This window comes from Enterococcus sp. 3G6_DIV0642, from assembly GCF_002140635.1.
Lineage (GTDB): Bacteria > Bacillota > Bacilli > Lactobacillales > Enterococcaceae > Enterococcus_D > Enterococcus_D casseliflavus.
In genome coordinates this window covers 2,941,669-2,999,339 of the sequence record NZ_NGLH01000001.1, presented here as the reverse complement: position 1 = coordinate 2,999,339, position 57,671 = coordinate 2,941,669, and the positions used below count along the sequence as shown (strand labels likewise).

General features: G+C 44.5%; 52 protein-coding genes and 1 other annotated feature (2 of these 53 only partly in view). Of the genes, 38 read left to right on the top strand and 14 right to left on the bottom strand.

All coding sequences use genetic code 11. The annotated features are described in order from the left end of the window. Positions 1 to 21 carry the start of a helix-turn-helix transcriptional regulator gene (locus A5878_RS14515; RefSeq protein ID WP_060791499.1) on the bottom strand. 555 nt of this gene lie to the left of the window's left edge, so only the first 21 of its 576 coding nucleotides appear in the window; the start codon lies at positions 19 to 21; the stop codon falls past the left edge of the window. Between the two features lie 550 nt (positions 22 to 571). Between A5878_RS14515 and A5878_RS14510 the strand changes: the two genes are divergently transcribed. The 6 genes from A5878_RS14510 to A5878_RS14485 all read left to right on the top strand — a co-directional run bounded on the left by A5878_RS14510 (position 572) and on the right by A5878_RS14485 (position 6,245). Continuing rightward, positions 572 to 1,171, top strand: coding sequence for an MptD family putative ECF transporter S component (locus A5878_RS14510; RefSeq protein ID WP_005233871.1), 600 nt, complete (start codon positions 572 to 574; stop codon positions 1,169 to 1,171). Beyond that, positions 1,168 to 1,869 carry an energy-coupling factor transporter transmembrane component T gene (locus A5878_RS14505; protein ID WP_016612886.1) on the top strand — a complete coding sequence of 234 codons (702 nt, stop codon included), beginning with the start codon at positions 1,168 to 1,170 and terminating at the stop codon, positions 1,867 to 1,869. The genes A5878_RS14510 and A5878_RS14505 overlap by 4 nt, the downstream gene beginning before the upstream one ends. Continuing rightward, complete coding sequence (locus tag A5878_RS14500; RefSeq protein ID WP_060791498.1) at positions 1,866 to 3,302, top strand: ABC transporter ATP-binding protein; 1,437 nt, start codon at positions 1,866 to 1,868, stop codon at positions 3,300 to 3,302. Before A5878_RS14505 ends, A5878_RS14500 begins: the two co-directional genes overlap by 4 nt. Positions 3,303 to 3,443: 141 nt before the next feature. Further along, positions 3,444 to 4,151: a response regulator transcription factor gene (locus A5878_RS14495; protein WP_008379528.1), complete on the top strand. Its 708-nt coding sequence runs from the start codon at positions 3,444 to 3,446 to the stop codon at positions 4,149 to 4,151. Then, the gene (locus A5878_RS14490) at positions 4,141 to 5,499 is read left to right on the top strand and encodes a cell wall metabolism sensor histidine kinase WalK (RefSeq protein ID WP_060791497.1); all 1,359 of its coding nucleotides are present in this window, start codon (positions 4,141 to 4,143) and stop codon (positions 5,497 to 5,499) included. The genes A5878_RS14495 and A5878_RS14490 overlap by 11 nt, the downstream gene beginning before the upstream one ends. A 107-nt stretch (positions 5,500 to 5,606) precedes the next feature. Then, entirely contained in the window at positions 5,607 to 6,245 is a 639-nt protein-coding gene (locus A5878_RS14485; protein ID WP_060791496.1) for a PepSY domain-containing protein, read from the top strand. A gap of 68 nt (positions 6,246 to 6,313) precedes the next feature. On the opposite strand, the gene A5878_RS14480 is transcribed toward A5878_RS14485, so the two are convergent. Then, entirely contained in the window at positions 6,314 to 6,484 is a 171-nt protein-coding gene (locus A5878_RS14480) for a hypothetical protein (RefSeq protein ID WP_008379536.1), read from the bottom strand. 90 nt (positions 6,485 to 6,574) lie between these two features. Continuing rightward, positions 6,575 to 7,009 (bottom strand): thioesterase family protein, encoded by a 435-nt coding sequence (locus A5878_RS14475; RefSeq protein WP_060791495.1) that lies wholly within the window; start codon positions 7,007 to 7,009, stop codon positions 6,575 to 6,577. A gap of 189 nt (positions 7,010 to 7,198) precedes the next feature. Beyond that, positions 7,199 to 7,406, top strand: a binding site (T-box leader). A gap of 403 nt (positions 7,407 to 7,809) precedes the next feature. On the opposite strand from A5878_RS14475, the gene hisS reads away from it, so the two are divergent. The 4 genes from hisS (at position 7,810) to A5878_RS14455 (ending at position 13,993) form a co-directional block, all read left to right on the top strand. Beyond that, on the top strand, positions 7,810 to 9,108 hold the full coding sequence (hisS, locus tag A5878_RS14470) for a histidine--tRNA ligase (protein WP_060791494.1): 1,299 nt from the start codon (positions 7,810 to 7,812) through the stop codon (positions 9,106 to 9,108). Positions 9,109 to 9,119: 11 nt separating this feature from the next. Beyond that, positions 9,120 to 10,895 (top strand): aspartate--tRNA ligase, encoded by a 1,776-nt coding sequence (aspS, locus tag A5878_RS14465; RefSeq protein ID WP_060791493.1) that lies wholly within the window; start codon positions 9,120 to 9,122, stop codon positions 10,893 to 10,895. Positions 10,896 to 11,050: 155 nt separating this feature from the next. Beyond that, positions 11,051 to 11,926 (top strand): YitT family protein, encoded by an 876-nt coding sequence (locus tag A5878_RS14460; protein WP_010750004.1) that lies wholly within the window; start codon positions 11,051 to 11,053, stop codon positions 11,924 to 11,926. 198 nt (positions 11,927 to 12,124) lie between these two features. Next, positions 12,125 to 13,993, top strand: coding sequence for an acyltransferase family protein (locus A5878_RS14455; RefSeq protein WP_086295744.1), 1,869 nt, complete (start codon positions 12,125 to 12,127; stop codon positions 13,991 to 13,993). Positions 13,994 to 14,074: 81 nt separating this feature from the next. Here the strand turns inward: A5878_RS14455 and dhaL are convergent, their stop codons facing one another. From dhaL to A5878_RS14435, 4 genes are all read right to left on the bottom strand, one after another. After that, on the bottom strand, positions 14,075 to 14,680 hold the full coding sequence (gene dhaL, locus A5878_RS14450) for a dihydroxyacetone kinase subunit DhaL (protein ID WP_060791491.1): 606 nt from the start codon (positions 14,678 to 14,680) through the stop codon (positions 14,075 to 14,077). Between the two features lie 14 nt (positions 14,681 to 14,694). Then, complete coding sequence (gene dhaK / locus A5878_RS14445; protein ID WP_060791490.1) at positions 14,695 to 15,678, bottom strand: dihydroxyacetone kinase subunit DhaK; 984 nt, start codon at positions 15,676 to 15,678, stop codon at positions 14,695 to 14,697. Next, positions 15,675 to 16,079 carry a dihydroxyacetone kinase phosphoryl donor subunit DhaM gene (dhaM, locus tag A5878_RS14440; RefSeq protein ID WP_005228160.1) on the bottom strand — a complete coding sequence of 135 codons (405 nt, stop codon included), beginning with the start codon at positions 16,077 to 16,079 and terminating at the stop codon, positions 15,675 to 15,677. The genes dhaK and dhaM overlap by 4 nt, the downstream gene beginning before the upstream one ends. A gap of 204 nt (positions 16,080 to 16,283) precedes the next feature. After that, complete coding sequence (locus tag A5878_RS14435; RefSeq protein WP_034878322.1) at positions 16,284 to 18,608, bottom strand: HAD-IC family P-type ATPase; 2,325 nt, start codon at positions 18,606 to 18,608, stop codon at positions 16,284 to 16,286. A 259-nt stretch (positions 18,609 to 18,867) separates the two neighbouring features. Here A5878_RS14435 and queG point away from each other — a divergent pair, with 259 nt between their 5' ends. Further along, entirely contained in the window at positions 18,868 to 20,043 is a 1,176-nt protein-coding gene (gene queG, locus A5878_RS14430; RefSeq protein WP_060791489.1) for a tRNA epoxyqueuosine(34) reductase QueG, read from the top strand. 39 nt (positions 20,044 to 20,082) lie between these two features. On the opposite strand, the gene A5878_RS14425 is transcribed toward queG, so the two are convergent. Then, positions 20,083 to 20,439: a hypothetical protein gene (locus A5878_RS14425; RefSeq protein WP_005228172.1), complete on the bottom strand. Its 357-nt coding sequence runs from the start codon at positions 20,437 to 20,439 to the stop codon at positions 20,083 to 20,085. Positions 20,440 to 20,604: 165 nt separating this feature from the next. On the opposite strand from A5878_RS14425, the gene A5878_RS14420 reads away from it, so the two are divergent. The 6 genes from A5878_RS14420 (at position 20,605) to A5878_RS14395 (ending at position 25,997) form a co-directional block, all read left to right on the top strand. Next, a complete protein-coding gene (locus A5878_RS14420; RefSeq protein ID WP_060791488.1) occupies positions 20,605 to 21,480 on the top strand; it encodes an SPFH domain-containing protein in 876 nt (291 codons plus the stop codon). Between the two features lie 3 nt (positions 21,481 to 21,483). Then, a complete protein-coding gene (locus tag A5878_RS14415; RefSeq protein ID WP_005233908.1) occupies positions 21,484 to 21,981 on the top strand; it encodes an LURP-one-related/scramblase family protein in 498 nt (165 codons plus the stop codon). Between the two features lie 19 nt (positions 21,982 to 22,000). Further along, on the top strand, positions 22,001 to 22,873 hold the full coding sequence (gene scrK, locus A5878_RS14410) for a fructokinase ScrK (protein WP_010749999.1): 873 nt from the start codon (positions 22,001 to 22,003) through the stop codon (positions 22,871 to 22,873). A gap of 99 nt (positions 22,874 to 22,972) precedes the next feature. Beyond that, positions 22,973 to 23,722 (top strand): alpha/beta fold hydrolase, encoded by a 750-nt coding sequence (locus A5878_RS14405; protein ID WP_010749998.1) that lies wholly within the window; start codon positions 22,973 to 22,975, stop codon positions 23,720 to 23,722. 107 nt (positions 23,723 to 23,829) lie between these two features. Further along, positions 23,830 to 24,792, top strand: coding sequence for a rhodanese-related sulfurtransferase (locus tag A5878_RS14400; protein ID WP_060791487.1), 963 nt, complete (start codon positions 23,830 to 23,832; stop codon positions 24,790 to 24,792). 266 nt (positions 24,793 to 25,058) lie between these two features. Further along, positions 25,059 to 25,997 (top strand): 2-dehydropantoate 2-reductase, encoded by a 939-nt coding sequence (locus A5878_RS14395; RefSeq protein WP_060791486.1) that lies wholly within the window; start codon positions 25,059 to 25,061, stop codon positions 25,995 to 25,997. A 111-nt stretch (positions 25,998 to 26,108) separates the two neighbouring features. Here A5878_RS14395 and A5878_RS14390 read toward each other — a convergent pair whose 3' ends face one another. Next, positions 26,109 to 26,897, bottom strand: coding sequence for a PHP domain-containing protein (locus A5878_RS14390; RefSeq protein WP_060791485.1), 789 nt, complete (start codon positions 26,895 to 26,897; stop codon positions 26,109 to 26,111). Positions 26,898 to 27,029: 132 nt separating this feature from the next. Here A5878_RS14390 and A5878_RS14385 point away from each other — a divergent pair, with 132 nt between their 5' ends. The 10 genes from A5878_RS14385 to A5878_RS14340 all read left to right on the top strand — a co-directional run bounded on the left by A5878_RS14385 (position 27,030) and on the right by A5878_RS14340 (position 37,773). Continuing rightward, positions 27,030 to 27,896 carry an AraC family transcriptional regulator gene (locus tag A5878_RS14385; protein WP_060791484.1) on the top strand — a complete coding sequence of 289 codons (867 nt, stop codon included), beginning with the start codon at positions 27,030 to 27,032 and terminating at the stop codon, positions 27,894 to 27,896. Between the two features lie 234 nt (positions 27,897 to 28,130). After that, entirely contained in the window at positions 28,131 to 29,204 is a 1,074-nt protein-coding gene (locus tag A5878_RS14380) for a Gfo/Idh/MocA family protein (RefSeq protein WP_005228203.1), read from the top strand. A gap of 30 nt (positions 29,205 to 29,234) precedes the next feature. Beyond that, entirely contained in the window at positions 29,235 to 29,987 is a 753-nt protein-coding gene (locus A5878_RS14375; RefSeq protein WP_060791483.1) for a sugar phosphate isomerase/epimerase, read from the top strand. Next, positions 29,984 to 30,703 (top strand): ThuA domain-containing protein, encoded by a 720-nt coding sequence (locus A5878_RS14370; RefSeq protein ID WP_060791482.1) that lies wholly within the window; start codon positions 29,984 to 29,986, stop codon positions 30,701 to 30,703. The genes A5878_RS14375 and A5878_RS14370 overlap by 4 nt, the downstream gene beginning before the upstream one ends. Continuing rightward, positions 30,700 to 31,668: a sugar phosphate isomerase/epimerase gene (locus tag A5878_RS14365; protein WP_005233928.1), complete on the top strand. Its 969-nt coding sequence runs from the start codon at positions 30,700 to 30,702 to the stop codon at positions 31,666 to 31,668. The genes A5878_RS14370 and A5878_RS14365 overlap by 4 nt, the downstream gene beginning before the upstream one ends. A gap of 24 nt (positions 31,669 to 31,692) precedes the next feature. Then, positions 31,693 to 32,721 carry a Gfo/Idh/MocA family protein gene (locus A5878_RS14360; RefSeq protein WP_060791480.1) on the top strand — a complete coding sequence of 343 codons (1,029 nt, stop codon included), beginning with the start codon at positions 31,693 to 31,695 and terminating at the stop codon, positions 32,719 to 32,721. Between the two features lie 512 nt (positions 32,722 to 33,233). Continuing rightward, a complete protein-coding gene (locus A5878_RS14355) occupies positions 33,234 to 34,160 on the top strand; it encodes an alpha/beta fold hydrolase (protein WP_060791479.1) in 927 nt (308 codons plus the stop codon). Positions 34,161 to 34,285: 125 nt separating this feature from the next. Next, positions 34,286 to 35,365, top strand: a complete 1,080-nt coding sequence (gene serC / locus A5878_RS14350; protein WP_005228215.1) for a 3-phosphoserine/phosphohydroxythreonine transaminase — start codon at positions 34,286 to 34,288, stop codon at positions 35,363 to 35,365. After that, on the top strand, positions 35,366 to 36,550 hold the full coding sequence (locus A5878_RS14345) for a phosphoglycerate dehydrogenase (protein WP_060791477.1): 1,185 nt from the start codon (positions 35,366 to 35,368) through the stop codon (positions 36,548 to 36,550). Further along, a complete protein-coding gene (locus A5878_RS14340; protein ID WP_060791476.1) occupies positions 36,550 to 37,773 on the top strand; it encodes a DUF1015 domain-containing protein in 1,224 nt (407 codons plus the stop codon). The genes A5878_RS14345 and A5878_RS14340 overlap by 1 nt, the downstream gene beginning before the upstream one ends. A 42-nt stretch (positions 37,774 to 37,815) precedes the next feature. Here the strand turns inward: A5878_RS14340 and A5878_RS14335 are convergent, their stop codons facing one another. Beyond that, positions 37,816 to 39,165, bottom strand: coding sequence for an Nramp family divalent metal transporter (locus tag A5878_RS14335; RefSeq protein ID WP_060791475.1), 1,350 nt, complete (start codon positions 39,163 to 39,165; stop codon positions 37,816 to 37,818). A gap of 156 nt (positions 39,166 to 39,321) precedes the next feature. Next, the gene (locus A5878_RS14330; RefSeq protein ID WP_060791474.1) at positions 39,322 to 41,664 is read right to left on the bottom strand and encodes an ABC transporter ATP-binding protein/permease; all 2,343 of its coding nucleotides are present in this window, start codon (positions 41,662 to 41,664) and stop codon (positions 39,322 to 39,324) included. Between the two features lie 138 nt (positions 41,665 to 41,802). On the opposite strand from A5878_RS14330, the gene A5878_RS14325 reads away from it, so the two are divergent. The 8 genes from A5878_RS14325 (at position 41,803) to A5878_RS14290 (ending at position 52,339) form a co-directional block, all read left to right on the top strand. Next, positions 41,803 to 42,288, top strand: coding sequence for a MarR family winged helix-turn-helix transcriptional regulator (locus A5878_RS14325; RefSeq protein WP_010749984.1), 486 nt, complete (start codon positions 41,803 to 41,805; stop codon positions 42,286 to 42,288). Positions 42,289 to 42,448: 160 nt separating this feature from the next. Then, on the top strand, positions 42,449 to 44,236 hold the full coding sequence (locus tag A5878_RS14320) for a glycoside hydrolase family 13 protein (RefSeq protein WP_005228237.1): 1,788 nt from the start codon (positions 42,449 to 42,451) through the stop codon (positions 44,234 to 44,236). Between the two features lie 304 nt (positions 44,237 to 44,540). Next, positions 44,541 to 45,593 (top strand): aspartate-semialdehyde dehydrogenase, encoded by a 1,053-nt coding sequence (locus A5878_RS14315; RefSeq protein WP_060791473.1) that lies wholly within the window; start codon positions 44,541 to 44,543, stop codon positions 45,591 to 45,593. 122 nt (positions 45,594 to 45,715) lie between these two features. Then, a complete protein-coding gene (locus A5878_RS14310) occupies positions 45,716 to 47,398 on the top strand; it encodes a ribonuclease J (protein ID WP_005228243.1) in 1,683 nt (560 codons plus the stop codon). 242 nt (positions 47,399 to 47,640) lie between these two features. After that, positions 47,641 to 49,080: an MFS transporter gene (locus A5878_RS14305; RefSeq protein ID WP_015510327.1), complete on the top strand. Its 1,440-nt coding sequence runs from the start codon at positions 47,641 to 47,643 to the stop codon at positions 49,078 to 49,080. 198 nt (positions 49,081 to 49,278) lie between these two features. Next, positions 49,279 to 49,962, top strand: a complete 684-nt coding sequence (locus tag A5878_RS14300; protein ID WP_086295743.1) for a metal-dependent hydrolase — start codon at positions 49,279 to 49,281, stop codon at positions 49,960 to 49,962. Positions 49,963 to 49,999: 37 nt separating this feature from the next. Continuing rightward, the gene (locus A5878_RS14295; protein ID WP_005228249.1) at positions 50,000 to 51,331 is read left to right on the top strand and encodes a DRTGG domain-containing protein; all 1,332 of its coding nucleotides are present in this window, start codon (positions 50,000 to 50,002) and stop codon (positions 51,329 to 51,331) included. 54 nt (positions 51,332 to 51,385) lie between these two features. Next, on the top strand, positions 51,386 to 52,339 hold the full coding sequence (locus tag A5878_RS14290) for a bifunctional oligoribonuclease/PAP phosphatase NrnA (protein WP_060791471.1): 954 nt from the start codon (positions 51,386 to 51,388) through the stop codon (positions 52,337 to 52,339). Positions 52,340 to 52,483: 144 nt separating this feature from the next. Here A5878_RS14290 and dapD read toward each other — a convergent pair whose 3' ends face one another. Genes dapD through dapA form a run of 3 tightly spaced genes read right to left on the bottom strand, consistent with a single transcriptional unit; the run spans position 52,484 to position 54,860 of the window. Then, positions 52,484 to 53,197: a 2,3,4,5-tetrahydropyridine-2,6-dicarboxylate N-acetyltransferase gene (dapD, locus tag A5878_RS14285; RefSeq protein WP_005233952.1), complete on the bottom strand. Its 714-nt coding sequence runs from the start codon at positions 53,195 to 53,197 to the stop codon at positions 52,484 to 52,486. A gap of 12 nt (positions 53,198 to 53,209) precedes the next feature. Beyond that, a complete protein-coding gene (gene dapB, locus A5878_RS14280) occupies positions 53,210 to 53,965 on the bottom strand; it encodes a 4-hydroxy-tetrahydrodipicolinate reductase (protein ID WP_005233953.1) in 756 nt (251 codons plus the stop codon). A 13-nt stretch (positions 53,966 to 53,978) separates the two neighbouring features. Then, positions 53,979 to 54,860, bottom strand: coding sequence for a 4-hydroxy-tetrahydrodipicolinate synthase (dapA, locus tag A5878_RS14275; RefSeq protein ID WP_008380503.1), 882 nt, complete (start codon positions 54,858 to 54,860; stop codon positions 53,979 to 53,981). A gap of 222 nt (positions 54,861 to 55,082) precedes the next feature. Between dapA and A5878_RS14270 the strand changes: the two genes are divergently transcribed. The 3 genes in view from A5878_RS14270 to dapF are tightly spaced (at most 23 nt apart) and all read left to right on the top strand, a layout consistent with a single transcriptional unit that may run on beyond the window. Next, positions 55,083 to 56,252 carry a M20 family metallopeptidase gene (locus tag A5878_RS14270; protein WP_008380505.1) on the top strand — a complete coding sequence of 390 codons (1,170 nt, stop codon included), beginning with the start codon at positions 55,083 to 55,085 and terminating at the stop codon, positions 56,250 to 56,252. Positions 56,253 to 56,256: 4 nt separating this feature from the next. Continuing rightward, positions 56,257 to 57,573: a diaminopimelate decarboxylase gene (gene lysA, locus A5878_RS14265; protein ID WP_010749977.1), complete on the top strand. Its 1,317-nt coding sequence runs from the start codon at positions 56,257 to 56,259 to the stop codon at positions 57,571 to 57,573. Between the two features lie 23 nt (positions 57,574 to 57,596). Then, positions 57,597 to 57,671 carry the 5' portion of a diaminopimelate epimerase gene (gene dapF, locus A5878_RS14260; protein ID WP_005228261.1) on the top strand. The gene runs 759 nt beyond the window's last position, so only the first 75 of its 834 coding nucleotides appear in the window; the start codon lies at positions 57,597 to 57,599; its stop codon lies off the right edge, out of view.

Here is a 57,671-nt window from a genome sequence, read left to right as displayed (position 1 = left end):
TATTTGTTTGCTTAAGTTCATTTTATCCGCTCCTTCTACCATTAGTTTAGGCCAATGTCTGCATTCTAACGATCAAATGTCTTTGACAATGCCTTGAAATCAAGTGTCAAAATGTTTTTACAGTTGGGTTTATGCTGTTTACACAGCAGTACAGCGTTGATTTTCTTCAACGAATAAGCGACAGTCAGCTTTCTTATTGTTTTTTTATAGAAGCACCTGCTGGTTTCTTAATAAAGAAAATGATGAAGAGTCTGTGCTGATTTTTAATGTTTGTCTTTATCTATTATTCATTAATTTCGCAAAGATGGGAAGAGGAGAAAACAACTAAGCGTGTGAAAGCATCATTTTTCCATTAGTGGATTTTTAAAGGTCCCTGTGTGTTGAAATGGAGCCATTCAGAAGTGACGTCTGTTTGTTGGTTCTGTTCTAGAAGAAAATCGACTGTTGATAAGCATATCTCCCCATAAAAACGTCTGCTTTGTGCTATACTGAGGCTTTGTAAAAATAAGTTTGTACAAGCAAGCAGCAACGGTTTTTTCATTGATTGCTTGCAAGAAGGAGCGTATACGCAGTGAAAAAACTAAAGGTTCAAGATTTAATTGCAGTGGGGATCTATACAGCGATCTATTTTCTTTTAATGAGCGTCTGTCTATTGATTTTGCGTTTTGTGATCCCAGGTTTTCATAATTTATTTATTCCAGCAGTCACCGCTTTGTTTTCTGGCATTATCTATCTGATTTTATTGAATAAAGTACCGAAATTTGGCGCAATCACCATTATGGGTACCGTGGTAGGGCTCTTTTTTTTGATTTCAGGACATTTTCCATTGGCCTTTTTGCCCAATATGATTTGTGCCTTAACAGCTGATTTGATTCAATACAAAACAAAGCTCAAAGAGAACGTTCGCGTACTGGCGAGTTATATCGTCTTTAGTTTTGGCTTGATGGGCCCGATCTTGCCCCTGTGGTTTATGAAAAATGCCTACATCGATTCATTAGTGGCTCGCGGAAAAGATGAAACCTACATTGCCGGTGTGTTTGCTCATACCTCCAATGTGATGTTGGGGCTTTGTGCATTGGCCGTTTTGATTGGTGCGGTGGCTGGTTTAGGCATTGGTAGCCGCTTGATGGAAAAACATTTTCAACCAACGATCCAATCGCATAAAGGGTGAGGAATGTGTCGAAAACAAGGTTTGATCCCCGCAGCAAATTGGCGGTGATTCTCTTTGCTAGTTTTACTATGATGGTGTCCATTAGCTGGATCGATGAGTTTGTCTTTGTCACGTTCTTGCTGCTGCTATTTTTAGTCAGCGGCTTTTGGAAAAAAGGCCTGATGTTCTATGGCGTGTTTGTCTTGCTGACACTGGCAGATAGTTTTTTGTTTCGCCAAGGAAACCACCTATTGATCGTGTTGCTGGATTTCTTTTCCGTCGGTTATCGCCGCTTATTGCCAACGATCATGGCGGCGGCTTTTGCCATTAGTGGGACGAAGAACAGTGAGTGGATGGCGGCGTTGCAAAAAATGCACGTGCCCAATGTATTATTAGTCCCGCTGGCAGTCTTATTTCGTTTTTTTCCCACATTGGTACAAGATTTCAAAAGTATTCGCCAAGCGATGCGCTTTCGCGGCATCTCGCTGTCGGCAGGATCGATCTTGCTTCATCCACTGCAAAGTGCGGAGTATTTTTTGATCCCATTACTGATGTCGGCTGAAAAGACCGCAACCGAACTGTCGGCTACGGCGCTGGTTCGCGGGTTAGCATCAGAAACTCCCCATACCACCGTCCACGAACTGAAGCTGCGCTGGTGGGATGGCTTGGTCTTTTTAGCATTATGCGGCTTTATCGTGAAAAGGATGTGGCTTGGATGATCACACTAGAACAAGTGTCAGTGAAACGAGAAAATCGAACCGTATTATCTGAGCTTTCTTTGACAGTCGCAGCTGGGGAAGTTATCGTTTTGTGCGGCGCTAGCGGCAGCGGAAAATCGACCTTGCTCAATGTTTTGAATGGCTTGATCCCTGAGCTGTATCCCGCCGAAGTGCAAGGAAAGATCCGTGTCGGAGAAACAGACTTGCCAGTTGCCGATTTCTCCCATTATGCCCAGACGATTGGCGTCGTCTTTCAAAACCCCAAGACTCAATTTTTCACCACGGATGTCTATTCGGAGTTAGCTTTTTCGATGGAAAATGCGGGCGTCGCACCAGAAAACATTCGGCAGCGAATCACCGAAGTAGCACAGCAGTTTTCCCTGACCCCGTTGCTTGATGCTAGTGTCTTTGACCTATCTGGTGGGGAGAAGCAGCTGATTGCTCTCGCTGCAGCCACGATGCTGCCCCATGATGTGTTCTTATTGGATGAGCCTTCCAGTAATTTGGATCAAGAAGCGATCCAAAAGTTGACTCAAGGATTGGCTTCTTTAAAACAACAAGGGAAAACCATTGTGATCGCCGAACACCGCTTGGCGTATTTGGCGCCACTGGCAGATCGCTTCTGTCTATTAGAAGCAGGACGATTGCGGGCGTCTTATCCAGCAGATCAGCTGTTGTCACTGCCCGAGGAGGCAATTCACGAGTTGGGATTGCGAAAAGTAGGCGAGGCGGCATTGGAAAATCAGCACTGCCGAGAATCTTTGCCAGAAAAGTCTGGATTAAGGGCAACGCATCTGCAGATCAAGCAATCGAAACGCTCAGCAAACAGCAGAAATTGGGCGCTTAACTTGCCTGAACTACAATTGCCGACGAAGCAAGCTGTGGGGATCGTTGGACCAAATGGTGCTGGCAAAAGTACGTTGGTGCAAGTCCTGTCAGGATTGAAAAAATGCCCAGAAGCAGTATTTGCCATCAATGGACAAAAGCGGACCCAAAAGCAGCTGCTGCAGGAAAGCTTTCTTGTGATGCAGGATGTTAACTTGCAGCTGTTTTTTGAAACGGTGGAAAAAGAGCTGCTGATCAAAGCCCAAAACCCAGCGCGTTTTGAAGAAATTGTCTCATTGTTGCACTTAACACCACTCCTTGCCCGACATCCGCAAAGCTTGTCGGGTGGGGAAAAACAACGAGTTGCCATCGGCAGTGCCCTGCTTTCTGGTAAACGCTTGTTGTTTTTCGATGAACCAACGAGTGGGTTAGATTTGCAGCAAATGGAAGAAGTCGCAAAACTGTTGCGAACAGTCGCTAAAGAAGTTGATCTGCTAGCGGTGATCAGTCATGATCGCGAGTTTTTGGCTGAAACATGTCCTTACGTGCTTCAACTCCAACAAGGGGAACTTGTTGGCACGTATCAGCTAGCAAAAAATATGGAATAAATGAAAGACGGAGTGGACCTTGGTTCATGCCGTCTTTTTTGGTTGAACATGAAAAAATCTTCATGATTTTTTTCTTTCAATCAGTTAGGAAGTTTCGAAAAAATCCGTTATGATAGAAGCAAAACAGGAGGAGGAGCGCATATGGCCTTGAAGATCTTGCTAGTAGAAGACGAAGAAAGTTTAGCCAGTTTTATTCAGACCGAATTGACTTTTGAGGGATATGACACGGTCTGGGCCAAAGATGGGCAAGAGGCATTGACCTTGTTCAATCAGCAAGCAAATGCCTTTGATCTGATTTTATTGGATTGGATGCTGCCAATCTATGACGGCATCACAGTGGCGCGGCGGATACGCAAAGAAAGCGACATCCCGATTTTGATGATGACCGCCAGAAATCAAACCGCCGATGTGGTGACGGGGCTTGATGTCGGATTAGATGATTATTTAACGAAACCTTTTGAAATCGAAGAACTGTTTGCCAGAATTCGGGTGATCGAGCGGCGTTTGCAACGAGAAGCCAAACAACAAAAGAACCAGCAAAACCAATTAGTGGCGGGGGAGCTGATGATGGACATCGCCAAGCACTTGGTTCAGGTTGCCGGTGAAACCATTGAGTTGACGCCCAAAGAGTTTGGGATTTTATATGAATTGATGAAAGAACCCGAGGTCGTCAAAACGAGAGATGACCTGTTGAATGAGATTTGGGGCTATGAATACGACGGCCAAACAAATGTTGTAGATGTCTATATCCGCACACTGAGGAACAAGCTGGATGTTTGCGGCAAAGGCAAAATGATCGCAACCGTTCGTGGATTAGGCTATGTCTTGAGGACCGATCATGAAGAATAAGTCAGCCAACCAACGTAGAAAAACAGCCCAGTTTCAATTGACGAGCCGCTTTTCCTTGATTCTCTTTGGTCTGCTGATTCTCTTCAATCTGCTGTTTATTTTATTATCCGTAGGTTATTTGTTTGAACATATCGAAAATCGTGCCAGCAACATCCTTGAAGCCATCGAAAAAGGTGAGGCATCAGGGGATGCCTGGGACTTTCTCGTCAATGCCTATGTCTCGGCAGATGAAGAAGACGCCCTGCAAGTGATCTTAGCCGATGGCAGTGTCGTTTCATCAGAAGATGCGGAAGAGATTTTTGCCGATATCAATCAAGGGCGAGTGATTCCTTTTCTCGAAGACATCGTTTTTACAGAGGAGGGCATCTATTACACGAAAACCCAAGAAGTCGATGGGGATCAGGTGACGATCGCTATCAATGGGGAGGATAGTGTGGAATTAGCCTATGGCCTCTTTATGATCAGCAGTTTCTTGAATCTGATCGCTGTTGTCGTGGGCAGTCTGCTGATTTATTGGAGTGTCGGGAAATGGAGTCAGAAGCTTACGGGTATGGCGCAAGAAATTGCTGCCATTGAACAAAGTCGAACAGGAGAACTGACGGTTTCTGAAGAGCCCATCGAGATTCGTTCAGTGGCATTGGCCTTTAATAAATTATTGAAAGAACAGCGAGAGACGATCGAGCGGGAAAAACGGTTCGTTGCCGATGCTTCCCATGAGCTGCGAACACCTTTAGCTGCGATTCGCGGACATGTCCAATTGATCCAGCGGCGTGGAACCAAACATCCCGAAGTCATTCCTTCCTCAATGGCGTTTATCGACAAAGAGTCGAAGCGTTTGGAAACATTGAGCAATCAATTGTTGGACCTAGAAAAAAATCAATCCCAAGATGAAATGACCTTTGTTGATGTTTCCCAGATCGTCCGAGAAGAGTGTGAAAAACAAGCGACGATCGTTCCGCAATCGATTGAATATTTTGTGGAGAACCAATGTATGAAACGTGGGCATAAACGTGACTTCCAGCAAATCATCCAAAACCTGTTAGAAAATGCCGCGAAGTATTCACCTGCCGATCAGCCGATTCATGTGACCTTGACGCAAGAGCAGAGACAGATGTCTTTGACCGTCGCCGATTTTGGCATTGGGATTCCCGATGATAAGAAAGCCTTGATTTTCGAACGGTTCTATCGAGTAGAAGATTCTCGTTCCAGCCAGATTGCTGGTTCAGGCATCGGGCTTTCACTGGTAAAACAGCTGGCAGACAAGTATCATGCCAAAATTACCGTGACAGACAATCAACCGCAAGGCAGTATCTTTAAACTTGCCTTTCCAAATGAAAGAGAAAGATGAAGATTTTTTTAGATTTTCTTCAAGCATTTTTGATTCTTTTTCATGAGGAACTTGTTATTCTAAATATATAGAAAAAAGGAATACACAAACAATTGGAGGAATGAAACATGAAAAAAACAACTATTTTATTCGGAATTGCCGCATTAGGATTATTGGCAGGATGTACACAAAACAACACTGGAAATTCAGAACCTGTGCAAAACAGCAGCTCAAGCACAGCAGTTGCCTCATCAAGTGAAACAACGTCGTCACAAGCAACAGACAGCTCTTCAAGCAGTGCAGCGATCGCCAATGGCGGCTTACCTACGGTGACCGTAGAAGAAGCGATCCAAATATTCCAAGACAAATACCCAGATGCAGCGATCACTTCGATTGATTTGGATACTTCTTTTGGCAATTACTTCTACCAAGTAGAAGGCGTGGATGACACGAATGAGTTTGAATTAAAGATCGATGCAGAAACCAAAGAAACTTCTGAAGAAAGAACGGAAAAATTGGATGCCGATGAACAAAACGGTGTCAAAAAAGATGCCGATCAATTGGACCTAACCAACTTGCTTTCATTGGAAGAAATTTCTGATATCGCCGTGAAAGAAGCTGGCGGTGGTCAAGCAACAGATTGGTCATTAGACAAAGAAATGAATGTAACCTATTGGGAAGTCAAAGTAGAAGATGGCAACAAACAAACAGATGTGAAAATCAATGCCCAAACAGGTGAAGTACTAGAAACCGAATTGGATGACTAATCCTGTTTCGCAGTAAAAAAGATAAGCCGCTATCGTCTATGCGCAAAAGACGATAACGGCTTATTTTTTTACGTATGCTGTTTGACTTCAGTTAACGGTTTGACGCGACCACCAATTTTATCTGCAAATGCTTCGGACTGCTTCCGATCTTCAAAGACCCATAACTTGTCTGGAATTTTTTCACGAGTGCGACGACCATCTTTGCCAATGTAACCATGCAAAACTTTAATCACGTACATCGCCATCATCCTTCCCTGAAATTACTTTTGATTATACGAAAGCCGTTTCAAAAAGCAAGGATTTTGACTTAAATGAGTGATCAGAATTGATTATTCCCCTGACAGGGTAGCATAATCAGCAAATCGTTGATGGATTTCAGGAAAACTACGCTTCAGCTGCACGATGCGATTGGTCTCTTTTGCTAAAAAACAATGCTTTGAAGTCCCCGTCGTTGCCAACTGACCATCGCTAGTTTTGTAGATCTCATAGCGAAAATCCAAACGCGTGCCAGTATATTTGTCGACCAAAACATCGATTCGCACCTCATCTTCGTAACGAATCATCGTTTTGTATTGCGCACTGACTTCCAGCACGGGAACGATCAAGCCCGCTTCTTCGATGGTATGATACGGTAAATCCAAAAACGCGAGTAATTCCACGCGGGCCTCTTCAAACCAGCGGATATAATTGGCGTGATGGATGATCGCCATTTGATCGGTCTCATAGTAGTGTGGTTGACGGATATAGCCTGAATATAAAGACATAAAAACAGCTCCTTTCATAGAAACAAAACCTTCGTTATTCAGCATAACGCAAAAAGGAAGAAAAGCAAACAGAAGGAGAGCTTCTTTGTGTTGAACACTTGAGAAAATGCTACTAGAGAGCAGCGGAGTGAAAAAGACAGTGAAACACCTTGACTTTTTCATAGCTTTCTTGTAGTTTATAGATAATATCAAAAATCAGTGAAGGATCGAGTACTTTATTCTACTCCTTAAAAGAGAAAACTGCCCCGGCTGAAAGCAGTTTAGGACGTGTAAAGGAAAGACAATCTGGAGATGAACAGAAGAAAAGCTGTTCCGTGACCGAGCGTTAATCGAGCGAAGGAGAAGAACATTTCTCGAATTTAGGTGGTACCGCGTGTAATCAAAACTCGCCCTTGTATAAAAAAACAAGGGCGAGTTTTTTGCTGTGAATCACTATGATTGGCTTGCGGAGCAAGACAGAATAGATGATGAACAGTACTAGGCGACCGTAGGGAGCGTAGTAACCGAACTAGGAATCACAATGACTGGTCCGCAAAGCGGAACAGAATAGATGATGAACAGTACTAGGCGACCATAGGGAGCGAAGTAACCAAACTAGGAATCACTGGGATTGTCTTTTGGAGCAAGACAGAATAGATGATGACCAGCAGCAACCAACCACTAAGAGCGCAATAACCCAAAAGCCAAACACGCGAACAACCCACCCACATCAACGAGCAACAAGCAATAGGTGAATAAGCAAACAAGCAATGAAAGCAAAGAACATGGGCAACCATGAAACAAATAGGAGGATGCATACGATGAGTTACCAACGTCCAAAAGGAACCAACGATATTTTGCCAGGAGAATCCGAAAAATGGCAATTTGTAGAAGAAACAGCACGTTTAGTGTTTCGCGATTACCAATTCAACGAAATTCGGACACCGATTTTTGAGCACTTTGAAGTGATCGCCCGCAGTGTCGGGGACACAACGGATATCGTTTCAAAAGAAATGTATGATTTCTACGATAAAGGAGAGCGTCATGTGACGTTGCGTCCAGAAGGCACCGCACCGATCGCTCGTTCTTATGTCGAAAACAAACTATTCGGACCAGAACATACGAAGCCTTATAAAGTGTTTTACATGGGACCAATGTTCCGTTATGAACGTCCGCAAAAAGGCCGTTTGCGTCAATTCCACCAAATCGGTGTCGAAGTTTTCGGTTCAGCAAATCCAGCGACCGATGTTGAGACAATGGCGATGGCAATGGATTTTTATCGTCAATTAGGACTGAGTCAATTGCGCTTGGTCATCAATTCATTAGGCGACAAAGAAACACGCCAAAACTATCGGCAAGCGTTGATCGACTATCTAGCGCCCCATGAAGCGGAGCTTAGTGAGGATTCAAAACGCCGCTTGCATGAAAATCCTTTGCGGGTCCTTGACAGCAAGGACAAGCGAGACCAAAAATTCGTGGCGGATGCACCATCGATCCTAGACTACTTAACACCAGATGCCAAGGCACATTTTGAAACCGTAACGAGTATGCTGGATGCGTTGGAGATCCCTTATGAGATCGATTCAAATATGGTGCGCGGTTTGGATTATTATACCCACACGATTTTTGAAATCATGAGTGAGGCACCAAAAATGGGGGCGCAAGCCACCATCTGTGCCGGCGGTCGTTACAATCATTTAGTGGAAGAGCTAGGCGGACCAGAAACACCTGGTTTTGGTTTTGCTTTGGGGATCGAACGTTTATTGATCACTATGGAAGCTGAAGAAGTTGTGATTCCTGCTTTGAATGAGTTAGATGCGTATGTGGTTGGTTTGGGACAAGAAACCAATTTAGAAGCGCTGAAAGTCGTGCAAGCGATTCGTAATTTCGGTTTTTCTGCCGATCGTGATTTCATGGATCGTAAAGCCAAAGCCCAGTTTAAATCTGCTGATAAACAAGGAGCACGGTTGGTTCTGACTCTAGGCGAAACAGAATTAGCAGAACAAGTGATCAATATCAAATCCATGGCAAGCCGTGAAGAAAAACAATTTCCGTTAGCGGATCTTTATGCCCGCTTCGATGAGATCTACGATGAAATGACAACCAAAATGTTTGAGTGAGGAGAAAAAGAATGACAAAACGTACAGTATATTGCGGGTTAGTAAATGAGACCCATTTAAACCAGACAGTAACTCTAAAAGGCTGGGTGCAAAAGCGCCGTGACTTAGGGGGCGTGATCTTTATTGACTTGCGCGACCGAGAAGGGATCGTGCAAATCGTCTTCAATCCTGAGGTTTCGAAAGAAGCCTGGGAAATCGCGGACAAATGCCGCAGTGAATATGTGTTAGAAGTAATAGGTCAAGTCATCAATCGTGCACCAGAAGCCATCAATCCGAAAATGGTGACAGGTGCCTATGAAGTGATGATCAGCGAAATCACGATTTTAAACACTGCAAAAACACCAGCCTTTTTGATTGAAGATGATCAAACCGTTGGCGATGAGATTCGCATGAAATACCGTTATTTAGACTTGCGTCGTCCAAAAATGACGAACAACATCGTGATGCGGGCGAAAACGACGCAAGCAATCCGCAATTTCTTAGATACGAACGACTTCTTGGATATCGAAACACCTTATCTAGGAAAATCAACACCAGAGGGTGCGCGGGATTATTTGGTTCCTTCACGGATCTATCCAGGTCATTTCTATGCGTTGCCGCAATCACCACAAATTTTTAAACAGTTATTGATGGGTGCTGGCTTCGATCGCTACTATCAAATCGTACGTTGCTTCCGTGACGAAGATTTGCGGGGCGACCGTCAACCAGAATTTACCCAAGTCGATATCGAAACCTCTTTCTTGACGGCAGAAGAAATCCAAACCTATACGGAAGAGCTGTTGGCAAAAGTGATGCGAGAAGTCAAAGGCATCGAAGTTACCTTGCCATTCCCACGGATGACCTATGATGAGGCAATGGGACGCTACGGCAGTGACAAACCAGATACACGGTTTGACATGGAGCTTATCGACTTATCAGAAGTTGTGAAAGACGTTGATTTTAAAGTCTTCCAAATGGCTCTTGAAAAAGGCGGCGTTGTGAAAGTCTTGAACGCCAAAGGGGCTGCAGACAAATACTCCAGAAAAGATATGGACAATCTAGGCCATTACGCTGGTCAATTTGGTGCCAAAGGATTGGCATGGGTCAAAGTTGAAGAAGATGGATTGAAAGGACCGATCGCTAAATTCTTGACAGAAGCGACCGACGCGATCATTGCAGCAGCCAATGCGGAAGTTGGCGATATTCTGATGTTTGGTGCCGATTCCTTTGCGATCGTTTCAGCAACATTGGGGGCGATCCGTAATAAATTAGGAAAAGAATTAGGCTTGATCGACGAGAGCAAATTCAACTTCCTATGGGTCACTGATTGGCCGCAATTTGAATACGATGAAGAAGCAGGCCGCTACGTTTCTGCTCACCATCCATTCACATTGCCAAAAGAAAGCGATCTGCCGTTGTTAACGACAGACCCTTCAAAAGTCTATGCGCAAGCCTACGATATCGTGCTAAACGGTTACGAGCTAGGTGGCGGATCATTGCGTATCCATACACGGGAAGTGCAAGAGCAAATGTTTGAAGCGCTAGGCTTCTCACGTCGCGAGATGCAAAATCAATTTGGCTTCTTATTGGATGCTTTGGATTATGGGTTCCCACCACATGGCGGCATCGCCCTTGGGTTAGACCGGTTAGTGATGCTCTTGGCTGGTGAAGAAAACATTCGCGAAGTCATTGCTTTCCCTAAAAATGGGAAAGCAGCTGATCCAATGTCTCAAGCGCCAAGTACCGTTTCGCCAATGCAATTGTTTGACTTGAACATCGATGTAACAACGGTTGAAGAAAACGAATAAGCGTTAAACCATGATGAAATGAGTGATGAAATAGAAATTGGTGAATGAATGAAAAAAGTTCATGAGAATTCACCCATTTCTTTCATTGCTCGTTTCTTTTTTTATGAGCTGAAGTATAATAAAGGCAAATCAAAAAAGTGAGGCTATGAAATGCAATGACTCCTCTGTTTAAATGGCTCCCGCATCCAGAATACGCCAACAAACTTTCGTTTTCGATCGTCTATGCGCTGCTGGCATCGATTGCGGTCAATTTCTTCTATCAACCAGGTAATATTTATTCCAGCGGCATTACGGGTGTCGCTCAGATCATCACCACGATCTCAAGAGAAGGGCTCGGGTTTTATATCCCCTTATCTCTTGCGCTATTATTGTTGAATGTGCCATTATTTTTTCTAGGTTGGTTTAAGATCGGCCACAAGTTTACGATTTTTACTGGAATTACTGTTTTACTCACCTCCTTATTCGTGCAAATTTTACCCGAAGAAACCGTTACGACGGACCCGATGATCTGTGCGATTTTCGGTGGTGCCATCAACGGGGTGGGGATCGGCTATGCTTTGAAGAATGGTCTTTCTTCAGGAGGGCTGGATTTTGTCAGCATTGCCATCCGCAAACGGACAGGGAAGACGATCGGCTCGATATCGATTTTCTTTAACATTGTTATTTTGTTCGCCGCAGGGATCTTGTTTGGCTGGCAATATGCGTTGTATAGTGCGATCGCGATTTTTGTCAGTGGAAAAGTGACGGATGCGGTCTTTACGAAGCAAAAGAAAATGCAGGTGACGATCATCACCCGCAACCCAGAAGAAGTCATTCAAACGATCCAAAAACATATGCGGCGAGGGATTACCATCATCAATGAAGCCGAAGGGGCGTACAAGCATGACAAACAAACGGTTTTGCTGACGGTAGTGACACGCTTTGAACTGCCGATGCTGCGCAGTGCCATGAAAGAAGCCGATCCAAAAGCCTTTGTCAGTATTGCAGAAAATGTCCAGATTTTGGGTCGCTTTTATGAAGAAGAACTGTGAAAAAGGAGTTGAAAAAAGTATTTCTTTATAGAAGTACTTTTTTTTCGCCAAAAATTAATTTTTTTGAAATATAGCAGATGTTGCTAGCTTTATATGGGGGATTTCTGGTAAATTATGAGAGTATGGAATCAATAGCGTTCATGCTGAAATTGTTTTTTTATGAAACAATTGGATCAATTAGAGAAAAGTGGTTGAAAAATGAATAAACGTTTAAGCACAAGCCGCTATATTACCGGGTTTGACGGCATTCGAACCTTGGCAGTCATCGGCGTTATTTTATATCATTTACTACCTACTCATATGCGAGGCGGGTATTTAGGAGTTCCAGTATTCTTTGTCGTATCAGGTTATTTAATCACTGACTTGCTGAGGCAAGAGTGGGATCAAAACGGCAAAATCAAAGTCAAAGATTTTTATGTTCGGCGGATGAAACGGCTCTATCCAGGAATGGTGATGATGCTGCTTATCTCAGCAGCATATATCACGTTGTTCCAGCGAAACCTGTTGAATAATTTGCGCGGGGTTTTTGTTAGCTCGTTGCTTTATTACAACAACTGGTGGCAGATCAATCATGGGTTATCCTATTTTGATCGGTTCGGTAATGAATCCCCCTTTACCCATCTGTGGTCGCTGGCTGTGGAGGGACAGAACTATCTGATTTGGCCTTTAGTATTTATTTTGCTGATGAAAATCGGCAAGCAGAGGCATCGCGCCTTTAAATTTACTGCCGCAGTCACGATTTTGTCGGCAATTCTGTTAGCAGTCCTTTACACACCAGGCGCTGATCCGACACGGGTCTATTATGGAACGGATACGCGGCTCTTTTCGATCTGGATGGGGAGTGCCTTAGCATTCATTTGGCCAAGTACCCATTTGAAGAAAGAGATACCGCAAAAAGCCAAACGGGTCTTGAATATCTCTGGCTTTGCTTCCTTGGCTGGTCTGATCGCAGCGTTCTTTTTCTTAGATGATCATTTGACTTTTGTCTATTATGGCGGCATGTTCTTGATCAGTATCCTATGTACGATTCTTGTGGCAGTCACCGCTCATCCCGGAGCCAGCTTGAATCGGGTATTGAGTAATCCGATTTTCAGTTATATCGGCAAGCGCAGTTATGGGATTTATTTGTATCAATTTCCAGTGATGATTTTTTACGAAGCAAAAGTGGGGAATATCGGGGAGAACGTGCTGATGCACACGTTAGTGGAACTATTCTTGATCTTGTTTATCAGTGAATTGTCCTATCGGTTTATCGAAAACCCAATGCGTAAATTCCAGTACAAAGATACATTCAGAACGGTCCGCGGTTGGTTCAGTAAACCAATTTTTAGTTGGAAAAAACCGTGGTTAGTGCCCAGCTTACTGATTACCCTCGTTGCTTTGTTTGGCGTCGTGACCGCACCGACGAATTATGTCGATGCCCAGCAGCAGCAGTTGAAAGACAACATTGCGGCCAATAAAAAAGCGGCAGAGCAATCGCAAAAGAATGCGAATGCTGAAGGCAATGAAGCAGACGATGAGGCGAACACAAGTGAAGATGAAAAAAATATCATGGAAAAATATGATTTAACAGCAGCCCAAGTGAAAAAAGCAGAATCTCTTGAAATCACGGCTTTTGGTGATTCCGTGATGCTGGATGCAACGGCTGACTTGAAAGAAGTCTTTACCCAAGCGGTAGTTGATGGGGATGTTGGGCGCCAGCTGTATGCGAGTCCTGAATTGATCAAAGACTTGAAAGAAAAAAAACTTTTGCGGGATACCGTCCTTGTGGGGCTAGGGACGAATGGTTCCTTTACAGAAGCCCAATTTGACAGCTTTATGAATGAGATCGGTGATCGCAAAGTCTACTGGATCAATGTGCGGGTACCGACACAGCGTTGGCAAAATGAAGTCAATCGGATGTTGGAGCGCATGGCGGAAAAATACGTCAATATGACCTTGATCGATTGGTATGATTTGAGTAATGACCAAGAGTCATGGTTCTATGAAGATCGGGTCCATCCAAATCCAGATGGCATGGATCAATACGTGAAGCTAGTTGCCCAAACGATTTTACAAGAGGAATAAACAAGAAAAAGACAAACCTTACGCAATCATAAGGTTTGTCTTTTGTCTTAAACGGTGCTTTTTAAGAGCATCGTTTTTTCTTTAATCCTTTTCTATCACCGTTAATAGTGAGTCAAACAAAATCGCACTAGAAGCCGATCCGGGATCGATATGACCGATGGCACGTTCACCAACATAAGAGGCGCGGCCTTTTTTAGCAACGAGTTCTTTGGTATGTTCTTTCGCTGCTTCGATCGTGTCTTTGGTCAATTCACCTTTTTTCAAGGCTTCTGCGACAGGTTGCCAGACATCGATCATGGTCTTATCCTCAAACTCAGCTTTTCCCCGCATTTTGATGCCCGTCAAGCCTTCTTCAACGATCGTACCTAATTGTTCAAAGGAGTCGATCGTTTCTAGTTCCTTCGTTGCTTTAGTCATATTCATAAACGCCGAACCATAAAGGGGACCTGAAGCGCCGCCGACTTTTGAGATCATTGCCATCGAGAAGACTTTAAAGGTATCACTGATCGTCGTTGGCTGTTGTTTGGCATAAGCTTCTTGATAAGCAGCTACGCCGCGTGCCATATTGTTGCCATGGTCTCCGTCGCCGATCGGTGTATCTAAATCGCTCAAATAGGCTTTGTTTGCTTCGATTTCTTTTGTGAAGGTATCTAACCATGCTTGCACCGTTTCTGTTGTCAATTGCATCTCTATTCGCTCCTTTACCAGGCTATTGTTGTGACGGCTTCATTTAACGCATCGGTGTGATCCGTTTCGCTGAAGTCGATCAAGGTCAGTGAAAGTCCCTGCATATCGATGGAAGTCATGAAATTGCCGACTTTATGGAAGGAGACAGGGATGTCTTTTTCTGCGAGTAATTTCGCGACATCATTGGCAAAAACGAATAACTCCATTTGCGGCGTACCACCCATACCGTTGATCAAGACACCGACTTTTTCTGGGGTCTTTTCATAATCCGCCAAGATTTTTTCCACCAACTCTTGTGCTAGTTCACGTGAGGGTTTCAGTTTTTCTCGACGGTAACCAGGTTCGCCGTGGATACCCACGCCATACTCGATCTCATCATCGGCTAAGTCAAAACCTGGTTTCCCAACTTCAGGAACTGTTGCCGCTTTTAATGCGACCCCAATGGTTTTGATCGATGCAACCAAGGCATCGCCCAGTGTTTTTAATTCACTTAAGCTGGCACCATTACGAGCAGCTGCGCCTAAAATCTTGTGGACTAAGACCGTACCGGCAACTCCTCGTTTTCCAGCCGTATAGGTGCTATTTTCAACAGCGATATCATCATCAACGACCACGATCTCCGTTGTGATCTCTTCCATTTCTGCCATATCTTTGGCCATCTCAAAGTTCAAGATATCGCCAGTATAGTTTTTGACGATCAACAAGACGCCTTGTCTTTGATCAGAATCTTGGATAGCCGTCAAAATCTGGTCGGGGGTAGGGGAGGTGAAGACATCGCCTAAAACGGCGGCGCTAAGCATCCCATCACCGACAAAGCCAGCATGGGCCGGCTCATGTCCGCTCCCACCGCCAGAAACAAGACCGACTTGTTCTTTTTGATTATTCTTAGCGATCACCCGTGAGTCGGCGACTTGATGGACCAGTTCAGGATAACTGCCTACGATACCAGCCAACATTTCTTCTACGATCATTGAGGGATCATTAATGATTTTTTTCATGCTTCATGCCATCCTTTCTCGGCTGCTTTTTTTGCTTCTGCAACGATTTGCGCCAAATCATCACTAAAACCAGCGGTGATCGCTGCAGCAAAGGCACCTTCCACCAGCGGCGCGTCGATCAGGTGATAGCGTTCTTGTTGCTGAGGTTCCAGCATGTCGTAAGCAAGTTCGGCATTCAAAACGGCACTGCCTAGATCGGCAAAGACTAAGATCAGTTCAGCATCTGCGGATTCGTTGACGGCATCCACGATTTTCGTGGCGTCAGAACCCAGCTCTCCTTCTGCTGTCCCGCCTAAAGAATAGATCGTGACTGACTCGCCATCAGCCATTTCTTCGATCATCTGTTTTAATCCTTCGGTGAGTTGCTGACTGTGAGAAACGAGTAAAATACTTTTTTTCATCCAATTTCACCAACACTTTCTGATTAAATTTGGCTGTTTGACAAGAGGGTTGCCTTTTCCAAAGAAACACCGTCCTTGTTGAAACCGCCTACAGGTTCAGTATACCAAATTTCTTTCTTCTTGTATGGTTGCACCTATGGAGAGGACAAAAAAACAGCATCGTCTTTCTGGACAAAGCAAGAAAGAGCGATGCTGCAAAATCAATTAGGATTGTTTAACGAGCATTTTGGCTGAAAAGCGCTTCGTTAGGAAAGAAAGCCCAACGTACAGACAGATATTTAATGCCATCATGCCAAGGAAATAAGGCAAGGTCACAGCGGTCAAGAAACCGACTTCCAGCAGACCGTGGAAGAGCATTGCTGCAACATAGATCCCCACGGTAGTGGTAATCGCTAAGAACAATCGCAATGGATTTAATGGCAAGCAAGCGCGAATCACAGCGATACAGCTGATCCCGATCAACAAATAGTACAACAAGGTCGTCGTATCAAATTGCGACCAACCGTAGTCGGTTTGTAAAAAGCGGATCGCAAAGTAATTGACTAACACCAACAAGGCATTTGGCAACGCATTGAGCAAGACTGTCGGCAAGTAACGACCTTTGATCGGTGCTTTGTTTTCTTCAAAGGAAAGGAAGAAAGATGGATAACCTTCAATTGCTAAGTCGATCAATGTGATTTGGATCGGCAAGAACGGAAAGGCGCTGGATGTCAGGATACAAACCAAAGAGAGCAAGAAGCTGTAAATCGTCTTGATAAAGAAGATTCCCGACGCTTTGGTCACGTTATTGACGACGCGGCGTCCTTCAAATAAAACATCTGGCAACGTAGTAAAGTCAGAATCCAATAAGACAAAGTTAGCGATTTGACGAGCCGCACTGTCGCCAGCAGCCATTGCAATGCTGACGTCGGCTTCCCGTAGTGCCAACACATCGTTGACGCCATCACCCGTCATGGCAACGGTCCGTTGATTGGCTTTTAATTCTTGAACGAGTAGTTTCTTTTGTTCAGGAGTCACACGACCAAAGACCGTATAGCGTGTCGCAGCTTCTCGGACTTCTGCTTCGGTCGTTAAGGTAGAAAGATCGATGGCTTGATCGGCATTCGCTAGGCCTGCACGATGGGCGATCGCTGCGACAGCTATTGGATTATCGCCAGAGATCACTTTTAGATCGATGCCTTGATCCGCTAAGTAAGCCAAGGTTTCTTCTGCGTTTTGGCGGATGATATCGGATAAAATCAAGACAGCCACCGCTTGTGCGTTGGTTGGGTCAAAGGATGTCGGCGTTTTTGGATCAGTTTCTACGGCTAAAATCAACACCCGTAGACCCGCTTCTTGCGCTTCTATGACTTGCGGCAAGGCAGCAGAGCCGGCGACTTTTTCAGGTGCACCAAGATAGACATTTCCTAGATGTTCAAAAGCCACAGCACCCCATTTGCGCTGTGAAGAAAAGGCAGCGACGTCGATCGGCTGATGATCCGTTAGCTCAGGACAGCCTTGACGCAATGCTTGCATCGTCAAATTGTTATCCGTACTGGCTGCCAAATAATTCCCTAAGAGCATGTTAGGGTCGCTGTCGGCTTGGAGAGGAACGATCGATTCGAGAACCATATGGCCTTCCGTCAACGTCCCCGTCTTATCCAGACAAAGGGTATCGACATGCGCTAAGGTTTCAACGGCATACATGTCTTGGACCAAAATCCGTTTTTTTGCCAATTTAATGACACCTGTCGTCAAGGCGATACTGATCAGCAGGACAAGTCCTTTTGGTAACATTCCTAATAAGGCAGCGGCAGAAACGACGACGGATTCCTTGATCCCAGCATCTCGCATCATAAAGGCTTGGAAGAACAAAATCACCCCTAAAGGAACGATTACATAGCTGGTGAATTTGGATACACTACGGATCGAAGCAAGCAGCTCAGAGCGGATCGGTTTGTGGACCTTTGCCTCATTGCTTAGTTTCGCTGCGTAGTTTTCTGCACCGACATGAAGGACTGTTCCTGTCATTTCACCGCTGACGATGAAACTCCCTGAGAGTAAGGAAGCACCTGCTTCTTTGACAACCAGATCGGCTTCACCAGTCAGCATCGCTTCATTGACTTCGACTAGTCCAGAAAGCACCGTCATATCAGCGGGGATTTGGTCCCCAGCACCAAGAATAACTACGTCCTCTAAGACCAATTCTTTGGCTGAAATCTCATGGATTTGGGCATCTCGAATCACTCGTACCGTTTGCGGTGAAACAAGTGAGAGTTTTTTTACTAAATTACGCGCGTGCAATTCTTGGCTGATCCCAATGGTGATATTCACAAAAATAATCGCTAAGTAGAACATGTTGGAATAGGCGCCTACGGCAAATAAAAAAACGCCAATCAATAGATTGAGAAAATTGAATAATGTCAGTAAATTGTCTTTGATGATCGCAGCAGTTGATTTACTGGTTTTTGTTTCATAATCATTGTGCAACCCCTCTTGGGTTTTCTTGGCGACTTCTGCTGCAGTCAAGCCGGTGGGTAATTGAGTCATAAGCATCTCCATTTCATTTGTTCATTTCTTTCTAATTCCTTTATCTAGTCTAGCATTCGAAAAAGGCAATGCAATCGTTGCGAGGAAAATAACGATAAAATTAATTAAAATCTTAAACAATCAACACGTGTTCTTTTAAAGAAAGAAAAAAACTGGGGGAACAAACCGCACCATCGACTTTTTTCAGGTGCTTACGTATAATAGGGGAAGAGAAAAAGCCGAGAAGCAGATGCTTAGCGGACAAAAGAGGGTAGCGAGCATGTCTTTAAAAGAAAAAATTATTGCAGAAAGCAAGCGGCTTGGCATTGACAAGATCGGGTTTGCTTCAGCGGAGCCGTTTTTGGCATTGGAGCCTTCCTTGTGGGAACAAAAAGCCAAAGGTCATACGTCTGGTTTTGAGCATCCCGTGATCGAAGAGCGTATCTATCCTGAACGGACATTTGAAAATCCGCAAACGATCATTGCGATCGCTTTAGCTTATCCGACAAAAATCAAAGAGAAAGTCCCGCGGGATGAAAAACGCGGCATGTTTGCCCGTGCCTCGTGGGGCATCGATTACCATGATATTTTGCGAGAACGATTGGATCGCTTGATCGCCTTTATCAAAGAACAAGCGCAAACGATGGAAGAACAAGTCGAATGGCGTTTCGCACCGCAAGTCGATACAGGGGAATTGGTGGATGTGGCGGCAGCGCAGCGGGCGGGTCTTGGCTTTATCGGTCGTAATGGCTTGCTGATTACGGAAGAATTTGGTTCGTTTGTTTATCTAGGGGAGATCGTCACTAATATCTCTCTTGAACCAGATGAAGAAGTCCCGTTTGGTTGTGGTGATTGCATGCGTTGTGTGACGGCTTGCCCCACCAAAGCGTTATTGGGCGATGGTCGAATGAATGCCCAGCGCTGTTTGTCCTATCAAACCCAGACGAAGGGTATGATGCCAGAAGAGTACCGCAAAAAGATGCATAACGTGATTTACGGCTGCGATATTTGTCAGCTGGTCTGCCCTTATAATCGGGGGAAAGACTTCCATTTTCATCAAGAGATGGAGCCTGAAGTCGATACCGTTTATCCAAAACTGCAACCGATGCTGTCTTTATCAAACAAAGCCTTCAAGGCACAATTTGGCCATCTATCTGGCTCTTGGCGGGGGAAAAAACCGTTGCAGCGTAATGCCATCATCGCCTTAGCCAATGTAGGGGATCGCAGTGCCTTGCCAGCGATTTGGCGCTGTGCGACAGAAGACGTGCGCCCAGTGATTCGAGGAACGGCTTATTGGGCCATTGGCCAGTTGGGCGTCAAAGAACCAGAAATGTGGTTAGAGCGACTGCAACGGTGTGCAGAGTTAGAACCCGAAGAAGAGGCGCTACAAGAATTGCAGCCTGCCATCGAACGATTGCAAGCAGTCATTACCAAAAGGCAAGAAAAAGAGCTATAAAAAAAGCAAAACGAGCCCGGGGCCGTTTTGCTTTTTTATTTAATCTAGTACGTCATCACTTTCAACGATTTCTTCTGAATCCAGTTCAAAATCAGGTGCTGGATGCACACGCTCAGGCAGCTCCATTTCTAACTCGCCTTCTTCGGTGTATTGGTTGTCGGTATCGGCAACGTCAACTAAAATTTCTTCAGGAAGCTCTTGTTCTAACCGATAGCCTTCTGCATGACGCGCATCGAGTAATTCCAAAAGATGTTGCCACTCGTCTTTCGAGATCACTACAACGTCAATGCCGTCTTTGTTTTGTACCTCCACAACAGAGGAAAGATCGGTGCCGACCGTTTTAATGATCGATTCCAACGACCATTTACTCGTTTCTAAGTCAATTTTTTGTGCCATAAGAATTACCCCTTTTTTGAGAAAAATTTTGTCCTACCTTAATTGTAACGGGAAAGTTGCAGAAAACAAAATAGCTTGATTGGGAATCGTCGCTGATATGCGCAAGAACATTTGCACAGCGGCTTTAACCAAGGTAAGATAAGAGCAAGAAGGGAAGGAATAAAAATGACAGAAAAACAGACATTTCATGTGAATGGGTATTTAGCACTGGTTGTGCTGATCGGGTTATTGGTTGGCGGCGGTTATTTGTTTTATCATGGGTTCGTAAATGAGAGCGTTCTCGAAATCGTTCTCAGCATTCTTTTATGGATCGTTTCGTTTCTTTTCCTTAGTTCGTTAACGATCGTACAACCCAATCAAGCCAAAGCGATCCTCTTTTTTGGGCAATATTTAGGGACCATTAAAGACAACGGCTTGTTCGTGACAACCCCATTAACCCAAAAAATCAATGTTTCATTGAAAGTCCGCAACTTTAACAGTTCGCTGTTGAAGGTCAATGATTCAGACGGAAACCCGATCGAGATCTCGGCGGTGGTGGTTTTTAAAGTCGTAGATACGGCGAAAGCATTGTTTGATGTCGATTATTACCAAGATTTCATTGAGATCCAAAGTGAAACAGCGATTCGTCATATTGCGACGCAATACCCGTATGACACGTTCAATGACGATGATCTGACGTTGCGAGGCAATACAAGTGAAGTCTCGGAGGAGCTGGCAAAAGAATTGCAAGAACGATTGGCTGTTGCTGGGGTCGAAGTCTTGGAGACTCGCTTAAACCATTTGGCGTATGCGACTGAGATCGCTAGTGCGATGCTGCAGCGCCAACAAGCCAAAGCGATTTTATCTGCACGACAAATCATTGTTGAAGGGGCCGTCTCCATGACACAAATGGCGTTAGAACAAATCGAAGACGGACAGGACATCAATTTCACGGATGACCGCAAAGTCCAACTGATCAATAATTTATTGGTATCGATCATTACCGATAAAGGCACGCAGCCGGTGATCAATACGGGCGATGTCAAAGAGAAAGGAGTTTAGCATTTGAAGAAACTTTACATCAAACAGAAGGTTTTCAGCATCGGTGAAAAATTTACCGTCACTGATGATTTACAAAACCCTCGCTATTATGTCGAAGGCAGTTTTTTTAAGATCCCGAAAAGTTTTACGATCTTCAATGAGCAGCAGCGACCGATCGCGGAGATCACCAAAAAAGTGTTCAGTTTATTACCGAAATTTTTTGTGGAAGTCCACGGCCAAGAAGCGATCGTTTTAGAAAAACATTTCACATTTTTTAAAGCCCGCTATTCCATCAGTGCAGAAGGCATCGATGTGGACGGCAATTGGTGGGATATGGATTTTGTGGTCAACCGCAACGGCAAACGGATCGCAGAGATCCACAAAAAATGGATCTCTTGGGGCGATACCTATGAAGTTGTGATCTATGAAGAAGATCTAGATGACCTGATCATTGCATTAGTGGTAGCCATCGATCGCGTCAAAGCAGATGATGCCGCAGCGTCAAGTTCAGCAAGTAGTTAGAAAAAAAGGAGCGATGTGCATGTTATACGGTTCGATTGAAGCAGGCGGCACAAAATTTGTGTGCGCCATTGGCGATGAAGAAATGACAATCAAGGAAAGAGTGAGCTTTCCGACAACGACACCTGAGGAAACAATGCCTTTAGTCATTGGTTTCTTCAAACAATACCAAGCAGATTTAGCAGGGATTGGGATTGGCTCATTTGGGCCCATCGATATCCATCGCGATTCTGCCACTTATGGGTACATTACCTCGACCCCGAAATTGGCATGGCAAAATTTTGATTTCATCGGTACCATGAAAAAAGAATTTCCGATCCCGATTTCTTGGACAACAGATGTCAATGCGGCTGCCTATGGTGAGTATGTCTTCGGCAGTGGCAAAGGATTGAGTAGTGTCGTTTATTACACGATCGGTACAGGTGTTGGCGGCGGTGCCTTACAAGAAGGGCGCTTTATCGAAGGCTTTAGTCATCCAGAAATGGGGCATATGCTGGTCGTCCCTCATCCAAAAGATGACTTTGCTGGCAGCTGTCCATTTCATGGCAACTGTTTAGAAGGGATGGCTGCTGGACCCGCCATCGAAAAACGCTTAGGGAAAAAAGGTCAAGAGGTTGCAGAAGATGATCCTTATTGGGAAATCGAAGCCTCCTATATTGCTCAATGTGCCTACAATACAACCTTGATGTTTTCTCCAGATGTGATCATTTTTGGCGGTGGTGTGATGAAACAACGCCATATGCTGCAAAATGTCCACGACGCATTTGCAAAATTGGTCAATGGGTATGTCGAAACACCTGAGTTAAGCAAATATATCGTGACCCCAGCATTGGAAGACAACGCTGGAACGCTCGGTTGTTTGGCATTGGCTCGAGAAGCGGTCTTACATTCATAAATAAAAAAAAGATCATACTCTTCGGGTATGGTCTTTTTTTACAGCGTATCAGTGGCACTTTTGGCGACTTTTTGTATACTTAAGCTGAGGTGGAAAAGAATGAAATTAGCTGTTCGAAAAAGAAAAATCGGGAATATTCCGGTCTTAGAAGTCGTACCAGAAGAAATGATTTATGAGCCGCTGCCATTGATTATTTACTACCATGGCTGGCAGACGAGTAAAGAATTAGTGTTGACACAAGGCAGAAAGTTGGCTAGAGAAGGTTTTCGGGTGGTCTTGCCAGATGCAGCCAATCATGGGGAGCGCAAGACCCAACTATCGGAGATTCCTTCTCTAACTTTTTGGCAAAGTATCCAAACCAATCTATTTGAGTTTTCTTACTTAGTCGATTTTTTTGAAAACCTTGGTTTGGTCAACGGTCAGATCGCAGTTGGCGGAGTCTCCATGGGAGGGATGACCACGTGCGGTTTATTGTGCCAGCATCCAGAAATCACAGCGGCAGCTTGTATCATGGGTTCTCCTTCCATGTTGAAATACCGTGACCGCATCCAAATGCACGCTGGCGCTGCTGGGTTCTTTGTACCCGAGGATTATGGTCAGCTTTTAAGCTGGATGGATGCTTACGACCTGTCTTCTCAACCAGAGAAATTGGGACAGCGTCCTCTTTTGTTTTGGCATGGTACCCAAGACGAGAAAATTCCTTATGGTGATGTGGAAGCCTTTGTGGCAGAAAATCCAGAAGCAAATTTGCAGTTTATCTCGCGAGAAGAACGCCATCTGGTACGTGGAGAAACGATGGATCAAGTCACAGCTTTTTTCGTGGCAGAGCTCAATCAAACCAATCCATGACACGGTTTGCGCAAGGAAAAAGATTGTGTGAAAAGGTACAAGCATAAAACTCGTTTTTTGTCACGTGATAACCTATACTGTAGGGTGCAAAAAAAGGAGGAATTGGTTTGACATACCGCGTTTTATTATTTTATAAATACACAACAATTGAAGATCCGGAAAGCTTCGCCAAGGAGCATTTAGCATTTGGAAAAGAAATTGGCATCAAGGGCCGTATTTTAGTAGCCAATGAAGGGATCAATGGCACACTTTCTGGAACGGTTGAAGCAACGGATCGCTATATGGAAAAAATGGAAGCTGATCCCCGTTTTAAAGGGATTTTTTATAAGATTGACGAAGTAGAAGAACATGCGTTTAAAAAGCTATTCGTTCGTCCGCGTAAAGAATTGGTTTCATTGAACCTTGAAGACGACATCGATCCATTAGAAATGACTGGAAAATATTTAGATCCTAAAGCGTTCAAAGAAGCGTTGTTAGATGAAGATACCGTGGTGATCGATGCCCGTAACGATTATGAATATGATTTAGGCCATTTCCGAGGAGCCGTTCGTCCCGATATCCGCAGCTTCCGTGAGTTGCCGCAATGGTTCATCGATAATAAAGAAAAATTCATGGATAAAAAAGTCGTTACTTATTGTACTGGTGGTATCCGTTGTGAAAAATTCTCAGGCTGGCTGCTGCGAGAAGGCTTTGAAGATGTGGCCCAACTCCATGGCGGTATCTTTGCTTATGGGAATGACCCAGAAGTTCAAGGTGAGCTTTGGGATGGGAAAATGTACGTCTTTGATGAACGCATCAGTGTGGAAATCAATCATGTAGATAAAAAAGTCATCGGCCGCGACTGGTTTGATGGGACACCTTGCGAGCGCTATGTAAACTGTGCCAACCCAGAATGCAATCGCCAATTCTTAACTTCTGAGGAAAATCAGGCTGCCCATTTAGGTGCCTGCAGCTATGATTGTGCCATCCACGAACACAACCGTTACGTGGAGCAACATGGAATCACAGAAGCAGAAAAAGCTGAACGGTTAAAAAACTTTGCAACAAAAAATGAAACAGTCACTGCCTAAACCGACAACTGTTTCACAGGAAATGAAGGATTAAAAGAGTTGCACGTGAGTCCGAAAACTGGCTTAGCTCAGTCAGTCTTTCCACCTTCCGTGCGGCTTTTTTGAATGGACAGAATTGGAAACGATTGTTTTTTAATTATCTGAAAAATCTAACTATTCCAATTGTTCTTTTTTCTTTCCTATCGAGAAAAAACGCAAGGCTCTCGCATATTTCACGATTTTAGAGTAAACTATACCTAATTGTGGAAGAGGAAAGAGGAATTCAGATGAAAATTGTTATTGCTGGTGCAGGTGCTATGGGCAGCCGTTTTGCTATTATGCTAAAAAGAGGCGGAAATGACGTCACGTTAATCGACGGCTGGCCTGCGCATATCGAAGCGATCCGTGAACACGGATTACGAGCGAACTTAAACGGTGAAGAGATCGCAGTCCCTTTTTCGATCTATTCGCAAAATGAGATCCCAACGACTGTACAAGCAGACTTGATCCTGGTCTTTACTAAAGCGATGCAACTGGATCAAATGATGCAAACGATCAAACCGATGATCGGAGAGCAAACGAAAGTCTTATGCTTATTAAACGGGATCGGTCATGAGGACACGATTGAAAAATATGTCAGCACGGATAAAATCTTTTTAGGAAATACCATTTGGACGGCGGACTTGATTGGTCCTGGTAATGTTCGCTTGTTTGGGGATGGTTCTGTAGAACTGCAAAACATCGAACCGGGGAAAGAAGAAGATGCCCGTCAATTGGCGGCAGTCTTGGCTGATGCTGGGTTGAATGCGTCTTATTCTGAGAACATCCGTTACTCCATCTATCGCAAAGCCTGTGTCAACGGCACCCTAAATGGCTTGTGTTCGATTTTAAATGTGAATATTGCCCAATTCGGACAAACCTCAACGGCGCGTGCGATGGTCCAAATGATCGTGGAAGAATTTGCGGCAGTTGCTGCCCATGAATCTGTTGAACTGGATGTATCCGAAGTAGTCCACCATATTGAAGAAACCTATGATCCAGAAGGCATCGGAATGCACTATCCATCCATGTATCAAGATTTGATCAATAATCATCGCAAAACCGAGATCGATTATATCAATGGCGCAATCTCGCGAAAAGGCCGCAAGTACCAAGTGCCAACGCCTTATTGTGACTTTTTGACTCAAATGATCCATGCTAAGGAAGATATTTTAGCAGCAGAATAACCTAAGTAAATCTATTCTAAAAATACAAAAACGGCGTATCCTTTTAGGGTTCGCCGTTTTTTTGTCCATTTATTGAAAATGTGTTGTTGTAGAGTGCATTCAAAGGTGACGCTATTGAGCAGGCAGATCCGCCATAAACCGTTCGCTACCTTGAAAGACCGCTAATTGATTGACACCAAAGGAACGCAATAGATCGCTCATCGCTGCAAAATCTAACCGATAGTCACTGGCTTTATGGGCATCAGAGCCGAGGGTGAACAATTTACCACCGACACTTTGATACAGCGGGATAGCATATTGATAAAGGTGGGCATTTTGATAGGGGCCAAAGCTCTTCGCGTTGATTTCCATCGCTAAGTCACGGGCAACGATTTTTTTGAAGATCGTCGTTAACTCTGTTTCAAAATGGGCGGCCAATTCCTCAGCTGTAAATTGGAAACGACGCAAGCCATAATCAAAGTGGGTCACGATGTGCCCGTCAGAAAACGAGTCCAACACGTGGGCCATTTGATCAAAGTATTGTTTGGCGACTGCAAATTTGTCCTTGTTCAACACGGCATCGTCCATATAATCAAAGGTACCGTTTTGATGGATACTGATCAATTTCAAGTCATAGGGATGGCTTTCAAGATAGCGCAAGATTTCTTGTTCTTGACCAGGCACGACACCAATCTCGATGCCTTTTAAGAGTTTCGTCGCTGTGGTCTCTTGCAGCTTCTGGTGGGTATTTACTAGTAATTCATAGTCAGGAATGTCATCACGGAATCCCGAATAGGGGTTCTTCAAATCGAAATGATCTGTCGCAACGAAGTAGGCAGGCTGGTAAGCAAGATAATTCTCAAACTGTTCATCTGAATCAAAAGACAAAAATGTATGCAGATGTTGATCATAATAATTCATAAACAAGACTCCTTTTCTTGAATACGATACCACAAAAAAGCAGAAGAAACTATGATTGGCTGAGAAAAGGTTTTCTCTTGGACAATTTTTCGCTTATAATAAATAAGAATAGAGCGAAGGAGTCGGTCAGCCATGAGTATGTACCTTGAAATTCCTGAATTTGAAAGTGAATTTCGTTTTCGAACGTTTCTAAATGATGGTTTGACCATCGTTTACCCCCATGTCCATAAAGAAATCGAGATCATTTACGCTAAGCGCGGCACGGTCAATATTGGTGTTGACGATACGATCATTGAGTTGGAGGAAGGGGATCTGTATCTTTTTTCCAGCGGGCAACCCCACTATTTTCTAGCATCGCCTGAGAGTGAACGCTATGTCTATCAATTTGATATGAAGCTTTTTGAAGAGCCGTTGCTTCGAGAAAATGAAGTATCCTTGATGACACTCTTTGAAGAAGGGGAGCCCCACAGCAAAAATTGGCCAACGAGTTTTACGGAAAAAATAACAGGTCTCTTGATCGAGTTGTATCAGTTGGAAGAGGAAAATGTTGTTGGGAAGCGTTATTTGACTCTCGGGCTGCTTTACCAGTTGATTGGGGAGTGCTATCAAAGTTTGCCTAAGCGCAAACAAGCCGTCAATCCGCTAAAACGAACGGCCGCACAATACAAAGAAACCTTGCAGCGTCTGAATGATGTCTTTGAGTACATCGAATCTCATTACCAAGAAGTCTTGACGATGGAGGACACCGCAAGACATGTAGGGTTTAGTCCCCATTATTTCACGCGTTTCTTTAAAACCAATACTGGCAAGACCTTCATGCAGTTTTTGACGGAATATCGCATCAATCAAGCCAAATTTATCTTGGCCAATGAAAAGATCCCCATGGCAGAAGTCGCTGAAAAAGCAGGTTTTGCCAGTGTCAAAACATTTCACCATGTCTTTAAGGAAGCCGTTGGTCAATCACCGTTGCAGTACCAGAAACAACTGAATCAAAATTGATAGAAACAGCCGATGAGCCTTTACTTGTCGACTGTTTTTTTGTCAATTTGGCACTATTTTTTTCTCGATAGTGTTTTTTTAAGCGCTTTGCATAAATTGTGGAGTGGTTCTTTTTGTTAAAGTTTCATAAGATAATTTTCGGGAATTTTTTCAATGGAAACTGGGAAGAACTGCTTTCGATGTTTCGCTATAATGAGGAGGTAGAAAATAATAAGCGTTTTCAGGAGGAAAGATATGACAGTTAAAGTTGGAATCATTGGGTGCGGTGGGATCGCAAACGGCAAGCACATGCCTGCCTTGTCTCAAGTAGAAGAAGTAGAAATGGTTGCCTTTTGTGATCTGCTGGTTGAACGTGCAGTCGAAGCGAAATCAGCATTTGGGACCGAAGATGCCCAAGTATTCAGCGATTATCAAGAAATGTTGGCACAAGCTGATCTAGATGTGATCCATGTGTGTACACCAAACGCCTCACATGCTGAGTTGACGATTGCCGCACTAGAAGCGGATTGTCATGTCATGTGTGAAAAACCAATGGCAAAAACAGCGGCAGAAGCCAAAGCAATGATCGAAGCAGCTAACCGAACAGGGAAAAAACTCACGATCGGCTACCAAAACCGTTTTAGAAAAGATTCTCGTTATCTTCATGAAGTGTGCGCCGAAGGACAATTAGGAAACATTTATTTTGGGAAAGCTCATGCGATCCGTCGTCGGGCTGTGCCAACTTGGGGTGTTTTCCTTGATGAAGAAGCGCAAGGCGGCGGTCCGTTGATCGATATCGGTACCCACGCATTGGATCTGACCTTATGGATGATGAACAATTACAAACCAAAATTTGTTGTCGGAAAAGCGTATCATGAGTTGTCGCAAACCAAAAATGCCGCAAATGCTTGGGGCCCTTGGGATCCAGAGAAATTCTCAGTAGAAGATTCGGCCTTTGGTTTTGTGGTTATGGAAGATGGCGCAACGATTTTCTTAGAAGCTAGCTGGGCGCTCAACAGCTTGGATGTGAAAGAAGCCAAAACGACGCTGATGGGCAGCAAAGCGGGTGCAGATATGAACAACGGTTTGACCATCAACGGAGAAGACCACAGTTTGCTGTATGAAAAAAATATCGAACTTGAAACAGGCGGCGTTGATTTTTATGAAGGAAACGGTGAAACGCCAGAAATTTTAGAAGCACAATCGTGGATCCATGCGATCATCAACGATACCGAACCAGTGGTCAAACCTGAAGAAGCAATGGTCGTGACGGAGATTTTAGAAGCGATCTACAAATCATCGCAAACCGGTGAGCCAGTCTACCTATAAGAACTGCTGGAAGAAAAGGAGCGAGCATAAATGACAAAACCGAAAATCGCTTTACAGCTTTGGAGTATTCAAGAGGACTGCAAGACAGACCTTTTTGAAGCGTTGAAAACAGTAAAACAAAACGGCTATGACGGTGTTGAATTTGCCGGTTATCATGGACACAGTGCTGCTCAGATCAAAGAAATGCTGGAGCAGTTGGATTTGGCGGTCGCGGCTTCCCATATCCCGTTTGAAGCATTGCAAGATCGTTTTGAAGAAACCGTCGCTTTTGAAAAAACGATTGGCAATCAACGGATCGTCATTCCGTATGCCAGCTTTGATTCTTTGGAAAAATGGCAAGCCTTTGCTGCGGAGCTGACCCAGATCACCCAAAAATTGCAAGCCGAAGGGCTGACTTGCTACTACCACAACCATGCCCATGAATTTACTGAAGTTGCTGGAGAATCTATGATCGATGAACTGATCAAAGACAATCCGCAACTGCGTTTGGAAGCCGACCTTTACTGGTTAGCTTTTGCAAACGTGGCTGTTTTACCTTGGCTAAAGGAACGCGAAACGAAGGTCGGCTTGGTTCATATCAAAGATATGCAAGAGCAGCCGCAGGAAAGCACCGAGATCGGCAATGGGATTTTACCAATCAAGTCGTATGTAGAAACAGCTAAAGCATTAGAACTACCATGGTTGATCGTTGAGCAGGAAGCGTTTCAAAAATTCGCTCCTTTAGAAGCCAGCGGGATTGATTATCTGCAATTAAAAAACATCGTAGAGGAGGTCTACCAATGATCCATGTTACGGTATGGAACGAGTTTCGTCATGAAAAAACGAATGAGACCGTCCAAAAAATGTATCCAGAAGGAATCCATGGTCAAATTGCCAAGTTTTTAGAAGAGGATGATTTCCAAGTGCGAACGGCGACCCTTGATGAACCAGAACACGGGTTGACGGAGCAAGTATTAGCTGACACGGATGTATTGGTTTGGTGGGGCCATATGGCGCACGAAGAAGTCGATGAGGCTATCGTTGCTCGTGTGCAGCAGCGTGTATGGGAAGGAATGGGACTGATCGTCTTGCATTCTGGTCATTTTTCGAAAATCTTTAAAACCTTGATGGGAACGTCGTGCGATTTGAAATGGCGAGTAGACGATCAGCATGCGCGGATCTGGAATGTCAATCCAAGCCACCCAATCGTTGAAGGAGTCGGCGAATGGATCGAACTAGAGCAAGAGGAAATGTATGGCGAGCACTTTGATATTCCAGCGCCGGACGAATTGATCTTTGTCAGCTGGTTCCCTGGTGGTGAAGTTTTCCGCAGCGGCTGTACATTCCGCCGTGGGAATGGCAAGATCTTCTATTTCCAGCCTGGTCATGAGACATTCCCAAGCTATTACAATCCCAAAGTGCAAAAAGTGATCCAAAATGCGGCTCGCTGGTGTGCACCAACAGAAAATCGTTACCCAACATATGGGCATTTTCAAGCAATTGAGGAGGAAAGAAAATGAAATTAGGTGTTTTTACCCCGTTATTCAATCAACTTAGCTTTGAAGAAATGATCGATGAAGTAGCGAAAAAAGGGCTGCAAACCGTCGAGATCGGTACCGGTGGTTCTCCCGGCAATGCCCACTTAGACATTGACCGTTTACTAGCAAGTGAAGCAGAGCGAAAAGAATACTTAGCGAAATTAGCTGATAAAGGATTGGAAATCTCAGCTTTGAGCTGTCACAACAACCCAATCTCTCCATTAAAAGCAGAAGCGCAAGAAGCCGATGAACTTTTGCGCAAAACCATCAAATTAGCCAGCTTAATGAATGTACCTGTTGTGAACGGATTTTCAGGCGTTTCAGGCGGAAATGCAACAGATACGCAAGTCAACTGGCCAGTATTGCCATGGCCAACGGAATACGATGACAATTATAATTATCAATGGGAACAAAAACTGATTCCTTATTGGAAAGGCATCAACACGGAAGCGGAAGCGGCTGGTGTTAAAATTGGGATCGAACTTCATGGCGGCTTTTTGGCACATACCCCTTATACGATGTTGAAACTGCGGGATGCTGCGGGTAAAGCCATCGGCTGTAACTTGGATCCAAGTCATTTATGGTGGCAAGGGATCGACCCAGTGGCAGCGGTCAAAATCTTAGGGGAAGCCGATGCGATCCATCACTTCCATGCTAAAGATACGTATTTGGACCAAGACAATATCAACATGCATGGCTTGACGGACATGCAGCCATATAGCAATGTCAAAACCCGAGCTTGGACCTTCCGTTCAGTCGGTTGCGGCCACAGCTTACAAGTCTGGTCAGATATTATTTCTGCACTTAGAATTTATGGGTATGATTATGTCTTGAGTATTGAGCATGAAGATCCAATCATGTCCATTGATGAAGGACTGAATCGTGCCATCAGCAACTTGAAGACGATTATGATCCGTGAAGAAGCTTCATCCATGTGGTGGGCATAAGAAGAAAACCGAGGAGTGTCAGACATGAGTGCAATCAATTTTGCAGTAATCGGATATGGCGGCATGGGTGCGTACCATGTCCACAATATCTTACCAAATGAAAACGAACGAATCCACATCGTAGGAACTTACGATATCAATGAAGAACGTCAAGCGATCTCACAAGAAAAAGGCCATAAGATCTTTAAAAGCTATGATGAAGTCTTAGCCGATGAGACGATCGAAGCAGTATTGATCGCCACACCTAATGACTTGCATAAAGAGTTATCGATCGCTGCATTGAGAGCAGGCAAACATGTTGTTTGCGAGAAGCCTGTTGCGCTGAATACTGCGGAACTAGATGAGATCGTGGCGGTTGCCCAAGAAACCGGCAATACCTTTATGGTTCACCAAAACCGCCGTTGGGATCCTGATTTTTTACTTGTACGCGAACTGTACCGTAATGGACAGATCGGCGATTTGTTCCAATTAGAATCACGGGTCCAAGGGGCAAACGGCATCCCAGGAGACTGGCGTCATGTGAAAAAACAAGGCGGGGGAATGCTCTTAGACTGGGGCGTTCACTTGCTGGATCAAATGCTATGGCTGATCGACAGTCCAGTGAAAGATGTTAAAGCGGATCTTAGCTTTGTGTTGGGGGAAGAAGTCGATGATGGGTTCTTCGCTTTGATTACCTTTGAAAATGGGGTCAAAGCAATCGTGGAAGTTGGAACCTCCAATTACACGCAATTGCCTCGCTGGTACATCAAAGGAACAGAAGGAACAGCCACCATCACCGATTGGGATTTAAATGGGGAAATGGTGCAAGCAACAGGTCGCGAAGATGTGGCAGCACCAAAACCAGTCCAAGCAGGCGTCGGCTTGACGAAAACGATGGCACCCCCATCGGAATTGGCAGCCAAAGAAATTCCTTTCCCGAAAGCCGAAGCAGATTTTGAACCTTTCTACAAGAATTTTTACAACGTTGTACGCAACGGTGCCGAACCTATCGTTAAAAACGAAGAAGTCCGAGCAGTGATGCAGTTGATCGAACGCATTTTTGCCACAGCGTAAGAGATAAAGGAAGCAGCTCTTTATCCATGTAACCGAACGAGTGCGAGAAGCAAAAACTGGGAGAGAATGATGTTCATTCTGTCCCAGTTTTTTTATTTCTTGACATCATAAGTGACCCATAACCATGTGAAGGGGAAACAATTTTCAAAAAGAAGCTTTGGTTAAGGTACTTGATGTTCAGTTAAAGAATACTGTTTTGAATGGTTTGGGTTAGTAGGATCACTCGAGGTACCTCGATCTATACGCTTATTGGTTAGATAAGCGAGGCGATAGCTAGGCAAGTTGTCGCTAACCCACACGCTTGGAGTTGCAACAAGCGCACAATAGTCACTCTTACCGCAAATAGGGGTGGCTATTGTGCTACATATGTTTGAACTTCTCACGTTTTGCGTGGTTTTTTATCCTTGAAAATTCCCAACTCCTACCGCCATAGCCTAAAATTCCACGTATAATAAAGAAAACGACCGTTTTATTTGGCGAAGGGAAAAGAAAAAGCAAAAGAGGTGCGAACTATGAGGATGAATCAAGAAAAGCTGACTTCATCAAATGGGAAGGATCAGCTTTTTGTCAAAACGTGGCTGCCAGAAGAACAGCCGAAAGCAGTCGTGCAAATCGTTCACGGAATGATCGAACACATTGAACGTTACCACGAGTTTGCGGAGTGTTTGACTACGCAAGGCTATGCGGTGGTCGGTCATGATCACTTAGGGCATGGGCAATCCGTGAAAGAAACACAGGCCTATGGGCATTTTGGTGAAAAAGAGGGCGCCAACTATTTAGTGGCAGATGTGGGAGTGGTCCATCAGTACGCAGCTGCTTGCTACCCAGACCGACCATACTTTATCTTAGGGCACAGTATGGGGTCGCTGGTGTTGCGGAATTATTTGTTTAGTCAGCCACATCCATTGTCAGGAGCGATCATCATGGGCACCACGATGGAAAAAGCCGTGCTGATGCAAGGAGGCAAACTTGTCACGAACTTGTTGCGGCCGTTTGCCGCTCAGCAATGGCCTTATCACGTAATGGAACAGCTGGTTTTTGGCCAGCACAACCGGCGTTTTCGTCCCAATCGGACCGCCAAGGATTGGTTGACCAGTGATCCGCAACAAGTGGATCGCTACTTGAAGGACCCTTACACGCAATTTCATTTTTCCTTACCGGCTTACAAGGATCTCTTTACATTGACGCAAGCTGCCAGTGATCCGGATCAACTGCGCAGGATTGATCCAGAATTGCCGCTGCTCTTGATTTCAGGTGTAGATGATCCTGTGGGGCACTATGGCAAAAGCGTCCGCCAATTGGCTCAGCAGCTGAAGCAAAATGCTGACGTGACGATGTATTTGCTTGAGCAGGGACGTCATGAGATTTTGAATGAGCGCAACCGCGAGATCGTTTACAATGAAATTTCTCGCTGGCTGTTTGAAAAAATGCCGAAATGACGAACGTTAAGAAATTGGTAGTCTTTTCTGAAAATTCAAAATTATTTTCTCTTTTAAGGCTTTTTTCATTTTCGGCTATCTGTTATAATGATTTTCACATCTAACATAAAGGAGAGATTTTTTGTATGACAGTTTATAACTTTTCAGCTGGTCCTGCCGTATTGCCCCGTCCCGTATTGGAGAAAGCACAATCCGAACTTTTGAATTACCGCGGAAGTGGGATGTCCGTTATGGAGCTGAGTCATCGGTCCTCCTTGTTTGAAGCGATCATTAAAGATGCAGAAGCACTTTTACGAAAATTGATGGGAATTCCTGAAAACTATCAGGTACTGTTTTTACAAGGCGGCGCGAGTCTCCAATTCAGTATGATCCCTTTAAATCTTGCACAAAACAAAAAAGCCTTATACGTAAATACCGGTTCTTGGTCGAAGAAAGCTATTGAAGCAGCAAAAGCGCTTGGAAACGTGACGGTGGAAGTTGTTGCCTCTAGTGAGGATCAAAACTTTACCTATATTCCAGAAATTTCAGAAGATGCGATCGATCAAGAAGCGGCTTATTTGCATATCACCACGAACAATACCATTGAAGGGACGGCCTTTCAAACGATTCCGCAGGCTGGCAACGTGCCGATCGTAGCAGACATGTCCTCAAATATTTTAGCCAATGACTATCGTGTAGAAGACTTCGGTGTGATTTATGCTGGGGCCCAAAAGAATATTGGCCCTGCAGGGTTGACGGTAGTGATCATCCGAGAAGATTTACTCAATGATGATGCTGTCTTCGCTCCAATGCTGGATTATCGTCTACAGGCTAAAAATGACTCATTGTACAATACACCACCAACGTATGCTATCTATATTGCTAAATTGGTGTTTGAATGGTTGGAAGAATTAGGCGGCATTCCTGCAATTTTAGAACAAGACCGCCAAAAAGCGGCGCTTTTATACGAAACGATCGAAGCCTCTGCTCTTTACAGTAGTCCTGTGGCTGTTGACAGCCGTTCATTAACGAATATTCCTTTTGTAACAGGGGATAAAGCATTAGATCAGCGCTTCAATGAAGAAGCTGTTAAAGCTGGTTTTGAGAACTTGAAAGGGCATCGTTCCGTCGGAGGAATGCGAGCAAGCTTGTACAATGCCTTTCCATTAGCTGGCGTTCAAGCGTTAGTCGACTTTATGAAATCATTTGAAGCGGAGGTCAAATAAATGTTCCAAATCAAAACATTCAATGCGATCGCACCAGAAGGATTACAGCGTTTAGAAAAAGAAAAGTATGTCATCAACGAAAGCGACCAACCGCAAGGGATTTTGCTGCGCAGCCAGAAATTGCACGATTACGCTTTTCCTGAAAGTGTCTTAGGTATTGCCCGTGCAGGGGCTGGGACCAACAACATTCCCGTCAAAGCATGTACTGAAAAAGGGATCGTCATCTTTAATACGCCAGGCGCCAATGCCAATGCGGTCAAAGAATTAGTGATCGCTAGTCTGCTCTTAAGTGTCCGTCCGATTTTACGAGGTGCCCAATGGGTCCAAACCTTGAGCGGTGATAATGTGGAAGAACAAGCAGAAGCGCAAAAAAGTCAATTTGCTGGAACAGAGTTAGAAGGCAAAAAGTTAGGAATCATCGGCCTTGGTTCTATTGGAGCGATGGTCGCCAACGATGCTTATCGTCTAGGGATGGAAGTAGTCGGTTATGATCCTTACGTGTCAGTGGATACTGCTTGGACGATCTCTCGTCGGGTCAAGCGTGCCAATGATATTGCGGAAGTCTTTTCAACCTGTGATTTTATTACGGTTCATGTGCCGCTAATGGAAAACACGCATCATCTCGTCGGGGAAGCCGAACTTGCGAAAATGAAACCAACAACGAAGCTATTCAACTTTTCTCGTAAAGAAATCGTCGATACAGATGCCGTTTTACGTGCGTTAAAAGCCGACCGTTTAGCGGGCTATACGACTGATTTTGCGGATGAACAATTGCTGCACAATGAAAAAGTCCTCGTCTTGCCGCATTTAGGTGCATCAACAGAAGAAGCTGAAGTCAACTGTGCCAAGATGGCAGCCCGAACATTGAAAAAATTCTTGGAATTTGGAACCATCAAGCGCTCAGTGAATTTTCCAACTGTTGAGATGGCTTTTCATTCGCCTTATCGTCTGACGATCATCAATCGCAATGTACCGAATATGTTAGGTCAGATTTCATCGATCATTGCGGAATCTGGAATCAATATCGACAATATGCTGAATCGTGGACGGGAAGACTTTGCTTACACCCTAGCCGATGTCGCTTCTGAAGATGAAGCCTTATTGAATCAATTAGCCGATAAACTGCGGGAGAACGAAAACATCGTTCGTGTACGGGTCATCAAGAATCAGGAGGTTGGGTATTAATGGTTCAAGTATTTCCGTTTAAAGCCATTCGTCCAGAAGCCTCATTGGCAGAAAAAGTGGCCGAGCTACCGTATGACGTGGTCAATTCACAAGAAGCCGCAGCGTTTGCGCAAGGCAATCCTTACAGCTATTTCCACATCGACCGTTCGGAGATCGACTTGCCAGGAATCGATCCTTATGATCCACAGGTGTATCAAAAAGCGGCGGAAAATCTTGCATCTTTTCAAGAAGAAGGCTGGTTGATTCAAGAAACGGCGCCCGCATATTATTTGTATGAATTGACGATGGCTGGTAGAAGCCAAACGGGGCTTGTCGCCTGTACCTCGATCGATGATTATGTCGCTGGGAAAATCAAGAAACACGAGTTTACCCGTCCAGAAAAAGAAATCGATCGGATCAATCATATTCTGGCATGTGATGCCAATACAAGTCCGATTTTCTTGAGCTATCGCCAACCAGCAGCAGTCAAAGAAGCGGTCGATGCGTGGCAAGCAGAGCATGCGCCAATCTATGATTTTGTCAGCTATCATGAGGTGCAACATCGTGTTTGGCTGATCGATGATCCAGCGCTAGTCGCCTCTTTTGCCCAGCAGTTTCAAGCTGTAGATGCCCTTTATATTGCGGATGGGCATCACCGCACAGAGTCAGCAGTCAAAGTCGGCTTGCAAAAGCGAGCCGATGGCCAAAGCCGTCAAGAAAGCGACCGCTTTTTAGCGATTTTATTCCCAGAAAATGAATTAGCGATTTGGGAATACAATCGGGTTTTGCGGGTACCAGTGCCAGAAAACTTTTTTGAGCAGGCAGCCCAGCATTTTACGATTCGAGAAACTACAAGGAAGAAACCAGCGCAACGTGGTTCGATTCATCTGTACCTAAACCATGCGTGGTGGGAGTTGACCATCAAGCCGGAAGCTGTGCCGCAAGATGCGGTAGGACAGCTGGATGTGTCGCTTTTACAACAATACGTGCTGGCTGATATTTTCGCGATCCAAGATGTGCGGACAGACAAACGCATTGATTTTGTCGGCGGAATTCGTGGTCCAGAAGAATTGGAACGTTTGGTGGATAGCGGAGAATGGACATTGGCCTTTTCCATGTATCCAACGCAAATGGCCGATCTTTTGGCAGTCGCCGATGCGGGAGAAATTATGCCACCAAAATCAACTTGGTTTGAACCAAAACTGTTGAGCGGTCTGTTTTTACATGATTTAGAAACGAATTAACCAAAAAAAGCTTACGAGGCTAGCTCGTAAGCTTTTTTTCTATTAGAAGTTGCCGAGTGTTTCGATGATCAAGCGGACATTCAAGACCGTCAGTGCAATGGCACAGATCCAGCCTAAGGTAGAGACCCATAGCGGATTCTTGAAGCGTTCCCCCATGATTTTTTTTGAGCTGGTAAAAAGAACCAACGGAATCATCGAAACGGGTAAGGCGATGCTTAAAAAGACTTGCGAATAAATCAGCAGATCGTCCAAGGCTTGTTCGTTGCCGCCAAAGTAAATCGTACAAAGCAAGACGGGGATCACCGATAAGCCACGGGTGATCAAACGTCGCGCCCAAGTAGGGATCTTCATATGGATAAATCCTTCCATCACGACTTGCCCCGTCAGTGTCCCAGTGATCGTTGAATTTTGACCAGATGCCAAGAGCGCCACGGCAAACAGAACGCTCAAGACTGGACTGGCGACAGCACCAGCAATGGAGGAATCTTGCAAAGCATCAAACAGCGCGGAGAAGGTGCCGACTTCTTCACTATGACCAAAGAACAAGGCGCTTCCTAAGATCAAAAGCAGGCAATTGACCAAAAACGCAGCGGATAATTGGATATTGGAATCCCAAGTAGCGAACCGCACGGCCGTTGCCACTTCTTGGGTATCGCTGCGATCGATTTTTCGTGATTGGGAGATCGAAGAATGCAGATAGAGATTATGCGGCATCACAGTCGCACCAACGATCCCCAACGCCATTGTCAGCTGCCCATGGTTCAAGACTTGCTTTTGGGGAATAAAGCCTTGCAAGACAGCAGGCAAATTTGGTTGAGCAATAATGACTTCGTAACAAAAGACCAGCATAATGACCAAAATCAGTGTCATGACGATCGCTTCGATTTTTCGGAAACCCAATTTCATTAAAAAGAGCAGAAGCAGTACATCGAAAATCGTTAAGATGACCCCAACTAATAAAGGTAAGCCGAATAGTAGATTGAGAGCGATCGCTCCTCCGATCACTTCCGCGATATCCGTTGCCATGATAGCCAATTCGGTGACGATCCACAAAACAAAGCCTAAGCCTTTGCTGGTGTGTTTACGAGTTGCTTGCGCAAGGTCCATCTGGGTCACGATCCCTAGCTTGGCTGCCATGTATTGCAGCAGCATAGCGATCAAACTGGAAATCAAGATCACAGAAAGTAAGAGATAGCCATATTCAGCACCGCCACCGATCGAGGTGATCCAGTTTCCTGGGTCCATATAGCCCACGGCTACCAATGCCCCAGGACCAGAAAACGCTAAGAGATTGCGCCAAAAGCTGCCGTTTTTTGGAATGGCAACGGTATTATTTATTTCTTCCAAGCTAGGACCGTTGGCCGCTTGAATCAATTTTTTTTCTTCCTTCATCGTTTCACGTCCTATCTTTTTAGGTATACCTAAAAACAAATCTATTGTATTCCTCATTTGTGAATTTTTCAAGAGAAACCTTTTGGAAGTCAGAAGGAAGGACAAAAAAACAGTAGCCAAAGGAATGGCTACTGTCTGTTGGGTTTTTTTATAAAATTAGTCGGCGCGTAAAGCGATCGCTGCATCTTTTTTCGCTGCCATTCTAGCTGGAATGTGGCCGCCGATCATAGTGAGGACGGTGCTGACGGCAATCAAGATCAGGCCGTGGACCGGATTTAATTGAGCAACATTTTCGAGATCAGTCATACTATATAAGATCGCGTTGATCGGGAATGTAGCTAACCAAGCAATTAGGACACCTAAAGCTCCTGAAGCGATCCCTAAAATACAGGTTTCGGCATCGAAGACGCGGGTGATGTCTTTTTTACGAGCACCTAGTGCTTTTAAGACCCCAATTTCTTTCGTACGTTCTAGCACAGAGGTGTAGGTGATGATACCGATCATGATCATGCTAGTTACCAAGGAGATCCCTGCAAAAGCGATCAAGACGTAGGTGATGGCATCCATCAAGCCACCAGTCAATTGAGTCATCGTACCCGCTAAATCGGAATAAACGATTTGGTCTTCTTTGTCTTTGCCTTTGTTGAAGTCATCCAAGTAATCAAGGATTTTTTCTTTGGCACTGAAATCATTCGGATAGATCATAATGCTGTTTGGTAAATCACTGCCGCCAAGATAAGCGATCAATGAATCTTTAGCACTTTCGTCAACGGGTTCATTCGTCATCACGTTGGTGTCGCTGTCTTTTTGTGCTTGGACGATCGCTGAGTCTTGGTTTTCTTTGATGACTTCTTGCGCGAGGGCATCACTGTAGGCAATGCCAGTTGACAGCAAGTTCATCGTAGAGTTTTGCTTGATACGTAAGATTCCGCTGATCGTTAATTCTTTGTTGTTACTGTTATCGAAAACTTCATTTAAATCTTGATTTGGAATGAAGTTTCCAGTTGGTAATTCGGTGTAAAAGGCATCATTAGACGCCAATGTGATTTTTGTTCCCACGATATCGTCGAAGGAAACCGTGTCACCATCTTCAATATCAAAACCGAGATTGATCAATGCATTGACATTCGTTACGTTGTTTTCATCGACGATCAAAACGACATCTGTGCTGGCACTTGGGTAGCTGCCTTCTAAAAGGTCATAGTTGTCTTTTAAGAAATTGCCGTTATCCTCTGATAACTGCTCAGGGAAAGTCGAAACCCCAATACCGGTTGAGGCACTCATGGCAGACATCATGGCATTGGTCTGTTCATTGTCAGGCGACGCGTTGGAGAAGCTGACTTGTTCCACATTGTCATCGATCTTGCGGAAAAGATTCAATGAAGTTGAACGAGTGTAGCCGATATTGTTACTTAACTCAGGATCAATGTCGTTGATGTAATCGAGAAACTCTTGATCGATTTTGTTGATATGGGTTGCACGATCCGCATCACTTAATTTAGCAGTGACCTCTTTATCTGAAGGGAAATCTTCCGATTTATCCCGCGTCCCCATCGCTGATGGATCTTGTTCAGTGGCTACTTGCGAGATCGTAATCGGAAAACGAGCTAATGTTTCTGACTGGGTATTGTCGATTTGTTTTTGGAATCCCGTTGACAGTGACAAAACAATGGCGATTCCGATGATCCCGATACTAGAAGCAAAGGCTGTCAAGAAGGTGCGCCCTTTTTTGGTGCGGATATTGTTAAACGACAAACGTAAGGCAGTCATGAAACTCATTTTTGTGTGCTTTAATTCGAATTGGTCTTTCTTTTGTCCTTCGACATGAGGGTTCGAATCTTTAATGATTCGTCCGTCTTTGAACTCAATGATCCGTCCAGCGTATTTGTGCGCCAATTCAGGATTATGGGTAACCATGATGACCAATTTTTCTTTTGATAGTTCTTGGATCAGTTCCATGATTTGGACACTGGTCTCTGAATCCAAGGCACCTGTTGGTTCATCACAAAGAAGGATATCAGGATCATTTGCTAAGGCACGAGCGATCGCTACCCGCTGCATTTGACCACCAGAAAGCTGATTTGGTTTTTTGTGCATATGCTCAGCTAAGCCCACACGCGTCAAAGCATCGGTTGCTTTTGCGCGTTTTTCTTCTTTTGACACACCGCTCAAGGTCATCCCAAGCTCGACGTTGTCGATGATGCCTAAATGACTGATCAAATTGTAGCTTTGGAAGACAAAGCCGATCGAATTGTTCCGATACGCATCCCAGTCACGATCTTTAAAGGATTTCGTTGATTTGCCGTTGATGATCATATCACCAGAATCGTAATTGTCTAAGCCGCCGATCACGTTCAACATGGTTGTTTTCCCAGAGCCGCTTGGCCCTAAAATGGCAACAAACTCTTGTTTACGAAAGGCGACGGAGACACCATCGAGGGCTTTTGTAGTACTGGCGCCAACCGTATAATACTTCTTGATATCTTTTAATTCTAACATGCTGTCACTCTTTTCTTGCCGTTTTCACGATTATTTTCATTATGTAACCACGCTATCATAATGGTTAACAAAAATCAACGATTATCATTGTTTAAACAAATAATTTATAATAAACTAAAGACAGAAAAGAGGGAGAGTATGGAAAAAGCGTTAGGAACATTCAATATGGCGGTATTTGCGGAAATCTTTTCGCTGATGGGAAACATATTGTTTGAAGAAATCGGTCTGGAAGATTTAAAATTGACCAAAATGGAAATCTTGGAACTCGTGGTGATCTCTAGTAATGAAGGAATCACGATGTCCGAGTTGGCCCAGCAAATCGGTACGTCAAAAGTCCAAATCAGTCGTTCGATCTCGGGGTTAGAAAAGGCTGGCTTTGTGGTCCGCAAAACCAACGGCGTCAATCGCCGCAACGTCAATGTTTATTTGGAAGAAGCTGGGAAGCAGTTGTTTGTCCAAAAGAAAAAACAAGTGGAAGACCGCTTGAATGCCAAAACCGCTCAAATGGCTGCAGAAGATATCCAGCAGTTGAGTCAGTCGTTGACGGAAGCAGTGGGGATCTTGCGGAAATATGACATTTTACGGACTGGCAATCAATGTGAGAAAAATACGCCGTTTGATTAAAAAAGGGCGAAGCAATCGTTTGCTTTTTAATTACTGAATTAATTTCATATTAACTTATATTATCGATTTTTTAGATAAAGCAACCGATTGCGTTTTTCTCTTGTTTTGACTTCTGATTTGTGCGACAATGAGTATATCAAACAAGTTAAAGGAGTCTGCTATGAATACTACTGCCATTTATCATCGTCCCGAAAGTGAATTTGCGTATTTGTACGAGAAGGATAAAATGCATATCCGTTTACGTACCGCCCGTCAAGACGTCCGCCATGTCCAGCTGCTTTGCGGCGATCCTTACACACTGTATAAAGAAGCTTGGTACCAGCAAAGAATTGAAATGAAAAAAATTCTTTCCACGGACTTGCATGATTATTGGCAAGTATCGGTCGGAGCAGAATTCCGCCGTTTGTCTTACGGCTTTTCCATCGAAAGTTACGATGGGTTGCATGTCTTTTATGGAGACCACGGGGTCTATCCTTTTGAGCAGCAATATTTAGAAATGAACAACAATTATTTTCGGATGCCTTACTTCCAAGAAGCCGATCGTTTCAAAATTCCTGAGTGGGCAAAAGAAACCGTTTGGTATCAAATCTTCCCTGAACGCTTTGCAAATGGGGACCCATCAAATGATCCAGAAGGTGTATTGCCTTGGGGCTCAAAAAATCCCGATCGCCAAGACTTTTTCGGCGGGGATCTGCAAGGGGTCATCGATCATTTGGATTACCTCGTCGATTTAGGCATCAATGGGATATACTTCTGTCCGATTTTTGAGGCCTATTCGAATCACAAGTATGATACCATCGATTATTTAGCCATCGATCCAGCGTTTGGGGATAACGACACCTTTAAACGCTTAGTGGAGGAATGCCACAAACGCGGCATCAAAGTCATGCTAGATGCTGTGTTCAATCATATGGGGGATACTTCGCATCAATGGCTAGATGTCATCAAAAACGGCAAAGATTCGCCCTTTGCTGATTGGTTCCACATCAATGAGTTTCCTGTCAACTACAAAGAAGGGGAAAACTTTGAAGATGCCTATGACATCACCTATGATGTGTTTGCCTTTACGCCGCATATGCCAAAACTCAATACAGAAAATCCCGACGTGCAAGATTATTTGTTGAAGATCGCTCGTTATTGGATCGAAGAGTTTGATATCGATGCTTGGCGCTTGGACGTTGCAAATGAAGTCAGTCACCACTTCTGGAAAAAATTCCGCCAAGTGTGTGATGATGCCAAAGATGATTTTTATATCCTTGGGGAAATTTGGCACTCTTCTCAACGGTGGTTACAAGGCGACGAGTTTCATGCAGTAATGAATTACGCCTTTACGGATGCAATCATTGAATATTTTGTCAAAGACGAGATCTCCATGACGAAAATGGTCTCGGAATTAAATAACCAGCTGATGTTGTATCGGGAGCAAACCAATCAAGTGCAGTTCAATATCTTGGATTCTCATGATACCCCGCGCTTGTTAACTTTGGCTCGAGGAGACAAAGACTTGATGCGCCAAGTGATGGCCTTTACGTATCTGCAACAAGGCGTCCCTTGCCTGTATTACGGTGATGAGATCGGTTTGACCGGCGATATGGACCCGGATTGCCGTAAATGTATGATTTGGGAAGAAGAAAAGCAAGATCGTGATCTCCTGCATTTCACTCGCTCATTGATCAGCATTCGCAAAGACAACCAGAAAGTCTTATCAGAAGGTTCCTTGAGTTGGAACTGGGTTTCGGAAGAGGATGGACTGATCATTTTCGAACGAGAGTTAGGGGCACAGCGGATCATCGGTATTTTCAATACGGGCGATGACCAAATCACTCTTTCTCGTCCTGATTCGATCCTGATGGAACAGTTTGTCCAACTGGAAGATGAAACGATGATTATTGATAACAAAGGCTTTGCTATCGTGAAAGTAAACAACGAAGAATCGAATGAAGCATAAAAATGAGGCAAGAATTGCATATGCAATTCTTGCCTCATTCAATGTTTTGGGTATTTTTAATTTCCCCATGCACGTTGGAAAGAATCTTCCCCAAAATTCCTTCTGTCGGTATTATATCCTATAACACCTGAATGTGACAAATGATAACCCTTAAATATAGGTAGAATTTTTCTACAAAGGGGAAAAAGATTGAAAATTTAGACAGTATTGCCTTCTTTTTGCGCTTCTTTCCACGAAAGGTCTTTTCTTTTTTACAAGATATGATAAACTAGTAAAAATGTATTTTTATTCGAGGAGTGATTTGATGAGTACGGGGTATCACGTAGCAGTTGTCGGGGCTACCGGCGCAGTAGGAACAAAAATGATTGAGATGTTGGAGAAGACCACGTTGCCGATCAAAAAAATAACGTTGTTGGCATCCAAACGTTCTGCTGGGAAGACCCTTGTGTTCAAAAATGAACCGCTCGTTATTCAAGAGCTGACCGCAGATTCCTTTGCAGGCGTCGATATTGCATTGTTCAGTGCCGGTGGCGGCATTTCAAAACAATTTGCTCCAGAAGCAGTCAAACACGGTGCAGTCGTGATCGACAATACCAGTCATTTTCGGATGGACCCGAATGTTCCTCTAGTCGTTCCTGAGGTGAATCCTCATGTATTAGCGCAACATAAAGGAATCATTGCCAATCCGAATTGTTCAACGATTCAAATGATGGTGGCGTTAGAACCAATTCGTCAAAAAGTCGGTTTATCGAGGGTCTTGGTTTCGACGTATCAAGCAGTTTCAGGTGCTGGCGCCCAAGCCTTGGCTGAATTGACTCGTGAATCTCAAGAATTATTAGCTGGCAAAGCCGCTGATGAACTAAACCCTGAGATTTTACCAGCAGGCAGCGACAAGAAGCACTACCCGATCGCGTTTAATGCCTTGCCGCAAATCGATGTTTTTGCCGAAGAGGATTATACTTACGAAGAGTGGAAAATGATCAATGAAACGAAGAAGATCATGGAAGATACGCAGATCAAAGTAGCAGCTACGTGTGTGCGGATCCCTGTGTTTAGCGGTCATTCGGAGTCGATTTATATCGAGACCAAAGACCATGCTAGTGTTGAGGAAGTCAGACAGTGGATCAGCGAAGCGCCAGGAGCTGTCTTGCAAGATGATCCGAGTCAACAAGTGTACCCGCAAGCTTTGACCAGTGTGGACAAAACAGAAACCTTTGTTGGTCGGATTCGCAAAGATTTGGATGTCGAAAACGGCTTGCATTTATGGGTCGTTTCTGATAATTTGCTGAAAGGGGCGGCATGGAACTCCGTTCAAATCGCCGAAAGCCTGCATCAGCAAGGATTAGTTCATGTGTAAACCATAAGTTTTTCAGAAAAGTGTGGTGAATGCCACGCTTTTCTTTTTTTTGTTGTATAATAATAGGGACGGCTTATGCTTGGGAAATAATACAGTAGAAAAAAATTAAGAGGTGAATAAAAGTGGAAACGATAAAAATCATTCCTCTTGGCGGTGTACGCGAAAACGGAAAGAACATGTACATTGCTGAAGTTGGCGAGGATATATTTGTGCTGGATTGCGGTGTCCGTTATCCAGAAAATGAATTATTAGGGATCGATACAGTGATTCCAGACTTCACATATTTAGAAGAAAATGCCGACCGTGTGGCGGGTGTCTTCTTGACCCATGGGCATGCAGATGCGATTGGTGCATTGCCTTATTTCTTGGAGAATATCCAAGTACCGGTCTTTGGGACCGAGTTAACGATCGAACTAGCAAAATTGACCGTGAATAAAAATGAAGCTACCAAGCGCTTCAAAGATTTTCATGTGATCGATGAACATTCGGAGATCGACTTTGGTCATGCGACCATCAGCTTTTTCCGTACGACCCATTCTATCCCTGATTCTGTTGGGATCAGCGTCAAAACAGAAGCTGGCAATATCGTTTATACAGGAGATTTCAAGTTTGACCAAACAGCGATCCCTATGTATCAAACCGATTTTGGCCGCTTAGCGGAAATTGGAAAAGAAGGCGTCTTAGCATTGCTAAGCACGTCTTCAAATGCCGAAAATCCAACGCCGATCGCTTCTGAATTGACGATCCAAGATGAAGTTTATGACAATATCCGTTACTGGGAAGGTCGGATCATCGTCGCTAGTGTTGCCAGCAATTTGCAACGGGTGCAACAAGTATTAGATGCGGCGTTTCGTTCTGATCGCAAAGTCGTTTTGACCGGGCAAGATTTTGGTCGGATCATCAAAACGGCCATGAAGTTAGGGAAATTAAAATTACCTGCCGAAGACTTGCTGATCACCCAAAAAGAAATGAAAAAATACTCAGACGAACAGTTGCTGATTTTAGAAACAGGTCGTATGGGTGAACCAATCAAAGCGTTGCAAAAAATGGCCAACGGCTCTCACCGGACGCTGCGCATCAAAGAAGGAGATCTTGTTTACATCACAACAACGCCGACAACGGCAATGGAAACTGTGGTTGCGAAAACGGAAGATATCATCTATCGCGCTGGCGGTACCGTGAAACAGATCTCGGATAATTTCCGTGTTTCTGGTCATGCCAACCCGAATGATCTGCAGCTGATGTTGAATATGATGAAACCGAAGTACTTTATCCCTATTCAAGGCGAGTACCGCCAATTAGCCGCCCATGTGGACTTGGCGCAAGAAGTCGGGATTCCGATGAAAAATATCTTCATTACTGCTCGTGGAGATGTGTTAGAATACAAAAAAGGCGAAATGATCGCCGCAGGTGCGGTTCCAGCTGAAAACGTCATGATCGATGGGATCGGTGTCGGTGACATTGGGAATATCGTCCTGCGAGACCGCAAAGTCTTATCTGAAGACGGAATCTTCGTTGCGGTAGTGACGATCAATCGTCGCGAAAAGAAAATTATTTCTGCACCACAAATCACTTCTCGCGGGTTTGTCTATGTGAAAGCCAGCCGCGATCTGATTCGTGAAAGTGGCGAGATCGTGGAAGAAATCGTAGAAAAACACCTTCATGATGAAGAGTTTGAATGGAGCAAATTGAAACAAGATATCCGTGATCGTTTGAGTCGTTTCTTGTTTGAACAAACCAAACGCCGTCCCGTCATCTTGCCGGTCATCATGGAATCAAGCCAAAGAAATCGCAACCGTAAATAATTCGTTTTGACCTACTGACAAAAGCAGGTGAAAGAATAGCCGTTTGACGGCCGATTTCTTTTCACCGAAGCTTTTGTCTTTTTTTATGTAAGAAAACAGGTGGCGTTTTTTTTATAAAATGCCCCTTATTTTGGTCGTGATGAGCAGATAAGGATTGACGGCGAATGGATTTCGATCAATAATACAAAGTTGTCCCCCTAAGACTAGAGGAACAAAACAAGCAAAGAGAGGATGGTCGATTTGTGAATAGTTATCAAGAAAATCCCGTAGTACAACAGAGAAAGTGGTGGATTCTCATTGCTGTTTCGATGTTTACCTTTATGTCAACACTGGATGGGAGTATCGTAAATATCGCTTTGCCCACGATCTCGGCAGATATGGGTGTCCCTATGAATCAAGCGGAATGGGTCGTATCCGTCTACTTGATGATCGTTTGTGCCTGCCTTTTGTTATTCGGTAAGGTAGGGGATAGTTGGGGTAAGATCAAAGTATTCCGCTTGGGGATGCTGATCTTTATTATCGGTTCGCTGTTATGCGGGTTTAATCATTCCTTAGCATTTCTGCTATTTGCCCGAGTCGTGCAAGCGATCGGAGCCAGCATGACGATGGCGACGAATACCGGAATCATTACTGAAGTCTTTCCTATGAGTGAACGAGGACGCGCCTTAGGGATGATTGGTGCCTTTGTTTCGTTAGGCTCCATCGCCGGTCCTGGATTGGGCGGAGTGATTTTGGCGCATTTTTCTTGGCCGTTTATTTTTTGGATCAATGTTCCAGTCGGTATTCTGACAATGATTGCTGGAGAAAAGGTGTTGCCAAAAGATATCACCATGAGTCATGATTCCATCGATAAAACCGGGTTTGTGCTGTTTTCAATTGCAATTATCAGCTTCTTCGGCGGCATTTTTCTTGGACAAGAGCGTGGCTTTCTAACGTGGCTGCCGCTGCTGTTGGTGGGGATCGCCTTAGTGGCATTCATCGTCTTTTTGCGAGTAGAAGCGCGTGTGAGCAAACCGCTGATTACCTTTGGGATCTTTCGTAATAAAATTTTCACCATGAGCCTGATCACGGCGTTGCTGATCTTTTCTGCAAACTTTTTTGTCAATGTCGTGATTCCCTTTTACTTGCAAAGTGCCCGAGGCTTAACGCCGAGTGTGGCAGGAATGCTGATGATGGTCTTTCCTTTGATGATGGTCATCGGTTCACCACTTAGCGGCTATCTGACGGACCGTGTAGGACCGGAGATCTTGGTCTTAGCTGGCTTAGCGTTGCTGTCCATCACTCAGCTGATGTATATGTTTATGAATCAGCATACGCCGATTTGGTACTATGTCGTCGCTACTGCCATCATGGGGTTAGGCAATTCGTTGTTCCAATCCCCCAACAATACGATGGTGATGAGCAGCGTCACCAAAGAAAATCTTGGGGTGGCAGGTAGTCTAAATTCCTTTGCCCGTAACTTGGGCATGGTCTTAGGGATATCCTTAGCAACGACGATTCTTTATGCCGCAATGAGTCAAGCCTATGGGAAGCATGTGACGACCTATATCGCAGGTCGGGCAGATATTTTTGCCTATGGCATGAAAATCACCTTCTTTGGGGCGTTCCTTCTTTGTATCACGGCGTTATTCTTAACAGTCTGGCGCATCTATAAACAAGGTGGACGTAAGAAAACGCTATGATCGCTTGAAGTCATCAGGTCGAACTGTTCTATTCCTTATTCAGAAAGGGTAGAACAGTTTTTTTATTTTTCTTGATAAGAACCAGAAAAAGGACGGATGTAATAAAGCTGCCAGAATTTGTGCTTTTGGATTTCTGGCGTTATCTGTTATAATGAAAAATATTAGACTGTATTACTTAGATGGAAAGGGGAATGTTGTATGAAACTTACGTATCACGGACACTCGGTGCTTGCTATCCAATTAGCGGATGGCCAAAAATTGTTGTTTGACCCTTTTATTACTGGAAATGCTCTGACTGATTTGGATGCAGACACAGTGGAAACCGATTGGCTTTTGATCACGCATGGTCATAGCGATCATATTGGGGACATGGTGCCGATCGCCAAAAGAAATGAAGCACCAGTGATCAGTGTCGTTGAAATTTGCCGCTATGCAGCCCGCAAAGGCATTGCTGAGACGCATGGCATGAATATGGGAGGCTCTTTTGAGTTCCCGTTTGGTAAAATCTCAATGGTGGAAGCGAAACACAGCTCTGGTCTTGAAGAAGACGGAACGATGATCTATATGGGCAACCCAGTGGGGATCATTTTAGAAGCAGAAGGCAAAACCATCTACCACGCTGGCGATACTGCCCTCTTTAGCGATATGGCGATGATCGGTGAACGTTTCGATATCGATGTGGCGTTTTTACCGATCGGGGATAATTTTACGATGGGCGTTCAAGATGCTGCAACAGCAGCGGCGCTTTTAAACGCGAGCAAAGTAGTACCGATCCATTACAATACGTTTCCAATGATCAAGCAAGATCCGCAAACCTTCGTGAATTTATTGCCGGCAGGTGTGGGCCAGATCCTTGCAGTCGGTGAGACATTAGAAGTTTAAGCAACAGGAAGATTCGTAGTAGGAATAGGGGATAATTATGGCGACAAAACACGACTTGATTTTAGCGCATATCGAGAATCTGCCTGTAGGCGATCGCATCTCGGTGCGGGGAATCGCAAAAGACTTGAATGTCAGTGAAGGAACAGCCTATCGGGCGATCAAAGATGCGGAAAATATCGGCTTGGTTTCAACGATACAACGTGTGGGAACCATTCGGATTGAACGGAAACTAAAGAAACACATTGAAAAACTAACTTTCGGCGAAGTCGTCCAAATCATTGAAGGCGATGTTTTGGGCGGCGCAGCCGGTTTAGACAAAGACTTGAACAAATTTGTTATCGGCGCCATGAAGGAATCGGCAATGGAACGCTACATCACTCCTGGTTCCTTAGTGATCGTCGGAAACCGTAACGAAGTCCACAAGTTGGCACTGGAAGATGGCGCAGCCGTCTTGATCACGGGGGGCTTTGAAACCTCAGAGGAAATCTGTCGCTTAGCAGACGAATTGGAGCTGCCGATTTTACAAACGACCTATGACACCTTTACCGTGGCAACGATGATCAACCGTGCCTTGAGTGACCAGCTGATCAAAAAGGACATCATGCTGGTGAGTGACATTTATATGCCATTGGAAAAAACCAAGTATCTGCACACCTTTGATACGGTCAAGGATTACAAACTGCTTTCGGAGTCTACCAACCACTCCCGCTATCCAGTCGTCAACAAGAATATGCGGGTCGTTGGGATCATCACAGCCAAAGATGTCCTAGAAAAGCCTGACACGCAGATCATCGAACGAATCATGACCCGGGAACCACGGGTCGTAAAAAAAGAGATGAGTGTGGCCTCTGCCAGCCATCAGATGATTTGGGATGGCTTAGAAGTGATGCCCGTCGTAGCAGATGACCTTTCTTTGATTGGGATCGTTACACGCCAAGACATCATGAAAGCGATGCAGATGGTCCAACGACAAACACAAATTTCAGATACGATTTCAGACCAAATCTCGGGACAGATGCAAGTCATCGAACAAGATTTTGAAGGGAACAAATTGCCGCAGCCGCATTTCAGCTTTGCGGTGACGCCTCAAATGGTCAATGAAGTCGGAACGATCTCTTTTGGTGTCTTGAGTGAAGTGATCGCGAATACGGCAAAACGTACCATGCAGTTGAATCAACGGCGCAATAGTTGGATCGAGCAAGTCAATCTGCATTACTTCCGTTTGATCCAATTAGAAAGCGAGATCATCATTCAACCGAAGATTCTAGAACTGGGGCGACGTTCGGCGAAAATCGATATCGAAGTATCGATCGAAAATTCCTTAGTGGCAAAAGCGATCGTGGTATGCCAAGTAATGGAACGCCCATAAATCATCGAAAACGGCACTTATGGAAAAATTTTAGAGAGAAAGTTGAGACCATTCATGAAGGTACAAGAAGAAATACTTGCAACAATCAAAGCATTCGACCGAATCATTATCCATCGGCACCAGCGCCCTGATCCAGATGCATTAGGATCACAAGTGGGTTTGGCAGAAATTTTACGAGCTAGTTTTCCCGAAAAAGAAATCTATCAAGTCGGCGGACCTGTTGAAGGATTGGATTACTTGGCGCTGATGCAGACGATCCCTGATGATTTGTATAAAGGAGCGTTGGTGATCGTTACAGATACGGCCAATGCACCACGGGTCAGTGACCAACGCTATGATCAAGGGGCGAAATTGATCAAAATCGATCATCACCCTAATGATGAGCCTTACGGAGAGCTGGTCTGGGTCAATACAAAAGCCAGCAGCTGTAGTGAGATGATCGTTTCGTTTTGGCAAATGTTTCAAAACGAGCTGACGATGACGCAAGAAGCGGCTCGTCTGCTATATGCAGGCATTGTTGGTGATACTGGACGGTTTTTATATCCGGCAACGACAGCGACAACGCTGCGCTTAGCGGCTGAACTATTGGATTACGGTTTTGATGCACCGAAGATCAATCGGCAATTGGATCAAGTCTCTCGCAGTGTTGCTCGCCTTTCAGGGTATGTCTACGAAAACATCGAGATCGATGAGATTGGTGCTGGCAAAGTGATCCTATCACAAGAATTGCAGCAGCGTTTTGGCGTAGTGGATTCGGAAACCTCAGCAGTCGTTTCCTTACCAGGGAAAATCGACGAAGTGATGGCTTGGGCGATCTTTGTCGAACAACCAGAAGGCTATTACCGGGTGCGGATGCGTTCGAAAGGTCCAGTGATCAATGAGATCGCCAAACGCCATCATGGCGGCGGACATCCCCTTGCCAGTGGAGCAAATGCAAAAGACCTTGAAGAAGTTGCAGTGATCTATCAAGAGATCCAAGCAGCGATCAAAGAATTTCAAGCAGAATAAACACTTTTACAAGCACATTTGCCAATAGAAAAAAGGCGTGCCAAAAGCTTTCGGCACGCCCTTTTTTAGACAAAACGCAGCGCAGGCTCATCACTGAACCGGCACTGCGTTTTTTTGTTGCGTATTTACGAGAAAATAAGAAGTTTACCCCCGTAGATCGTCTAAAAATTCGGTTTTGCTTTTCGTTTTCTCGTCTTTCATTTTGATGACTTTAGCTGGTGAGCCAGCAACGACTGCTCCAGCAGGGACATCTTCCGTCACCACAGAACCGGCAGCAACGACTGCACCTTCGCCGACACGGACGCCTTCAAGGACGACGGCATTTGCGCCGATCAAAACATTGTCTTCAATGATGACTGGGCTTGCTGAAGGTGGCTCAAGAACGCCAGCCAAGACAGCACCAGCGCCAATATGGGCTTTTTTCCCAACGGTTGCCCGGGCACCTAAAATCGCCCCCATATCGATCATGGTTTCTTCACCAACTACAGCACCAATGTTGATCACTGCCCCCATCATGATAACGGCATTTTTTTCAATGATGGCTTGGTCCCGGATAAAGGCACCTGGTTCGATACGGGCATCGACTTTCGTCAAGTCCAACAAAGGAATCGCTGAGTTGCGGCGATCATTTTCCAGATAGTGATCGGTGATTTTGTCTTGGTGCGCGGTTAAAAACTCAGCTACTTTTTGACTGTCACCAACCACGAAATAGAAGGTGCCGTTACCAAACAATTGGATGCCATCTGCTTGGACGTCGCCAAGATCTCCATTGATATAGACTTTTACAGGTGTTTGTTTATTTGCTTCTTTGATATATTTTGCTAATTGATAAGGATCGGAAAATTGTAATTCTGTCATGAGAGACCACCTTTACTTGTCGATTAGATTTTGCATGGAATAAAAACCGGCTGGTTGATCGGCTAAAAATTCCGCTGCTTTTAGTGCACCATTGGCGAAGATTTCGCGGGAGAGCGCAGTGTGTTTTAATTCAATGATTTCATCCTGCCCAGCATAGATGACAATGTGTTCCCCAGGGATCGTTCCGCCGCGAACGGCATGGATGCCCATCTGCTTGCGGTCATTTACTAGATCACTGCCTTCACGCCCGTAGAGATACTCTTTTTTTGTTTCGCAGCTGTCATTGATACTATCTGCCAACAGCAAAGCTGTACCGCTTGGTGCATCAAGTTTTTGATTATGATGCTTTTCGATGATCTCAATGTCAAAGTCAGCTTCTAATGCGGGGGTGATACTTTGTAGTGCTTTGATCAGTACATTGATCCCCAACGACATATTGGCAGAATAGAAAACCGGAATCACTTTAGCAGCCAACGGCAGCATCATCTGCGTGTCTTCCGTCAAACCAGTTGTAGCAACCACGATTGGCAGCTGCTGTTCGACACAATAGTTCAACAAGGCAGGCACATTGCTATAATGAGAAAAATCAATCACCAAATCGATCGGTTGCGTGATTTTTTCTGGACGATCATAGATTGGAAAAGGACCATCTAATTGCTCGGTACGATCTAAGCCGGCGGCCACTTCTAACTGAGGGTGCTTTGCGATCAGGCTTTGCAACACTTTGCCCATGCGACCGTTTGCACCACTTAATAAAATTTGTTTCACCAAAAACTCCTCCTTACAGCAATCCGTAATTGGTCATTTCTTCTTCTAAATGAACGAGGGTCGCATCTTCCGGGACACCCAAAGGCAAACGATAATGCAATTCGCATTTGCCTAGCAAGGAGACCGCTGCTTTGATCGGCACAGGATTTACTTCACTGAAAATCGCATCGATCAACGGTTTTTGTCGCAACTGCTCTTTGATGGCTGCTTTTACATCACCATTTAAGAAATCAGCAACGAGTTGTGCCGTTTGTTTCGGAGCGATATTGCCGATCGTTGAAATCACGCCAGAGCCACCTAAAGCTAAAATTGGGGTTACTTGATCGTCATTTCCTGAATAGATCGCAAAGTCATCATCCGCAAGACGAGCGATTTCTGCGATTTGCGAAATATCACCGCTGGCCTCTTTGATGCCTTTGATATTAGGGATTTTTTTTAGTTCTGCCACGGCTTCAGGTGTTAAATTTAAGCCGGTTCTTGAGCTGACGGAGTATAAGATCACTGGCAGCTCAACGCTTTGACAGATTGCTTCATAGTGAGCGACTAAACTTTTCTTGGTCGCTTTGTTGTAGTAAGGTGTTACAACCAATAATGCGTCAGCACCAACGCGCTGTGCTTCTTTTGAAAGATGGATCCCATGTTGGGTATTGTTGGAGCCTGTTCCTCCGATAACGGGGATTCGACCAGCAACTTGTTTTACCACCGCTTCGATCACCGCGATATGTTCTTCATCGTCTAACGTGGATGCTTCACCGGTCGTACCGCATGCAATGATTGCATTCGTTCCTTGCTGCACATGCCACTCCGCTAACTCCTTCAGCTTATCGAAATCCACCGAACCATCTTGAAGCATAGGGGTAATCAACGCAACGCCAGAACCTTTGAATATTGTCAAACTACGACACATCCTTTCAACCAATTTATTTTTCGTTACTCTACGTATAAGTGTACCAAAACGAGGGGTAAAATTTTCAATAAAAATCGAAACATTTCGACAATTTATACTATAGATTATTCGAATTATATACTATAATATTAAACAATATCAATGAAAAACTGAATATTCGCTGGTTTTTATGGATATTTTTAAAAGGAATGTATAGAAAGGTGTTTTAACATGCAAGTATCGCAAACAGTCACAGAATTAACCGAAGACGTGGTTCGTTTTCGTCGTGAATTACATACAATCCCTGAATTAGGGTTAACTGAGTTCAAAACAAAGGAATACTTGCTGCGTCAGTTGCAATCCTTTGGGATCAAAGAAATCTATCCAGTGATTGAAACCGGCTTGATTGCTGTCTTTCGCAGTGAGCGTCCAGGAAAGACACTGGCCTTTCGAACGGATATCGATGCACTACCGATCAAAGAAGAGACCGGTGTTTCTTTTGCTTCCAAACATGAAGGAAAAATGCACGCCTGCGGGCATGATGGCCATATGGCAACGATGCTAGGGTTTGCCAAATACTTAGCGACGCATCCTGAAGTGATTCGTGGAACGATCGTTTTGATTTTCCAACCAGCCGAGGAAAGCCCCGGTGGCGCTCAACTGATGATCGATGAAGGCATCTTACGAGATTTTGGCGTGGAAAAAATCGTGGGGCTGCATGTCTTCCCAGACTTTCCCGAAGGAGTCATTGCGAGTCGGAAAGGTCCGATGATGGCCCGTAACGGCGAGATCAATCTAACGATCAACGGCACGAGTGCCCATGGTGCCCAGCCTCATCAAGGACATGATGCCATTTTAGCCGCGGCTGCGATTATTCAAGGATTGCATTCGATCATTTCACGCAATATCAGCCCGCTTTCTGCTGGGGTCATCACTTTTGGGAAGATCCATGGGGGAGATGCGGAAAATATCATTCCCGGCAAGGTCGTTTTAAAAGGAACGATGCGGGCGTTTGAAGATGAAGTCTATGAAACGATGACGCGCAGAATCACCACCGTCGCACAAGAAATCGCCAAAGGATATGATTGCACGGCGGATGTCGAATTCGAGCACCTTTATCGTGTCGTGGACAATGATCCTGAGATGGTGGAAGTGTTGGAAAAAGTGGTCGGGGAGAGCTACCGAGAAACACCGCCATATATGTTGGCAGAGGATTTTTCGATGTACCAAAAGGAAATCCCCGGTGTCTTTTTCTTTGTCGGCACCCGAAATGAAGAAAAAGGCTATGTCCACCCTTTACACAGCAGCAAAATGAATTTTGACGAAAAAAATCTATTGCAAGGCATCGAATGCTACGTTCGTTTGATCGAGGCGTTGAACGAGCCGACAGACAAGGAGTAAAGCGATGGCAAAAGAAATCAAGAACAATCACTTATACATTGACGGTTGTGATACCGTTGAGCTGGCAAAAACCTTCGGAACCCCCCTTTACGTGTATTCCGTTTCGGAGATTCGCGAAGAATGCCAAAAGATTCAGGCGCAGTTTTTGACGCGCTACAGCAAGACACGGGCAGCCTATGCCGCTAAAGCTTTCTGCACCACAGCAATGCTGCAAGTGATCAAGTCAGAAGGACTCTCATTAGACGTGGTTAGCGGTGGAGAGCTGTATACAGCGATCCAAGCTGATTTTCCAGCAGAACACATCGAGTTTAACGGCAATAATAAATCGATTGAAGAATTAGCAGCCGCCCTTGATTATGGCGTAGGACGGATCATCGTTGATGGCATTCAAGAAGTCGGCTTGATCCGCGCGTTATGTCAAGAAAAGCAAGTCGTTGCTAAAATTTTGTTGCGCATCACACCCGAGGTTTCGGTCAGCACCCATCAATTTATCTCGACCGGACAAAAAGATTCGAAATTCGGGATTCCTTTAGATGAAGAAATCTTATTTCCGTTAGTGGAAGAAGTGATTCAAGCACCTGAATTGGATTTCTATGGCCTGCATTTTCATGTCGGCAGTCAATTGTCGGACAATCGCTCACATCTAGCGGCAGTTGATGCGGCTTTGGCCCTTGTCCAAACCATTCATGAACGCTTTGATTATTGGATCAAAGAACTAAATGTTGGCGGCGGCTTTGGCGTTCGATACACAGATGCAGATATTCGCCAACCCTACAGCTACTTTTTAGATCCTGTGATGGAAAAAATCGACGCCTTTTATGCGCAGCACCAGAGCGAACGTCCGACCATCGTTATTGAACCTGGGCGTAGTATCGTCGCAGAAGCAGGTATCAGTTTGCACACCATCGGCAGTATCAAGACATTGCCAGGAATCAGAACATACGCCAGCATTGACGGGGGCATGACAGACAATATTCGTCCAGGTCTTTATCAAGCAACATACACTGGAATCTTAGCCAACCGCGCTTCCGAAGCTGCGACACAAAAGATCACCATTTCTGGCAAAGCTTGTGAGAGCACGGACATCTTAGTAAAAGATCTTGCATTACCGCCCGTTGAAACTGGGGATCTGTTTGCTACGTTCGCAACAGGAGCTTATGGCTATTCGATGGCCAGCAGCTACAATAATTTACAGATTCCTGCAGTCGTCTTTGTGGAAAACGGCCAAGCGGAATTAGCCGTTAAACGCCAGTCCTACGAGCAAATGCTGCAAAATGAAGTGGTTCCTTCGTTTCTAAAAGAGGGAGCTTCCAGCAAGTAAAATTTTGAAAAGCAGGTGACAACATGACGATTCCTTATACAAAAATGCAAGGTGCAGGAAATGATTTTATCGTAATCGATAACCGCACATTGAAATTC

Coding starts and splice junctions, on each gene's coding strand:
- A5878_RS14500 (WP_060791498.1), top strand. CDS start 1,866: ATGATCACACTAGAACAAGTGTCAGTGAAACGAGAAAATCGAACCGTA.
- A5878_RS14495 (WP_008379528.1), top strand. CDS start 3,444: ATGGCCTTGAAGATCTTGCTAGTAGAAGACGAAGAAAGTTTAGCCAGT.
- A5878_RS14490 (WP_060791497.1), top strand. CDS start 4,141: ATGAAGAATAAGTCAGCCAACCAACGTAGAAAAACAGCCCAGTTTCAA.
- A5878_RS14485 (WP_060791496.1), top strand. CDS start 5,607: ATGAAAAAAACAACTATTTTATTCGGAATTGCCGCATTAGGATTATTG.
- A5878_RS14480 (WP_008379536.1), bottom strand. CDS start 6,484: ATGTACGTGATTAAAGTTTTGCATGGTTACATTGGCAAAGATGGTCGT.
- A5878_RS14475 (WP_060791495.1), bottom strand. CDS start 7,009: ATGTCTTTATATTCAGGCTATATCCGTCAACCACACTACTATGAGACC.
- hisS (WP_060791494.1), top strand. CDS start 7,810: ATGAGTTACCAACGTCCAAAAGGAACCAACGATATTTTGCCAGGAGAA.
- aspS (WP_060791493.1), top strand. CDS start 9,120: ATGACAAAACGTACAGTATATTGCGGGTTAGTAAATGAGACCCATTTA.
- A5878_RS14460 (WP_010750004.1), top strand. CDS start 11,051: ATGACTCCTCTGTTTAAATGGCTCCCGCATCCAGAATACGCCAACAAA.
- A5878_RS14455 (WP_086295744.1), top strand. CDS start 12,125: ATGAATAAACGTTTAAGCACAAGCCGCTATATTACCGGGTTTGACGGC.
- dhaL (WP_060791491.1), bottom strand. CDS start 14,680: ATGCAATTGACAACAGAAACGGTGCAAGCATGGTTAGATACCTTCACA.
- dhaK (WP_060791490.1), bottom strand. CDS start 15,678: ATGAAAAAAATCATTAATGATCCCTCAATGATCGTAGAAGAAATGTTG.
- dhaM (WP_005228160.1), bottom strand. CDS start 16,079: ATGAAAAAAAGTATTTTACTCGTTTCTCACAGTCAGCAACTCACCGAA.
- A5878_RS14435 (WP_034878322.1), bottom strand. CDS start 18,608: ATGACTCAATTACCCACCGGCTTGACTGCAGCAGAAGTCGCCAAGAAA.
- queG (WP_060791489.1), top strand. CDS start 18,868: ATGTCTTTAAAAGAAAAAATTATTGCAGAAAGCAAGCGGCTTGGCATT.
- A5878_RS14425 (WP_005228172.1), bottom strand. CDS start 20,439: ATGGCACAAAAAATTGACTTAGAAACGAGTAAATGGTCGTTGGAATCG.
- A5878_RS14420 (WP_060791488.1), top strand. CDS start 20,605: ATGACAGAAAAACAGACATTTCATGTGAATGGGTATTTAGCACTGGTT.
- scrK (WP_010749999.1), top strand. CDS start 22,001: ATGTTATACGGTTCGATTGAAGCAGGCGGCACAAAATTTGTGTGCGCC.
- A5878_RS14405 (WP_010749998.1), top strand. CDS start 22,973: ATGAAATTAGCTGTTCGAAAAAGAAAAATCGGGAATATTCCGGTCTTA.
- A5878_RS14395 (WP_060791486.1), top strand. CDS start 25,059: ATGAAAATTGTTATTGCTGGTGCAGGTGCTATGGGCAGCCGTTTTGCT.
- A5878_RS14390 (WP_060791485.1), bottom strand. CDS start 26,897: ATGAATTATTATGATCAACATCTGCATACATTTTTGTCTTTTGATTCA.
- A5878_RS14385 (WP_060791484.1), top strand. CDS start 27,030: ATGAGTATGTACCTTGAAATTCCTGAATTTGAAAGTGAATTTCGTTTT.
- A5878_RS14380 (WP_005228203.1), top strand. CDS start 28,131: ATGACAGTTAAAGTTGGAATCATTGGGTGCGGTGGGATCGCAAACGGC.
- A5878_RS14375 (WP_060791483.1), top strand. CDS start 29,235: ATGACAAAACCGAAAATCGCTTTACAGCTTTGGAGTATTCAAGAGGAC.
- A5878_RS14370 (WP_060791482.1), top strand. CDS start 29,984: ATGATCCATGTTACGGTATGGAACGAGTTTCGTCATGAAAAAACGAAT.
- A5878_RS14365 (WP_005233928.1), top strand. CDS start 30,700: ATGAAATTAGGTGTTTTTACCCCGTTATTCAATCAACTTAGCTTTGAA.
- A5878_RS14360 (WP_060791480.1), top strand. CDS start 31,693: ATGAGTGCAATCAATTTTGCAGTAATCGGATATGGCGGCATGGGTGCG.
- A5878_RS14355 (WP_060791479.1), top strand. CDS start 33,234: ATGAGGATGAATCAAGAAAAGCTGACTTCATCAAATGGGAAGGATCAG.
- serC (WP_005228215.1), top strand. CDS start 34,286: ATGACAGTTTATAACTTTTCAGCTGGTCCTGCCGTATTGCCCCGTCCC.
- A5878_RS14345 (WP_060791477.1), top strand. CDS start 35,366: ATGTTCCAAATCAAAACATTCAATGCGATCGCACCAGAAGGATTACAG.
- A5878_RS14340 (WP_060791476.1), top strand. CDS start 36,550: ATGGTTCAAGTATTTCCGTTTAAAGCCATTCGTCCAGAAGCCTCATTG.
- A5878_RS14335 (WP_060791475.1), bottom strand. CDS start 39,165: ATGAAGGAAGAAAAAAAATTGATTCAAGCGGCCAACGGTCCTAGCTTG.
- A5878_RS14330 (WP_060791474.1), bottom strand. CDS start 41,664: ATGTTAGAATTAAAAGATATCAAGAAGTATTATACGGTTGGCGCCAGT.
- A5878_RS14325 (WP_010749984.1), top strand. CDS start 41,803: ATGGAAAAAGCGTTAGGAACATTCAATATGGCGGTATTTGCGGAAATC.
- A5878_RS14320 (WP_005228237.1), top strand. CDS start 42,449: ATGAATACTACTGCCATTTATCATCGTCCCGAAAGTGAATTTGCGTAT.
- A5878_RS14315 (WP_060791473.1), top strand. CDS start 44,541: ATGAGTACGGGGTATCACGTAGCAGTTGTCGGGGCTACCGGCGCAGTA.
- A5878_RS14300 (WP_086295743.1), top strand. CDS start 49,279: ATGAAACTTACGTATCACGGACACTCGGTGCTTGCTATCCAATTAGCG.
- A5878_RS14295 (WP_005228249.1), top strand. CDS start 50,000: ATGGCGACAAAACACGACTTGATTTTAGCGCATATCGAGAATCTGCCT.
- A5878_RS14290 (WP_060791471.1), top strand. CDS start 51,386: ATGAAGGTACAAGAAGAAATACTTGCAACAATCAAAGCATTCGACCGA.
- dapD (WP_005233952.1), bottom strand. CDS start 53,197: ATGACAGAATTACAATTTTCCGATCCTTATCAATTAGCAAAATATATC.
- A5878_RS14270 (WP_008380505.1), top strand. CDS start 55,083: ATGCAAGTATCGCAAACAGTCACAGAATTAACCGAAGACGTGGTTCGT.
- lysA (WP_010749977.1), top strand. CDS start 56,257: ATGGCAAAAGAAATCAAGAACAATCACTTATACATTGACGGTTGTGAT.